Consider the following 40619-nt stretch of genomic DNA (forward strand, 5'->3'; position numbering starts at 1 on the left):
TGGCGTCATTAACGGACAGGTCACTACCTCGAAAAATAATGGCGGCAGTAAAGCGATTAACGACGGCACCATCAACATTGATAAAACCAACAATGTGGCGATGTCCGCGCACGGCAGCGCGAAGATGGTCAATAACGGCACTATCAATGTAGGTACAGTAGGCACCACGCAAACCGGCATGGTCGGGATGCAGTTGGAATCCGATGCAAAATCCGATGCGGTGATCGAAAACAACGGTACCATCAATATTTACGCCAGCAACTCCTACGCCTTCAGCCAGATGGGCAGTAACGGCCATATCGTCAACAACGGCACGGTCTACATTGATGACAACGTGACCGGCTCCGGATTTATCAAGCAGGACGGTAAAACCATTGAAGGCAGCGGCGAAAAAGGTGACGGTACGGAAGTGCATTACGTTGAATTCACTGCCCCCACGGAACCCACCATTACCGATGGCACGACAACCGTTACCACCAGCGACAGTGCAGATTCATCTGCCACCAACAACCTGTCGGGCTATGTGGTCGGCACCAGCGCTGATGGCAGCGCCGGTAAGTTGATGGTCAGCAATGCCAGCATGAATGGCGTGGAGATTAACACCGGTTTTACCGCAGGCACCGCCGACACCACCGTCAGCTTTGACAACGTAGTCGAAGGCAGCAACCTGTCTGACGCAGGCGCCATCCAGTCCACTACCGTGGTGTGGAACGCACAGGGAAGTACTGACAGCGACGGTAACGTTGACGTCACGATGACCAAAAACGCCTATGCCGATGTGGCCACCGACGCCAGCGTTTCTGGCGTGGCAAGTGCGCTGGACGCCGGTTACACCAACAACGAGCTGTACACCAGCCTCAACGTGGGTACCACCGCCGAACTGAACAACGCCCTGAAACAGGTGAGCGGCGCTCAGGCAACTACCGTGTTCCGCGAAGCGCGCATCCTCAGTAACCGCTTCAACATGCTGGCCGACGCCGCCCCGCAGATTAAAGACGGCCTGGCGTTTAACGTGGTGGCGAAAGGCGACCCGCGCGCGGAGCTGGGCAATGACACCCAATACGACATGCTGGCATTACGCCAGACGTTGGATCTCACCGCCAGCCAGAATCTGACGCTGGAGTACGGTATTGCGCGTCTGGATGGCGACGGTTCGAAAACCGCGGGCGATAACGGCCTGACCGGCGGCTACAGTCAGTTCTTTGGTCTGAAGCACAGCATGGCGTTTGATGACGGTCTGGCGTGGAATAACAGCCTGCGTTATGACGTCCACAATCTCGACAGCAGCCGTTTCGTCTCGTATGGCGATACCAACAAGGTGGCGGATTCCGACGTACGTCAGCAGTACCTTGAGTTCCGCAGCGAAGGGGCAAAAACCTTCACCCTGATGAGTGATACGCTGAAAGTCACGCCGTATGCCGGGGTGAAATTCCGTCACACTCTGGAAGATGGCTATAAAGAGCACAGCGCCGGAGATTTTAACCTGTCCATGAACTCTGGCAACGAAACGGCGGTAGACTCTATTGTCGGTCTGAAGCTGGATTACGCCGGGAAAGACGGCTGGAGCGCCACCGCTACCCTGGAAGGCGGCCCGAACCTGAGCTACAGCAAGAGCCAGCGTACAGCGTCATTACAGGGTGCGGCGGGTCAATCGTTCGGCATGGATGACGGTCAAAAAGGCGGCGGCGTTAATGGCCTGGCAACCATCGGCGTGAAATACAGCAGCAATGATACCGCGCTACATCTGGATGCCTACCAGTGGAAGGAAGACGGTATCAGCGATAAAGGCTTTATGCTTAACGTTAAGAAAACATTTCGTTAAATAAACGACATTATATAACACTAATACAGGCCGCTTATTATTAAGCGGCCTTTTTTAAATCATATTTACTGGTAAAGATGAAGTCCTTATTTGGACTACCTGCATGGTTTATTAATTGCTATCGTACTATACGCTAAATAGATCTTATACTTATTCCACCAGTAGTGTTTGTTTTATCAACAAGGATTTTGACATGTTCAAATTTGTAAAAATTGCCGTTGTGGCAGGGGTTCTGGCAACGCTCACCGCCTGTACTGGTCATATCGAAAACAAAAAAAATAACTGTAGCTACGATTATTTGCTGCACCCTGCAATTTCTATTTCTAAAATTATTGGTGGTTGCGGCCCGGCTGCCGATCAATAATAGAAACAACTGCGCAGATACAAAAAAACCGGGATTTCCCGGTTTTTTTACAGGTCTGATAAACAGTACGGCGCAGGTGCCTTGTCCAACTTACGCTCGTTTGTAGGCCCGATAAGCTCGCGCCATCGGGCAAGCAATAACCGTTACGGTTTCGCCACAAAGCCAATGGCTTCGTAAACGGCTTTCAGCGTTTCGGCCGCACGTGCGCTGGCTTTTTCCGCCCCGTCTTTCATCACCTTCTGCAAAAACGCTTCGTCGTTGCGGAAACGGTGATAGCGCTCCTGCAACTCAGACAGCATTCCGGAAACCGCCTCCGCGACTTCGCCTTTCAAATGGCCATACATTTTACCTTCAAACTGTTTTTCCAGTTCAGGAATGCTCTGACCGGTCACGGCGGAAAGAATATCCAGCAGGTTAGAGACACCCGCTTTCTCTTTCACATCATAACGCACTACCGGCGGCTCGTCGGAGTCAGTGACCGCACGTTTGATTTTCTTCACTACCGATTTCGGATCTTCCAGCAGGCCGATCACGTTATTACGGTTATCGTCCGATTTGGACATTTTCTTCGTCGGCTCCAGCAACGACATCACGCGCGCGCCGGATTTTGGAATAAACGGTTCCGGTACTTTGAAAATATCGCCATACAGCCCGTTAAAACGCTGGGCGATATCGCGGCTCAGTTCCAGATGCTGCTTCTGATCTTCGCCTACCGGCACCAGATTGGTTTGATACAACAGGATGTCTGCCGCCATCAGCACCGGATAATCAAACAGGCCGGCGTTAATGTTTTCCGCATAGCGCGCAGATTTATCTTTAAACTGCGTCATACGGCTCAGCTCGCCGAAATAGGTATAGCAGTTCAGCGCCCAGCCAAGCTGCGCATGTTCCGGCACATGGGACTGAACGAAAATAGTGCTCTTTTCAGGATCAATACCACATGCCAGGTACAGCGCCAGCGTATCCAGCGTCGCTTTACGTAGCTGCTGCGCGTCCTGACGCACGGTAATAGCATGTTGGTCTACAATGCAGTAGATGCAATGATAGTCATCCTGCATGTTTACCCACTGACGCAATGCCCCCATATAGTTGCCAATGGTCAATTCACCTGAGGGCTGTGCGCCACTAAAAACGATGGGCTTAGTCATTTTTTATTTCCTGGTTATCGCTATGCGGAAGCCCAAGTGCGGGCAAAAGATCGTTAAAACTGTCATAAATGACGTCCGGCTCGCTAAGGGCGATCGCTTCGCCATAATTGTAGCCGTATGTCAGGCCAACCGAAGGGCAGCCCGCCGCTTTTGCAGCCTGAATATCATTACGCGAATCGCCGACAAAAAGCATCTGCTCCGGCATCATGCCCAGTCGGCTTGCCACCAGCAACAGCGGCTCCGGATGCGGCTTCTTATTTTGCACATCATCGCCGCCGATAACCACACTAAAGTATTTGGCGATATCAAGCGACTCCAGCAACGGCGCGACGAACGGCGTCGGCTTATTCGTCACCAGACCTAATGACAATCCGCTGGCGTGCAGCGCGCCCAGCGTGTCGGCGACATGCGGAAATAAAAAGGTGCCTTCTTTTGCCACTTCGCCATAATACCTGTCGAACAGTTTACGCAGAATGCGTACCTGCTCCTCGGCAGGAATATCTTCATCAACGGGCGGTTTACCCGTCGTCTTACGCAGCGTGGCACGCTCCTGACGAGACCACGCCAGCGCGCGCTCCATCAGTACATCTGCACCGTTACCAATCCAGGTGATAACGCGTTCTTCTCCGGCAACCGGCAATTCCAGCGCATACAGCGCCATATCCACCGCCGCGGCAAGATCCGGCGCGCTATCCACCAGCGTGCCGTCAAGATCAAAGGCAACGCCCCGAATATTCTGCAACTTATCCATGAGTTACCTTTGCCAGCTCACTGCGCATTTCATCAATCACTTTTTTGTAGTCGGGCTTATCGAAAATTGCTGACCCCGCAACAAACATGTCCGCGCCTGCTGCGGCAATCTCGCCGATATTGTTCACCTTCACGCCGCCATCCACTTCCAGGCGAATGTCGTAACCGGACGCATCAATGCGGCGACGCACTTCGCGCAGTTTATCCAGCGTCTGCGGAATAAAAGACTGGCCGCCGAAGCCTGGATTCACGGACATCAGCAGGATCACATCCAGTTTGTCCATGACGTAATCGAGATAACTGAGCGACGTTGCCGGGTTGAATACCAGCCCCGCTTTACAACCGTGTTCTTTAATCAGTTGTAGCGTGCGGTCAACATGTTCGGAGGCTTCCGGGTGAAAGGTAATGATGCTCGCGCCAGCGGCGGCAAAGTCGGGCACGATACGGTCGACTGGCTTGACCATCAGGTGGACATCAATAGGCGCGGTAATACCGTATTGGCGCAGGGATTTCAGCACCATCGGGCCGATAGTCAGGTTCGGCACATAGTGATTATCCATGACGTCAAAGTGTACAACATCAGCACCGGCAGCCAGCGCTTTTGCGGTGTCTTCACCCAGGCGAGCAAAATCAGCCGACAGAATTGAGGGGGCAATCAAATACTGTTTCATCCGCTTCTCCTTGAGAATTATTTTCTTGCAGGCGTTGCGACTCCTGGTTGGTACAGAGCCAGCAGTTCATCCACCTTTTTACGTGTGCCGCCGTTGCTGCTTATACTGCGTCTAACTTTGACGACATGCAATTTTGCGAGTTGATACCACTCGCGTGTGAGCGCCGTATCATGGTTGGAAATGAGCACCGGTATCCGGTTACTGACCAGATTCTCAGCGATTTCCGCCAGATGCGCTTGTTGCGTCAGGCTAAAACTATTGGTGTGATACGCTGTGAAGTTAGCCGTGGCGGACAACGGCGCATAAGGCGGATCGCAATAGACCACCGATGACTTGTCCGCACGCGCCATACTGTCTGCGTATGACTCACAGTAAAAGAACGCATTCTGCGCTTTTTCTGCAAAGTGGTACAACTCCGCTTCCGGGAAGTAAGGTCTTTTATAACGACCAAACGGTACATTAAATTCCCCGCGTAAGTTATAGCGACAGAGTCCGTTATAACCGTAGCGGTTCAGATATAAAAACAGTACCGCCCGACGAAAGGGGTCCTGGCAGGTGTTGAACTCCTCACGGAGTTGGTAATAGACCTCAGCCTGGTTAGTTTCAGGCATAAACAGCTCGCGCGAAGCCTGTACGTACTCGTCAGTACGTAACTTCACGATGTTATAGAGGCTAATAAGGTCGCTGTTGATATCGGCGAGGATATAACGAGAAAAGTCGGTGTTAAGAAACACCGATCCGGCACCCACAAAAGGTTCGACAAGGCACTCGCCTTTTGGCAAATGTCGTTTGATATCATCAAGCAGAGGGTATTTTCCCCCTGCCCACTTCAAAAAAGCGCGATTTTTTTTCATGCTGACTAACTAATTACACCTTCTCCGGCTGTGGAGAAAGCTCCGACAGCATCCTGCGCTTTAGGCTGTGCCGCGTTGCTTTACGGCGCATTTGACGGTAGCAAATGCGCCCCTCGCGCCTGTCCTGAACAAAAATAGCTGTCAGCGACACTCACAGGCAATTGCAGGACACAGCCTGGATTATTTCAGATCGGCCTGAACCTGATGCAACGGTTTTGCCCACGGGTTTTTCGCCTGCACATCGGCAGGTAAGGTAGACACCGCACGTTTAGCGTCTTCTTTCGAAGCATACATCCCCGTTACCAACACATACCACGGTTGTCCATTACGCGTTGTCTCGTATACCACATAATTTTTCAGATTCTCTTTCTTCGCCCAACCGTTCAGGTTGTCGTAATTTGAAGAACTACTGAGCTGCAATGTGTAGTGGCTGGATGGCGCGCTCTTTAACGCGCCAACGTTGCCGGCGCTTTTCCCGCCGCCTGCGACAGGCGTCGTCGAGGCTTGCGCTGGCTTCGCGGTTTGTACCGGCGCAGCACTTGCCGTCGCTGTCGGCGCAGCCGTCGTGGTGGTCGCTTTCGGCGTCGCGGCTGGCGCTGCCGGTTCCGTGCGTTTCACTGGCGCGACCGGTTTCTTCGGTTCCGCAGTCGTGGTTTTCGCCGTGGTCTGCGGTTTCTTAGGTTCAATGACGGCCTGTTTACGTTCCGGACGCGTGGTATGACGCTCAGCAGGTTCGCTAACCGCCGCCTGACGCGTCGTGCTGCCATTGCGAACTGGCGCGACGGTTGCAGGCTCTGTCGGCAACGTAGAGTTCACCGCAACATTGTTCATCTGCTCTGGATTCTGCGTCAGCGCATTATTCAGATCGCCCTGCACTTCCACGCGCTGCTGACCGTCAGCGACCACAGGCGACTGTCCCTGCGTCGGCGTTGAAGAAATCGGCGGCAACGAAATATCCTGCGACGTATTGCCCGCGGTTTGTTCTGCGGAGGTGGCGCCCGGCGCAGGCTGGGTCGCATTCGCCTGATCGGCGGCGTTACCGGAAAGATCGATACTCTTTTCGCCAGAGGCCGACGGCTCGCTGGAAGACGTTGAGGGGGCTTTCAGCGCGGAGCCGATACCGATAATCAATAGCAGCAGCACCAGCACGCCAACGCCCATCATCATGTACTGACGAGAGGCTGGCTTATGGGCCGCTTTTTTACGCTTACGTGGACGGCGTTCAACACGCTCTTCATCCACCGTATCGTCTTCATCGGATTCGTACTCTTCTTCAACTTCAGGTTCTTCACTACGCGCTTTACGCGTACGCGTCGGACGGCGATCGTCGGCATCCAGATCAACGTCATCAAAGTTGATCTGCGGCTCATTATCGCGTTCTGAAGATTGACGAGAACGACCAGTACGACGATCGCTGGGATCGGGTTTCAGCTCGTCTTCTGGTTTGAATTCATCCATTTAACACCCCACTCAAAGGTTAATGCTTACGACATTGCACATAACCTGAAGCTAAAAGACTGACAGCTACGTAATATCAGTCTGACCTTTCTTGTTGTTACGCCTGCTGACAGTCAGCAATCGCGCTAAGAACGACTTCGTGCGACACTCCGCCGCGCACTTCACTTTTCCCTATGGCCAGCGGAAGCACTAAACGCAGCTCCCCCGCTAACACTTTTTTATCTCGCAGCATGTGCGGCAAATAGTCCTGCGCGGACATCTCGCAAGGGCCATTGACTGGCAACCCGGCCCGTTCGAGTAGAGCGATGATGCGCTGCGTATCAGCAGAACTGAACTGCCCCAAACGCTCGGATGCGCGCGCAGCCATCACTATACCTGCGGCAACGGCTTCACCATGTAACCAATTGCCATATCCCATTTCCGCTTCAATGGCGTGGCCAAAGGTATGTCCAAGATTCAGTAAAGCACGTAAGCCCGCTTCACGCTCGTCGGCGGCAACAACTTCGGCTTTCAGCTCGCAACAACGACGAATACAGTACGCCATCGCCGGGCCGTCCAGACGCAATAGCGCATCCAGATTACCCTCAAGCCAGGTGAAGAAGTCTGCGTCGAGTATAATGCCGTATTTGATCACCTCTGCCAGTCCCGATGCCAGTTCGCGTGCGGGAAGCGTTTTCAGGCAATCAAGATCGACAACCACAGAAGCGGGTTGGTAAAACGCGCCAATCATGTTTTTGCCAAGGGGATGGTTGACGGCGGTTTTCCCGCCCACGGAAGAATCAACCTGCGACAGTAAGGTAGTTGGCACCTGGATGAAACGAACGCCTCGCTGGTAGCTGGCCGCCGCAAAACCGGTGAGATCGCCAATCACGCCGCCGCCAAGCGCGACCAGCGTGGTATCACGACCATGCGGTTTTTTCAGTAACGCCGTAAACACCGTATCCAGCACCGTCAGGCTCTTATACTGCTCGCCGTCAGGAAGAATCACGCTGTCTACGTTAACGCCCGCCCGTTCGAGTACGCCGCGAACCTTGTCCAGATAAAGCGGCGCCAGGGTTTCGTTGGTCACTAACATGACCTGATCGCCTGATTTCAGCGGCAAGAATGAAGCTGGTTCGTTAAACAAACCAGCCGCGATGGTGATCGGGTAACTACGTTCCCCGAGAGTGACTGTAATCCTCTCCATGACGCGACATCCACCTTAGTTACTTGTGCCCGCTTACCCAGCGTATTCTGCTTGAATTAGTTGCTTTCCAGCATATGAATAATCTGGTTTGCCACAACCTTAGCGCTTTGATCGTCGGTGCGAATGGTGACGTCGGCAATCTCTTCGTACAGCGGATTGCGTTCGTTAGCCAGCGCTTCCAGAACTTCGCGAGGCGGTGCTTCAACCTGCAACAGCGGGCGTTTTTTATCACGCTGCGTGCGCGCCAGTTGTTTTTCGATGGTCGTTTCAAGGTAGACCACGACGCCACGCGCGGAGAGACGGTTACGCGTTTCACGCGATTTTACAGAGCCACCGCCGGTTGCCAGCACAATACCCTGTTTTTCCGTCAATTCGTTGATAACTTTTTCTTCACGATTACGGAAGCCGTCTTCACCTTCAACATCGAAGACCCAGCCCACATCAGCTCCGGTTCGTTTCTCAATCTCTTGATCAGAATCGTAAAATTCCATATTGAGTTGTTGAGCTAACTGGCGCCCAATAGTGCTTTTTCCGGCACCCATAGGCCCAACCAGAAAGATATTGCGTTTCTCTGCCATTTTTTCGGTACTACTAAGACTATTCGTTAATGGTAAACCCGCTTCACAGACACCCAGCGCAGCAGGACATGAACTGAAACCTCATAAGATATTGCGAGAGTCAGACTGAAAATTATCTCAATACTCAAGCGGGTTTGGCAACTGAATAAATCACCAAGCCTGATTGTTGCAAAACCCGAGTTAGCGTTGCCGGATGGCGACCAGAACAACATATCCGGCCTACAAATTGCTCTACTTTCAAACAATTGTGCGCAATCCGCAGAACCAATACGTCTGCATCAGCGGACATTCAGCCGTTTATCATCGGTCTTATGCACACCTTCGGCAAGGCAAAGCGCATTAATCAATGCGTAAGCAACGAAAAGCACGACTCTCAAATCGGTACTCCTTGTATGCTAAATACATCCGCACGTCAAATCCCGCAGATGCGTTCAGTGCAAAAACAGCGCTTTTTTATGCATAAATTATTCTGTCGCCACCAGTCTGGGGGTGATAAACACCACTAATTCGCGTCGCTCGTCCTCTTTGCCGTCATGGCGGAAGAGCTGACCAAGCCAGGGAATATCCCCCAACAGCGGCACGCTATCGCTACCCGATTTATTTTTTCGCGAAAAAATGCCGCCCAGCGCCAGCGTCTCGCCGCTTTTTACCTCTACCTGCGTTTCAATTTCCTGTTTATCTATCGCCAGCACTTCGCCGTCAGCCTGTTGTAGTACCTGACCGGGAACATTCTGGCTGATATGTAACTTCAGGCGGATGCGCCCTTTTTGCAAAACGGTGGGTGTCACCTCCATTCCCAGCACCGCTTCTTTAAATTCAACGGAGGTCGCGCCGCTTTCGCCGCTGGAAACCTGATAAGGAATTTCGCTGCCTTGCTTGATACTGGCTGGCTGCAGATGCGAAGCCAGCAGCCGGGGGCTGGCGATAATATCCAACTGCTGCTTTTGCTCCAGCGCTGACAGTTCCAGATCCAGCAAGCGTCCGTTAATGCGCCCGATGTTAAACCCGACGCGTGAGGTGGCGGCGGCGACGGATAAATCACTGGAAAGCGTCGTCACGTCACCCACTGCGCCCGCTTGCGTCGCGTCAGCCAGCGTCCACTTTACGCCCAGTTCCCGTAGACTCTTTTCGTTAATGGTGACGATATGCGCCGCCAGCTCCACCTGCGCCACCGGCAGATCCATTTGCGATACCCATTTTTCCAGCTCCGCCAGGGCCGCGCGGTTATCGCGCAACAGCAGGCGGTTGGTGCGCTTATCGACCATGATGGTTCCCTTCGCGCTCAGGAGTTTCTCGCCCGCTTTCGCCAGTTCGCCGGCATCGGCGTATTGCAGGCTAATGCTGCGGTTTTCCAGCGGTAAATTAGCCTGAAGCCTTAACCGCTCGGCATCCTGCCGCGCACTGTGTTCTTTCTGCCAGGCCTGTGAATGAACATGGAGAATATTCCCCTCCTGACGCAGCACCAGCCCCGCGCTATTGACCACCGTCTGCAGCGCCTGTTTCCACGGCACATCCGTCAGATGTAGCGATAATGTCCCGCTGACGTCCGGCGACACCACCAGATTCTGCCGCTCCTGTTCGGCTAAAGCCTGCAAAACCTGCACCACAGGGACGTCGTCAACCACCAGCGTCACTTTCGCCGCTTTTCCCGCCTGCGCGGCGGGCATCAAGGCTATCAGTATTATGGCTATCCATCGCTTCATTGTCCGCTCCCTGACGTAGCCACCGCCACTGCGGCGGCGCACAATTTTTACCGGTCGTTAACGTTAAGGCTTCCGCCGTCAGGCGGACAATCGTCCAACCGTTTTCCAGCGTCTGCCCTTCTTCCACTCGCCGCCATTTTTGCTGGCTATCTTTAAGAATGCCTGTCCATCGCTCGCCTTTACGCACCGCGCCCTGATACCGCCACTGCGAGAGTTCGGCTATCCAGCAGCGATCTTCCGGCGGGCGGAAGGGATCGCGCATTCCCGTCAACGTCAGCAAACAAAAACAGAGCAATACACCGCGGCTAACCTTCATTCGCCAGGCGCTCCAGTTGCAGCGTCATCAATAATTCCGCCCCCTCTTTACGCAATGAAAACCGACTTACGATCATCTCGCTTTCGGCCAACCGGACAAACAGCGACGGCACCGCATCCCAGGACGTTTTCAGCGCCATTTCTCCCCCCTGCGCCGATGGCTGCCAGTGCAGCAAACGCAGAGGAGGCGCCTGGAAATCTAACGGCGAAAAAGGACGCGGATTTTCAACGGTATGCCCGAAAAGCGGTTCAGCCGCGACGCTCAGACGGCGCAGATGACGCCACTGTTGCCGGGCGGCCTCGCGCTGCTGGCTTAACCGCGTTTGTTGCGTATCCAGCGTTTTCCAGCCGGGATAGCCCACAGATAACGCGACCGTCAGCGTCAGGCACAGCACCCCTGCACACCAACAAAAAACCCGACCACGGCGCGACATCCCGTACCAGATATCAAAGAGCGCGTTCACGGGCGGCGCTCCTCGTTAACTGATAATGGAACTGCCAGCGCCCTTGCGCATCCTGCCGCGTGGTGCCCGTGCGGTTTAGCGGAAAACTGACATAGTGACGAAGCGATGTCTCAAGCGTGAGCAGGGCGTCAAACGTTCTCGCCAGCCCTTCCAGCTCTAGCGTCTCTTGCTGATAATTGAGGCTTGTCAGCCATGCCTGCTCTGGCAACAGGTTGGCAAGGTCAGTCAAGGTAGATTGCCAGGCTTGCGTCAGTTCACGCTGCGCCTGACGTTGTAATCGCGCCTGTTGCTGTCGCTGACGTTGCTGCAACTGCGGTATGTTCGCCGCAAGCGCTGTCGTGCGTCCGTTTTCCGCCGTCAGTAGCAGCTCGTTAATCCTCCCCTCCTGCCAAAAAACCAACCGGGCGATCGTCGCGAGGCTTGCTATCAGCAGCAGGGACGCGCCCCATACCACGCACCACAGCCGCAGACGCGCTACGTAATGTTGGCGCCGCCAGGGGAGCAAATTGACAAAATGCGCCATCAGCGTATCTCCCCCATGGCTAAACCCAGCGCAATCGCAAAGCGATAACCGTCCGGCGGAACCGGCGGTTGGCGGACGGTAACGGCGCGCCAGGGGTCGAATTCGCCTTCGGCGCATAACGAAATATGTTCCGGCACGACGGATAACGTCGCGGCAAGGTCATGCAGCGTCGTCGCCTCGCGCGCCGATTTACGCCCCCACGCATAGCGCGTCGCCCACAGCCACTGGCTCTCATCGCGCCAGACCAGACATTGCCGCCCCGAAGGTATAAACGGCAGCAAGCGCTGTAACGCGCAGGCATCGGGCGTTACAGCAGCGATGCGCACATTGAGCGTTTGCGCCAGCGTTAACAGCGCTGAAATTTCTTTGCTTTGCACGGCGGTAACGTTGAACGCGGGGCTCAGCGCATCATCCTGAAAGTCGAAACGCAATAAGTCCGGATCCATATCCAGCTCACGCGCCATCGTTTGTGAAAGCCATGCGACTTGCTCACGTTCCCGCAGACGCATCGGCGGATGTGGAAAAGCGCGTTGCAATGTCCGATTTGCGGGAAAAGAGAGATAAATACGGTGACGTAGCGGCAGCTCACGGCTCCAGGGTCGCAGTACGTGAGCCAGCGATTGCGGGTCAGGAATCGTACCCTCTGCCGTCGAGGCGTTCATCAGCGGCAGTCGCCACCAACGTTGCAGGGCCCAGCCCGATGCGCCGCGAATAACGGCGATGGCCAGCGCTTCATGCTGCTGAATATGCAATCCTATTTGCCAGGTTTTAAAAGCCATAACGGTCGATCTCCTTATCACCCGTCGCGTTAACGGGTATATCAATGCGTCTGGCTTGCCTTTATACTACCGCGCGTTTGTTTATAAACTGCCCAAATGACACTAAATGGGAAATCTCCAGTGAAGTTCGTAAAGTATTTATTGATCCTTGCAGTATGTTGCATCCTGCTGGGAGCAGGCTCGATTTATGGCCTTTATCGCTATATTGAGCCGCAGCTACCTGACGTCGCGACATTGAAAGATGTGCGTTTGCAAATTCCGATGCAGGTTTACAGCGCGGATGGCGAACTTATCGCGCAATATGGCGAAAAACGTCGTATTCCCGTTACGCTCGATCAAATTCCGCCGGAAATGATCAACGCCTTTATCGCCACCGAAGATAGCCGCTTTTATGAGCATCACGGCATTGACCCGGTAGGTATTTTCCGTGCGGCCAGCGTCGCGCTCTTCTCCGGTCACGCATCGCAGGGAGCAAGTACCATTACCCAGCAACTGGCGCGAAACTTCTTCCTTAGCCCCGAACGCACGCTGATGCGCAAGATCAAGGAAGCGTTTCTGGCGATTCGTATTGAGCAGTTGCTGAATAAAAATGAGATCCTCGAACTCTATCTGAACAAGATCTATCTCGGCTACCGCGCCTATGGCGTTGGCGCGGCGGCACAGGTCTACTTTGGTAAGACGGTCGACCAGCTTAGCCTAAGCGAAATGGCGGTTATCGCCGGACTACCTAAAGCGCCTTCTACCTTTAACCCGCTCTACTCGATGGATCGGGCGATAGCGCGCCGTAACGTAGTGCTTTCGCGAATGTTAAGCGAGGGATATATCACTCAGGCGCAGTACGATCAGGCCCGTAGCGAACCTATCGACGCAAATTATCACGCGCCGGAAATCGCCTTCTTCGCGCCTTATCTGTCGGAAATGGTGCGCCAGGAAATGTATAACCGTTATGGCGAAAGCGCTTACGAAGATGGTTATCGTATTTACACGACCATCACCCGCAAAGTGCAGCAGGCCGCGCAACAGTCTGTGCGTAATAACGTGCTGGACTATGACATGCGCCACGGTTATCGCGGCCCGGCGAATGTGCTATGGAAAGTGGGCGAAACGGCGTGGGACAGTAAAAAAATTACCGATACGTTGAAAGCGTTGCCGACCTACGGACCGCTGCTTCCCGCCGTGGTCACCAGCGCTAATCCGCAAGAGGCGACCGCTGCGCTTGCCGACGGTACGTCCGTTTCGCTACATATGGAAGGAATGCGTTGGGCGCGGCCTTACCGCTCGGATACACAGCAAGGGCCGACGCCGCGTAAAGTTACCGATGTCGTCCAGACAGGTCAGCAAATCTGGGTTCGTCAGGTGGATAACGACTGGTGGCTGGCGCAGGTACCGGAAGTGAACTCCGCGCTGGTTTCGCTTAACCCGCAAACTGGCGCGGTACTGGCGCTGGTCGGCGGTTTCGATTTTAATCAGAGTAAATTTAACCGCGCGACGCAAGCTTTGCGTCAGGTGGGGTCGAACATCAAACCGTTCCTCTACACCGCCGCAATGGATAAAGGGCTGACGCTCGCCAGTATGCTCAACGATGTGCCGATTTCCCGCTGGGACGCCGGGGCAGGTTCAGACTGGCGTCCGAAAAACTCCCCGCCGCAGTACGCCGGACCGATTCGTTTACGCCAGGGGCTGGGGCAGTCGAAAAACGTGGTGATGGTACGCGCCATGCGCGCCATGGGCGTCGACTATGCGGCGGAGTATCTGCAACGCTTCGGCTTCCCGGCGCAGAATATCGTGCATACCGAATCGCTGGCGCTGGGCTCCGCCTCCTTCACGCCGATGCAGGTTGCACGCGGTTATGCGGTGATGGCGAACGGCGGTTTCCTGATCGACCCGTATTTCATCAGCAAGATTGAGAACGATCAGGGCGGCGTGATCTTCGAAGCGAAACCGAAAATCGCCTGCCCGGAGTGCGATATCCCGGTCATTTACGGCAATACGCAGAAATCCGACGTGCTGGAAAACACCAATGTGGAAGAGGTCGCGGTTTCGCAAGAGCAGCAAAACAGCGCCGTACCGATGCCTGAGCTGGAACAGGCAAACCAGGCGCTGGTCGCGCAAAACGGCACGCAGGAGTACGCGCCGCATGTGATCAATACGCCGCTGGCGTTTCTGATCAAAAGCGCGCTGAACACCAATATCTTCGGCGAACCCGGCTGGATGGGTACCGGCTGGCGTGCGGCGCGCGACCTTAAACGTCGCGATATCGGCGGCAAAACCGGTACGACCAACAGCTCGAAAGACGCATGGTTCTCCGGCTATGGTCCTGGCGTCGTCACTTCCGTATGGATCGGCTTTGACGATCACCGCCGTGATTTAGGCCGCACCACCGCTTCCGGCGCGATCAAAGATCAAATCTCCGGCTATGAGGGCGGCGCGAAGAGCGCGCAACCTGCATGGGACGCCTATATGAAAGCCGTGCTGGAAGGCGTGCCGGAACAGCCGCTAACGCCGCCGCCGGGCATCGTCACGGTGAATATCGACCGCAGTACCGGACAACTGGCGAGCGGCGGTAACAGCCGTGAAGAGTATTTCATCGAAGGCACGCAGCCGACACAACAGGCGGTACACGAGGTGGGAACCACCATTATTGATAATGGTGAAACACACGAACTGTTCTGATCAAAAAAGGCGCTCCGGCGCCTTTTTTATTGTGTTTAGCGGATGACGGCGAACGGGGAGACGAACTTTCCGTTAGCTTGATCAACGCCGCGCCATCAGGCAATTCGGCCCTGCGCTTTCAACCACTCGCGTACCAGAAACAGCGCGCTGACGTTGCGGGCCTCGTTAAAATCGGGGTCTTCCAGCAGATCCATTAAATGCGCCAGCGGCCAGCGTACCTGCGGCAATGGCTCAGGCTCGTCGCCTTCCAGCGACTCCGGATAGAGATCTTCCGCCACCACAATATTCATTTTGCTGGAAAAATAAGAGGGCGCCATGCTGAGTTTTTTTAAGAAGGTCAGGTTATGCGCACCAAACCCGACCTCTTCTTTGAGCTCCCGGTTCGCCGCTTCAAAAACGGTCTCGCCCGGGTCGATCAATCCTTTCGAGAAGCCCAGCTCATAGGATTCGGTTCCCACCGCATACTCACGAATAAGAATCAGATGCTCATCAACGATCGGCACAATCATTACCGCCTCACGGGTTGATGGTCGCATACGTTCATACACGCGACGCACGCCGTTGCTGAACTCCAGATCCACGCTTTCTACGTTAAACAGTCGGGATTGTGCGACGGTTTCCACTTTCAGAATGGTGGGTTTTTGTAATGATTTGCTCATTGTGAGAATCTTTGCAGTGTAATCTGTGGTCATTGTGCGACATACCGCACGGTTTCGGCAATGCGAATTGCCGTTTATTTACATTTATGTAACGTAATAAAAATTAATTCTTATTTCAAATTAAAAGTCAATAGGTTGAAATAACTCCAGGAATTTGCTGATATTCCGTTTTTGGTGGTATTGCTATGATTTGCCTTCACTGGGATGCGCTTTACAATGCTCAAGTTCAACTCCACGCTTGCCGATAGCCAACCACAGAAAAATGTTTATTGGACAGGGTGCGACTGACCACGCCTGACAGACTTAGTAAGATGGGGAAAGCATGAGCACCATTCTGATTTTTATAGCTGCTTTGCTGGCCTGCTCTCTACTGGCAATATGGCGGTTCCGGGTAAAGTCCAGACGAGGGAGCTTACCGTGGATCAGCGCCTTTCAGGACGCGCAAACGCGTAAACTGTTGCCCGAAGAGCGCAGCGCGGTAGAAAACTATCTCGATAACCTTAGCCAGATCCAGCAAGTTCCGGGGCCGACAGGCGCCAGTGCTGCGCCCATCTCGCTGACGCTGAACGCGGAAAGCAACAGTGTCGTGATACTGACCCACTCCATCACCCGCTACGGCATTACCACTGACGATCCTAATAAATGGCGCTACTACCTCGACTCCGTCGAAGTCCATCTGCCGCCTTTCTGGGAACAGTACATCAATGATGAAAACAACGTTGAGCTGATCCTCACGGATACGCTGCCGCTGGTGATCTCTTTAAACGGCCATACGCTGCAAGAGTATATGCAGGAGTCGCGCGGCTACGCGCTACAGAATACGGCCTCTACGCAGGCGTCGATTCGCGGCGAAGAGAGCGAGCAGATTGAGCTGTTGAATATCCGTCAGGAGACCCACGAAGAATATGCGCTCAGCCGCCCGGCTGGCTTGCGCGAAGCGTTGTTAATCGTCGCCTCCTTTTTGTTATTCTTTTTCTGCCTGATAACGCCAGACGTTTTTGTACCGTGGATGATAGGCGGCGCTATCCTGCTGTTGGCAGCCGGACTTTGGGGACTTTTTGCGCCGCCGTCGAAAAGCGCGCTGCGGGAAATTCACTGTCTGCGGGGAACGCCCCGCCGCTGGGGACTGTTTGGGGAGAATAATCAGGAGCAGATTAACAATATATCCCTGGGCATCATCGACCTTATTTACCCTGCCCACTGGCAACCCTACATTACGCAGGATCTTGGGCAACAAACGGATATTGATATTTACCTTGATCGCCATGTCGCCCGCCAGGGCCGGTTTTTATCCCTGCATGATGAAGTGAAAAACTTTCCGTTGCAGCACTGGTTACGCAGCACTGTTATTGCTATCGGTTCGCTGCTGGTGTTGTTTATGCTGCTGTTCTGGATCCCGCTGGATATGCCAATCAAGTTCACGCTATCGTGGATGAAAGGCGCGCAAACCATTGAAGCGACAACGGTAAAACAGCTTGAAAAAGCTGGCGTGCGGGTGGGCGATACGCTGCACCTGAGCGGTAAAGGAATGTGTAATATTCATTCCGGCGCGACCTGGAGCGGCCAGTCTAACTCACCGTTTATGCCGTTCGATTGCTCGCAAATCATCTGGAATGACGCGCCTGCGCTACCGCTGCCGGAATCAGACCTGGTGAATAAAGCGATGGCGCTAAGCCAGGCGGTAAATCGTCAGCTCCATCCAAAACCCGAAGACGACTCGCGCGTCAGCGCATCTTTACGCTCCGCGATCCAAAAATCGGGCATGGTATTATTAGATGACTTTGGCGATATTGTTCTGAAAACTGCTGATTTGTGCGCGGCGGAAGACGAGTGCGTGCGCCTGAAAAATGCGCTGGTTAATCTCGGTAACAGTAAGGACTGGAACGCGCTGGTGAAACGCGCGAACGCCGGCAAACTGGACGGCGTCAACGTACTGCTACGCCCCGTAAGCGCAGAGTCGCTGGAAAATCTGGTCACGACCTCAACGGCGCCGTTTATTTCTCGCGAGACCGCGCGTGCCGCCCAGTCGCTGAATAGCCCCGCTCCCGGCGGATTCCTGATCGCCAGCGATGAAGGCAGCGAACTGGTTGATCAGGCCTGGCCGTCAACGCCGCTGTATGACTATCCCGCGCAGGAACAGTGGAGCGCCTTCCAGCGTCTGGCGCAAACGCTCATGCAGACGCCATTTAGCGCCGAGGGCATTGTCACCAGCGTGTATACCGATGCCAACGGCACGCAGCATATCAGCCTGCATCGTATCCCCGATAAATCCGGCTGGTGGCGTTACCTCGGTACCACGCTGCTGATGCTGGCAATGATAGTGAGCGCGGTCTACAACGGCATTCAGGCGTTCAGACGTTATCAACGCCACCGTACCCGTATGGCGGACATCCAGGAATACTATGAAAGCTGCCTCAATCCCAGGTTAACCGTCTCTCCGGAAAATCTCATCTGATAGCGCCGCCGTGCGACAGGGTATGCTACCCTGTCGCGCAAATTGCGTTACCCTGGAGTTCCCCATGCATATTGATATTGACTGGCAAAACGTGGATACCGTTTTGCTGGATATGGACGGCACGCTGCTCGATCTCGCGTTCGATAACTATTTCTGGCAAAAGCTGGTACCGGAAACCTACGGCGCGCAGCAGGGTATTTCGCCGCAGGACGCGCAGGAATATATTCGCCAGCAGTATCATGCCGTACAGCATACGCTAAACTGGTACTGTCTGGATTACTGGAGCGAGCGTCTGGGTCTGGATATTTGCGCCATGACGACGGCGCAAGGGCCGCGCGCCGTTTTGCGCGACGATACCGTACCGTTTCTGAATGCGTTAAAAGCCAGCGGGAAACGTCGGGTTCTGCTCACCAATGCGCATCCACATAACCTGGCGGTGAAGCTGGAGCATACCGGTCTGGCCTCACACCTTGATTTATTACTTTCCACCCACACATTTGGTTATCCCAAAGAGGATCAGCGGTTATGGCGCGCTGTCACTGAGGAAACGGGAATAAGCGCAGAGAAAACGCTGTTTATCGATGACAGCGAACCGATTCTCGACGCCGCCGCCCGGTTTGGTATTCGCTACTGTCTTGGCGTGACGAATCCCGATTCCGGCCTGGCGGAAAAGCACTATACGCGCCATCCGTCCCTGAACGACTACCGCCGTCTGATCCCCTCGCTGATGTGAAGGAGACGCCATGAAAGAAAAGTCCTCCGTTGAGGTCAGACTGGATAAATGGCTGTGGGCCGCGCGTTTTTATAAAACCCGCGCGCTGGCCCGCGAGATGATTGAAGGCGGTAAGGTGCATTACAACGGCCAGCGCAGTAAGCCGAGCAAAATCGTCGAGCTGAACGCAACCCTTACCCTGCGTCAGGGAAATGACGAACGGACGGTGATCGTTAAAGCCATCACCGAACAGCGCCGTCCGGCCAGCGAAGCCGTCGCTCTGTATGAAGAGACGGCGGAAAGCGTGGAAAAACGCGAAAAAATGGCGCAGGCGCGCAAGCTTAACGCCCTGACCATGCCGCATCCGGACAGGCGACCGGACAAGAAAGAGCGCCGCGACCTGTTACGATTTAAACACGGCGACAGCGAATAACTGTCACCCGCAAGAGAGATGATTATGCCGCAACATGACCAATTACATCGTTATCTGTTTGAAAACTTTGCCGTTCGCGGCGAACTGGTGACCGTTTCGGAAACCTTGCAACAGATCCTCGACAATCATACCTACCCGCAGCCGGTGAAAACCGTGCTGGCCGAACTGCTGGTCGCCACTAGCCTGCTGACCGCAACGCTGAAGTTTGCCGGTGACATTACGGTACAGCTCCAGGGCGACGGGCCGTTAAGCCTGGCGGTGATCAATGGCAATAATCAGCAGCAGATGCGCGGCGTGGCTCGCGTTCAGGGCGACATCCCTGACAATGCGGATCTCAAAACGCTGGTTGGCAACGGCTATCTGGTGATCACCATTACGCCGGAAGAGGGTGAGCGCTATCAGGGCGTGGTGGGTCTGGAAGGCGATACTCTGGCGGCGTGCCTGGAAGATTACTTCCTGCGCTCCGAGCAGTTGCCGACGCGCCTGTTTATCCGTACCGGCGATGTCGACGGTAAACCGGCGGCAGGTGGAATGTTGCTCCAGGTGATGCCGGCACAGAACGCGCAGGCGGAGGATTTCGACCATCTGGCTATGTTGACGGAAACCATTAAAAGCGAAGAGCTGCTGACGTTACCGGCAAATGACGTGCTGTGGCGTTTGTATCACGAAGAAGAAGTCACGCTCTACGATCCGCAAGATGTTGAATTCAAATGCACCTGTTCACGCGAACGTTGCGCGGGCGCGCTGAAAACATTGCCGGATGAAGAAGTGGACAGCATTCTGGCGGAAGAAGGCGAAATCGATATGCACTGCGATTACTGCGGCAATCATTATCTGTTCAATGCGATGGATATCGCGGAGATCCGTAACAACGCCTCTCCTGCCGATCCACAGGTTCACTAATCGCCTCGTAGTCAGCAACGTCATTGCCTGATGGCGCTGCGCTTATCTGGCCTACAGCATCCCGCTCCGTAGGCCGGATAAGGCATTTATGCCGCCATCCGGCAAAAAGCTTACTCGTTGTAGTAATCCACATCCAACCGCTGACCATCAACAATGATATCGCGCCAGGCTTTGGGGGCTGAGTCTAACTGATGCCCGGCAATCGCGTGCAACAGTTGCGTCTTAGAAAACCCGTCCGGCAGTCGGGCGAACGCTTTCTGCGTCCATTTCCCCTCTTTTAAGCCGTAGACCTGGCTCTCGGCAACAATAAAGTTATACAGCACCTGCTCAGGCTGACCGTCACCGTTAAGATCCTGACTCACCAGCACGCAGGCATCCGGTTCAAGGCAGGAAGCGCCCGAATAACTCTGCTCTTTGACAAACGCCCAAAATGCGGCATCCGGCTTCTGACTACCGGGCGCAATCATCACCACCCGCGCTAAATCGTCCGCCGTCGGAGAGACCTTATTTCTCTGCAAAAACGTCATCAGTTCACGATTGCGCTTTCTGTTCTGCGTAAACGCCTCATCATCCCGCAACGATTTCAGCGCTTCCTGGCCTGGTTTGCCGCTGTGATCCAGCATATACAGACTGATCTGATCCGCAGTAATTTTACCGCTATGGTAACGCGCCATATGGCTGTTGACGCTAATACGCCAGACATCAAGTACAGGTGAGGCCAGCAACAGCAATATCACCAGCGTTAACAAAGAGACGCTCAGTATCACCTTGCCTTGCCACTCACCAGGGTCGCGTCCGCGGCGTAACAGACCGATCAGATAACCGAAGGACCATACCAGCAAGACAGACACCGTCAGTGCGCCATACAGACGATCCGGCGTCCAGCCGTATTGCTGAATGCGTACCCATAACGCCCAGCCCGCCAGCAGCATATATATCGGGGCAACCCACAGCGAGGCGCTAATCATGCCGCGTAGTACGCGCGGATAGGGTAATACGCGCTTTTGCGGTTCGTTGACAATCGCCACGAGGAGCAGCAGCATCAGCGTCAGCGTGGATAGCAGCCCCGCAGCGGAAACACGCGCAGAAATCGCCTCCAGTCCAGTAAAGGGTAACGTCACAATAAACAGCAATGCCAGCAGCGACACCACCGGCAGTAAACCCGTCGCGATCAGCGTCAGCAGCTTTTGCACCGCCGCCACAAGGCGCGACTGCGTGCGGGCGAGAATGACCGCCAGCGCCGTAATCAGGCCGATGGTCACATAAATAAAGGCTTCAGTTTCAAAGAAAAGGGTGCTGAAAAAGCGGATGCCCACCAGCCTGAATAGCGCGCTCCAGAGCAGAAGCACCAGCCAGAACAGTCCGTTAGCGACCAGGACGATAAACAATGTCAGTACGTTATGCCATAACCGCAGATAAAACTGGGGATAACGCGCCGAACCGGTTTGCGAATGTAGCTGATATTGCATCCAGGGTAATACCAGCATCGCCATCAACACAAGCCGGAGACCATACAGCCAGAGGAGCTCGGCCAGGCGCCATTTCTCCACCGTCTCAACCTGCCATTTCAGCCAGACGCTCATTGCCAGCACGACCACAAAGATCAGCCCCAGCCAGCCCCACAGCGCGCGCTGTTTAAAAGAGACCACGGTAAGCAATAGCATTGACGACAACGCTATCGTCGCAGGCATACCATAGAACAGCCAGTCGCTATTTTGTGGTACCAGCCAGGCCATCAGCAGGTAGCACAAGACGCCCTGCAGCAAACCGGTGAGCAACATCCCCCAGCGAGTAGTACGTGAAAGCGCTACACTTTCCATGTCGTTATCCAGAATGATGAGAAAGTCGCATTATTGCATCATCTGTTCACCGCCAGGCGTCGTCATGCATAATTCAGAAAAAAACGCAGAGAGGTGAATCGATATTGTTAATGTTGGTGTTACGTAACTTTCTTACATGAATGCGATTACAGTCACATTATGTCGGTCAAAAACACTTCCTTTTAACGTTTTCAGAACATTTTCCACAACAAAAGTAGGTTTCCTGCCATAATAACCGCCGCTGCGTGACAGGAGTCACAGTGTTTTTCGTCAATCGTGATTTTGTCCAGATACGTAAATCTATGAGCCTTGTCGCGGTTAACCAACCTCAAAAAACCTTACTATTTTCGGTAATATATATTGGCTAAGGAGCAGTGATATGCGCGTTAACAATTTAACCCCGCAAGATCTCAAGGCTTATGGTATCAACGACGTCCAGGATATCGTTTACAATCCCAGCTACGACACCCTTTATCAGGAAGAACTTAATCCTGGTCTGGAAGGCTATGAGCGTGGCGTGTTAACTAACCTGGGCGCTGTTGCCGTTGATACCGGTATTTTTACCGGTCGTTCGCCTAAGGATAAGTATATTGTTCGCGACGACACCACGCGTGATACGCTGTGGTGGTCCGATAAGGGTAAAGGTAAAAACGATAATAAGCCGCTTTCTCAGGAAACCTGGCAACACCTGAAAGGTCTGGTGACGCATCAGCTTTCCGGTAAACGCTTATTCATTGTTGATGCGTTCTGCGGCGCAAATGCCGATACGCGTCTTTCCGTGCGCTTTATTACGGAAGTCGCCTGGCAGGCCCACTTCGTTAAAAATATGTTCATTCGCCCAACGGACGAAGAGCTGGTAGGCTTCAAACCTGACTTTATTGTCATGAACGGCGCGAAGTGCACCAACCCGCAGTGGAAAGAGCAAGGGCTGAACTCGGAAAACTTCGTGGCGTTCAACCTGACTGAACGTATTCAGCTTATTGGCGGCACCTGGTACGGCGGCGAAATGAAAAAAGGGATGTTCTCGGTAATGAACTACCTGCTGCCGCTCAAAGGTATCGCCTCAATGCACTGTTCCGCCAACGTGGGTGAAAAAGGCGATGTCGCGGTCTTCTTCGGCCTTTCCGGTACCGGAAAAACCACTCTGTCCACCGACCCGAAACGTCGTCTGATTGGCGATGATGAGCACGGTTGGGATGACGACGGCGTGTTCAACTTTGAAGGCGGCTGCTACGCCAAAACCATCAAACTGTCGAAAGAAGCGGAGCCAGAAATTTATCATGCGATTCGCCGTGATGCGCTACTGGAAAACGTCACCGTGCGCGAAGACGGCACCGTAGATTTCGACGATGGTTCCAAAACCGAAAACACCCGCGTCTCTTACCCGATCTATCATATCGATAACATCGTTAAGCCCGTATCCAAAGCAGGTCACGCCACCAAGGTTATCTTCCTGACGGCGGATGCTTTCGGCGTGTTGCCGCCGGTTTCCCGTTTAACCGCTAACCAGACGCAGTACCACTTCCTGTCGGGTTTCACCGCTAAACTGGCCGGCACCGAACGCGGCGTCACCGAACCGACCCCCACCTTCTCCGCCTGCTTCGGCGCCGCGTTCCTGACGCTGCACCCGACGCAGTATGCTGAGGTGCTGGTGAAACGTATGCAGGCAGCAGGCGCGCAGGCTTATCTGGTTAACACCGGCTGGAATGGCACCGGCAAACGTATCTCCATCAAAGATACGCGCGCGATTATCGACGCCATTCTGAACGGTTCTCTTGATAACGCGGAAACCTTCCGTCTGCCGCTGTTCGATCTGGCGATCCCGACTGAACTGCCAGGCGTGGATACCCACATTCTCGACCCGCGTAACACCTACGCGTCGCCGGAACAATGGCAGGAAAAAGCCACCGCGCTGGCGAAACTGTTCATTGAGAACTTCGAGAAGTATACGGATACCCCGGCAGGCGAAGCGCTGGTTAGCGCCGGACCGAAGCTGTAAGGAACAGGCCGGATGGCGGCTTTGAACGGCGTCATCCGGCGTTAAGAAGAAAGGGAGGGTAATACCTCCCTTTCTTATGCCTCTTTTGTCGTCCCCTGGACGCGAGCCACAGGAACCGGTAGCCAGGCGCGAATCGACAATCCGCCACGCTCGCTGGTGCCAATCTCCAGCATCCCGTTATGGTTATCGATAATACGCTGCACAATCGCCAGCCCCAGCCCTGTGCCGCTGGTGCTACGGGCGCTGTCGCCGCGCACAAAAGGCTGGAACAGATGTTTACGCTGCTCCGGCTTAATGCCCGGCCCGTCATCTTCTACCTGGAACCAGGCGCGATGCGACTCGGCGCCGCTGCTGACCTTAATCCAACCGTTGCCATAACGGGCAGCATTGACCACCATATTCGCCACCGCGCGCTTAATCGAGAGCGGGTGCATTTTCACCTGGATACTGCCTGCCTGAAGCGCAGTGTTAATCTCACGCTCATAGCCGCTTTCCGCCGCAATCACCTCGCCCAGCACGGAATTGAGATCCGCCATCTCCATTGGCATTTCCTGACCGGTACGCAGATAGTCAATAAACTGTTCGATAATGGCGTTACACTCTTCGATGTCTTTATTGATCGACTCCGCGAGATAACCGTCGTCCTCGCCCATCATCTCCGTCGCCAGACGAATACGGGTCAGCGGCGTGCGCAAGTCGTGGCTGACGCCCGCCATCAATAGCGTACGGTCATCGGCCAATTGTTTCACGCCGGCTGCCATATGGTTAAACGCCCGGGTCACAGAGCGCACCTCAGAGGCGCCATATTCACGCAGCGGCGGCGGAATAATTCCCTTCCCTACCTGCAAAGCGGCATGTTCAAGATCCACTAACGGTCGGTTCTGTATACGAATAAACAGCCACGCGCCGCCTATCGCCAGGAGCATGATCGCCAGCGTGTAACGGAAAAGCGGAGAAAAATCGCCCTGATGAATCTCGGTCAGCGGCACGCGCACCCAGATATTGGGCGACAGCCAGGTTTTGAGCCACACGACGGGCGAGCTTTTGTTGACCTCAACGCGCACTTCCGTCGGGCCGCCTAATTGCTGCGCCATCTGGTGGCTTAAGAATTCGTAGTGTTGCGCCCAACGCAACCCGGCCTCTTCGGCGGCTTCGTTGGTGTAGAGAGAGATCCCCAGCTCGCGATAGATTTCCCGGCGAAACGCAGGCGGCACGACTAACTGCGTGCCGTCCTCCAGTTGCAGCTTATCGGTCATCAGCATACGGACTTCGTAAGCCAGAACCTTATTAAACTGCTGGAGGCTCGGCAAAATCGCGAAGTTCAACACCACCAGGTAGGTCGTCACCAGGCTGACGAACAGCAAGGTGACGATGAGCAACAGCGTGCGGGCAAATGAACTTCGCGGCGAGAAGCGCATTCGCCTCATGCTTTAGAACCGTCCGGTACGAAGACGTAGCCCAGGCCCCAGACGGTCTGAATATAACGCGGATGCGCCGGATCTTCTTCCACCATACGGCGCAGGCGGGAGATCTGGACGTCGATGGAGCGTTCCATCGCGGAATACTCGCGGCCACGAGCCAGATTCATCAGCTTGTCGCGAGAGAGCGGCTCGCGCGGGTGGCTTACCAGCGCTTTCAGTACCGCAAACTCCCCGCTGGTCAGCGGCATCGGTTCATCTTCACGGAACATCTCGCGCGTACCGAGGTTCAATTTAAACTTACCGAACGCAATAACGGCCTCTTCCTGCGACGGCGCGCCGGGCAGTTCGTTTGCCTGACGACGTAGCACGGCGCGGATACGCGCCAACAGCTCGCGCGGGTTAAACGGTTTAGGAATGTAGTCATCGGCGCCGATTTCCAGCCCGACGATACGGTCAACCTCTTCACCCTTCGCCGTGACCATAATGATCGGCATTGGATTACTTTGACTACGCAGGCGACGACAAATCGACAGACCATCTTCACCTGGCAGCATTAAATCCAGTACCATGAGATGGAAAGATTCACGGGTCAGCAGACGATCCATCTGCTCGGCGTTAGCGACGCTTCGAACCTGGAAGCCCTGCTCGGTCAGATAACGTTCCAGTAGCGCCCGCAGACGCATATCGTCATCAACCACCAGAATCTTATAATTCTCTTGCATTGTCTGTACTCCCAAAGGTTCGCAACAAATGTAAGTGTGTATTCTTAAAAAAGCTCACGTGAGTCACCAGCAAATTCTGGTATGAATTTCAGGCTAAATTGTTACAAAGCATATTTAACAGCAGCTTAAATATACAATTAATCGGCAACCCCATTATTTATTCTGTCGGGACGATCACGTTATACCCCGTGTGCGCAATATCGACAGCAAAGGTAAATCAACGAGATGAAAACGCCCCTGATCACCCGCGAAGGGTACGAAACACTCAAACAAGAGCTCAATTATCTCTGGCGTGAAGAGCGCCCGGAGGTCACCAAAAAAGTGACCTGGGCTGCGAGTCTGGGCGACCGCAGCGAGAATGCCGACTATCAGTATAATAAAAAGCGCCTGCGTGAGATCGACCGCCGCGTCAGATATCTGACCAAATGCATGGAAAATCTCAAAATCGTGGATTATTCCCCGCAGCAGGAGGGCAAAGTCTTCTTCGGCGCCTGGGTGGAAATCGAAAATGATGACGGCGATACGCTGAAGTTCCGCATTGTCGGCTACGATGAAATTTTCGGACGTAAGGATTACATCTCTATCGACTCGCCGATGGCGCGGGCGCTACTGAAAAAAGAAGTGGGCGATCTGGCAGTGGTCAACACCCCTGTCGGCGAAGCAAACTGGTACGTCAATGCGATCGAATACGTCAAATAAGACAAGAAGAATCCTAAGCCCCCGCTGATGGCTGGCATTTTTGCCAGCCAATCCGTATAACTATCCCCTGATTTTTATCCTGAAGACGAAGCTAACCCATGATGAATGATTCTTTCTGCCGCATTATTGCGGGTGAAATCCAGGCAAATGCCGGACAGGTTGAAGCTGCCGTTCGCCTGCTTGACGAAGGGAACACCGTGCCGTTTATCGCACGTTATCGTAAAGAAATCACCGGCGGTCTGGATGACACGCAGTTGCGTAACCTGGAAACGCGTCTGGGCTATCTGCGTGAGCTGGAAGACAGGCGTCAGGCCATCCTCAAGTCCATTTCCGAACAAGGCAAACTGACCGATGAGCTGGCTGGCGCCATCAACGCTACGTTAAGTAAGACCGAGCTCGAAGACCTCTACCTGCCCTATAAACCTAAACGCCGCACCCGTGGACAAATCGCCATTGAAGCCGGCCTTGAGCCGCTGGCCGATCTGCTCTGGAACGAGCCGTCCCACGATCCTGACGTGGAAGCGGCAAAGTACATTGATGGCGACAAAGGCGTGGCGGACACGAAAGCCGCGCTCGACGGCGCACGCTACATTCTGATGGAGCGCTTTGCCGAAGACGCCGCATTGCTGGCGAAAGTGCGTGATTACCTGTGGAAGAACGCCCATCTGGTCGCCACAGTCGTTAACGGCAAAGAGGAAGAAGGGGCAAAATTCCGCGACTATTTCGACCATCATGAGCCCATTGCTAACGTCCCGTCTCACCGTGCGCTGGCCATGTTCCGTGGTCGTAACGAAGGCATTCTGCAACTTTCGCTCAATGCCGACCCACAGTTTGATGAGCCGCCGAAAGAAAGCTACTGCGAGCAAATCATCATGGACCATCTCGGCCTGCGGCTGAATAACGCCCCGGCGGATAGCTGGCGCAAAGGCGTAGTGAGCTGGACGTGGCGTATCAAAGTCTTAATGCACCTCGAAACCGAACTGATGGGCACCGTGCGCGAACGTGCGGAAGACGAAGCGATTAACGTGTTTGCCCGTAACCTGCACGACCTGCTGATGGCAGCCCCCGCAGGCCTGCGCGCCACGATGGGCCTTGATCCTGGCCTGCGTACCGGCGTAAAAGTCGCTGTCGTTGACGGCACCGGCAAGCTGGTGGCGACGGATACCATTTATCCGCATACCGGTCAGGCGGCCAAAGCGGCTACCGTGATCGCCGCGCTGTGCGAAAAATACCACGTCGAACTGGTCGCGATTGGCAACGGTACGGCCTCGCGTGAAACCGAACGCTTCTATCTCGACGTACAGAAACAGTTCCCGAACGTGACGGCGCAGAAAGTGATCGTCAGCGAAGCGGGGGCGTCCGTGTATTCCGCTTCTGAGCTGGCGGCGCAGGAGTTTCCGGATCTCGACGTCTCCCTGCGCGGCGCGGTCTCTATCGCGCGTCGTCTGCAGGATCCGCTGGCGGAACTGGTGAAAATCGATCCGAAATCCATCGGCGTCGGCCAATATCAACACGATGTCAGCCAGACCCAGTTGGCGCGTAAGCTGGATGCGGTGGTCGAAGACTGCGTAAACGCCGTCGGCGTCGATTTGAATACCGCCTCCGTACCGCTGCTGACCCGCGTCGCAGGCTTAACGCGCATGATGGCGCAAAACATCGTCGCCTGGCGCGATGAGAACGGTCAGTTCCAGAACCGCCAGCAACTGTTGAAGGTGAGCCGTCTGGGGCCGAAAGCGTTTGAGCAGTGCGCGGGCTTTCTGCGTATTAACCACGGCGATAACCCGCTGGATGCCTCCACCGTCCACCCGGAAGCCTATCCGGTTGTCGAACGCATTCTGGCGGCGACGCAGCAAGCGCTAAAAGATCTGATGGGCAACAGCAACGAATTGCGTCACCTCAAGGCCGCTGATTTTACCGACGATAAATTCGGCGTGCCGACCGTGAGCGATATCATCAAAGAGCTGGAAAAACCGGGCCGCGACCCGCGTCCTGAATTTAAAACCGCGCAATTCGCCGATGGCGTCGAAACCATGAACGACCTGCTGCCGGGGATGATTCTGGAAGGGGCGGTCACTAACGTCACTAACTTCGGCGCATTTGTCGATATCGGCGTTCATCAGGATGGCCTGGTGCATATCTCCTCGCTCTCGAATAAGTTCGTCGACGATCCACACACCGTGGTAAAAGCTGGCGACATCGTGAAGGTGAAAGTGCTGGAAGTGGATCTGCAACGTAAGCGTATTGCGCTAACGATGCGTCTGGACGAACAGCCCGGCGAAACCGCCGCTCGCCGCGGCGGCGGCGCCGATCGCGCTCAGGGCAACCGCCCGGCATCAAAAGCGGCGAAACCGCGCGGTCGTGACGCCCAGCCAGCCGGTAACAGCGCCATGATGGACGCGCTGGCAGCGGCAATGGGAAAAAAACGCTAATCGGGTAATACGCAGGCCGGGTTACTTCTTATCCGGCCTGCGATTTTGCAATACGTCCAACCCTTTCTTTTTTAATTAACAATTAAATCTTACCCATTAGAATCTGTTAATTAATTTTCTTCTGCTATCCGCACTATTAATTATCACTTTATTAACAGATGAAACCTTAATTAAACATTAAAAACGGTGAATATTTGCACATTAGGGGTATTTGCAAAAAGACAAATAAATGTTGAGCCATATCAACATCGGCGCAAATTATCGCTTATTTGTACATTCCGTCACATTTTAATCGTTGAAGATAGAAACCATTCTCATTATCATTGTGTTGTTGATTATTTACTCTTTCCTTCGTTGGCTAAACATCGGGTCTCCTGCCGCCCCCCTGAGCGCCGCATGAGGTATACATCCAGTTAGTAAGAAACAAGTAGGTCGTATGCAATTCACTCCTGACACTGCGTGGAAAATCACCGGCTTTGCGCGTGAAATCAGCCCGGCGTATCGTCAAAAACTGCTTTCGCTCGGCATGTTGCCCGGCTCTTCATTTAATGTCGTCCGCGTCGCGCCCTTAGGCGATCCGATCCATATCGAAACACGACGCGTGAGTCTGGTTTTGCGTAAAAAAGATTTGGCGTTAATAGAAGTGGAAGCGGTTTCCTGTTAATACAGTGAGTCTATAAAAATGAAAAAATTAACCATTGGTTTAATTGGTAATCCTAATTCCGGCAAGACCACCTTATTTAACCAACTCACCGGCGCGCGTCAGCGCGTGGGGAACTGGGCGGGCGTCACCGTCGAGCGTAAAGAGGGCCAGTTCGCGACAACTGACCACCAGGTCACGCTGGTAGATTTACCCGGCACCTATTCTCTGACGACCATCTCGTCACAAACCTCTCTCGACGAACAGATCGCCTGCCACTACATCCTCAGCGGCGACGCCGATCTGTTGATCAACGTTGTGGACGCCTCCAATCTGGAGCGCAACCTCTATTTGACGCTGCAACTGCTGGAGCTGGGTATCCCCTGTATTGTCGCGCTCAATATGCTGGATATCGCCGAAAAACAGCAGGTTCGTATTGATGTCGACGCTCTGTCCACGCGTCTGGGTTGCCCTGTCGTACCGCTGGTATCGACTCGCGGCCGCGGTATCGAGGCGCTGAAACTGGCCATTGACCGTCACAACGCTAACGACAACGTCGAACTGGTGCATTATGCCCAGCCGCTGCTGCGCGAAGCGGGTTTTCTGGCCGACGCGATGGCCCAGGAGATGCCTTTACAACAGCGCCGCTGGCTGGGTCTGCAAATGCTGGAGGGCGATATCTACAGCCGGGCTTACGCAGGCGAGGCGGCGCAAAACCTGGACACCTCCCTTGCCCGTCTGAAGGACGAAATGGACGACCCGGCGCTGCATATCGCCGACGCCCGTTATCAGTGTATCGCCGCTATTTGCGACGTGGTCAGCAATACCCTGACAGCCGAACCCAGCCGCTTCACCAGGGCGGTCGATAAAATTATCCTGAACCGCTTCCTCGGCTTACCGATTTTTTTGTTCGTGATGTACCTGATGTTCCTGCTCGCCATTAACATCGGCGGCGCGTTGCAACCCCTGTTTGATGCCGGTTCCGTCGCCATCTTTATTCATGGCATTCAATGGATTGGCTACACGCTGCACTTCCCGGATTGGTTAACCATCTTCCTGGCGCAAGGTCTTGGCGGCGGGATCAATACCGTCCTGCCGCTGGTGCCGCAAATCGGGATGATGTACCTGTTCCTCTCCTTCCTTGAAGACTCCGGTTATATGGCGCGCGCGGCCTTCGTCATGGATCGCCTGATGCAGGCGCTGGGACTACCGGGTAAATCCTTCGTGCCGCTGATTGTCGGCTTCGGCTGTAACGTACCTTCCGTGATGGGCGCCCGCACGCTTGACGCTCCGCGCGAACGCCTGATGACCATCATGATGGCGCCGTTTATGTCCTGTGGCGCGCGCCTGGCGATTTTCGCCGTCTTTGCCGCCGCCTTCTTCGGGCAAAACGGCGCGCTGGCGGTCTTCTCGCTGTACGTGCTGGGTATTGTCATGGCGGTATTAACCGGCCTGATGCTGAAGCATACCATTATGCGCGGCGAAGCTTCTCCGTTTGTGATGGAGCTGCCGGTTTACCACGTCCCGCATATCAAGAGCCTGATCATCCAGACCTGGCAACGCCTGAAAGGTTTTGTACTACGTGCCGGTAAAGTCATTATCATCGTGAGTATTTTCCTGAGCGCGTTTAACAGTTTCTCGCTGAGCGGCAAAATCGTCGATAACATTAATGACTCCGCCCTCGCCTCCGTAAGCCGCGTCATCACGCCAGTCTTTAAACCGATCGGCGTCCATGAGGATAACTGGCAAGCGACCGTAGGTCTGTTTACGGGTGCCATGGCGAAAGAAGTTGTCGTCGGTACGCTGAACACGCTCTATACCGCCGAAAATATTCAGGACGAAGCGTTTAATCCTGCCGACTTCCACCTCGGCGATGAACTGCTGGGCGCGGTTGACGATACCTGGCAAAGCCTGAAAGACACCTTTAGCCTGAGCGTACTGGCTAACCCGATCGAAGCGAGTAAAGGCGACGGCGAAATGGCGACCGGCGCGATGGGCGTGATGGATCAAAAATTCGGCAGCGCCGCGGCGGCGTACAGTTACCTGATTTTCGTCCTGCTTTACGTACCGTGTATCTCGGTAATGGGCGCTATCGCCCGCGAGTCCAGCCGCGGCTGGATGGGCTTCTCCATCCTGTGGGGACTGAATATCGCCTATTCGCTCGCCACGCTGTTCTACCAGGTTACCAGCTTCAGTCAACACCCGACATACAGCCTGATCTGTATTCTGGCAGTGATCGTCTTTAACGTTGTGGTGTTAAGCCTGTTGCGCCGCGCCCGCAGCCGTGTAGACATTGAACTGCTGGCAACCCGCAAAAACGTCAGTTCCTGTTGTTCGGGCACTGCGGGCAATTGTCACTAAGGGATGTAAAAAATGGCTTCATTGATACAGGTTCGCGATCTACTGGCGCTACGGGGGCGTATGGAGGCAACGCAGATCAGCCATACGCTGCACGCTCCGCAGCCCATGATCGACGCCATGCTGAATCAACTGGAGATCATGGGTAAAGCGGTACGTATCCCGGAAGAAGCGGACGGCTGCCTTTCAGGCAGCTGTAAAAGTTGTCCGGAAGGTAAAGCCTGCCTGCGCGAATGGTGGGCCTTGCGTTAACCTTCGCCGGGTAGCGACATAACGCGTCTTATCCGGCCTTTATCCCGCGTTATGTTGCCCGGTACGCGTCACGCTGCCGGGCAATTTTGCGTCATGCCTTCCACAAAGATGAAAGCGTTACCGCCGTGCGCATTTATCTCCCCACGCGCCTCGCAAGCGCACTAATCCTCTACTGCAATCAGCCCGGTCTGCGCGTAGTGTCACGCCATTGAACTTCACCGATGACGGATCGATATGGCGACCTCAACAACATCCACGCCGCATGACGCGGTATTCAAACAGTTTCTATGCCACCCCGATACTGCACGGGATTTTTTGGAAATTCATCTCCCGACGACATTACGTCAAATCTGTAATCTGAATACGTTACGGCTGGAGTCCGGTAGCTTTATTGAAGAGGATTTACGCCCCCATTATTCCGATATTCTTTGGTCGCTGGAAACAAGTGAAGGTGACGGTTACATTTACGTGGTTATTGAACATCAGAGTACGCCGGACGCGCATATGGCATTTCGGCTGATGCGTTACGCAATGGCTGCAATGCAACGGCACCTGGAGGCCGGGCATAAGACGTTGCCGTTAGTGGTGCCAATGCTGTTTTATCACGGAAACCGCAGCCCGTATCCGTTTTCATTATGCTGGCTGGATGAATTTGCCGACCCGGTGATGGCGCGTAAGCTATACGCCACCGCCTTTCCTCTGGTCGATATTACGGTCGTGCCGGACGACGAGATTATGCGGCACCGACGGGTCGCGCTGCTGGAACTCATACAAAAACACATCCGCCAGCGTGATCTGATGGGGCTTGTCGAACAGCTGGTCGCCCTGCTGGTTAAGGGATACGCTAATGACACCCAGCTTCAAAGTTTGTTTAATTACATGATGCACACTGGCGACGCCGCGCGCTTCAATACGTTTATCCGCCAGGTGGCTATGCGTATCCCACAGCATAAGGAGAAGATCATGACTATCGCAGAAAGATTACGTCAGGAAGGGCATCGTAACGGGTTACAGAAAGGGCTACAGCAAGGCAAACAGGAAGGCCAACGGCTCGCCGCATTGCGCATTGCCCGCTCCATGCTAAACGATGGTTTCGATCGCGATACCGTGCTTAGGGTTACCGGGCTGGCGCCTGCCGATCTGGCGTCTGAAAGCCATTAATCTGGCAGAATGATCCGGGCCCGGCAACGCCCTGGTTACAGCGATGATTTTAGCGTCATCAGCGCCTGACAAAACGCCGCCGGATGCGAGATAAACGGCGCATGGGCCGCCTTCGCCATTATCTGTGATGTACTGTGCGGCCATAACGTATCGAGCAAAGGCACAATTTTACGCGGCACCAGACCGTCCAGATAACCATACAAACGCAAAAACGGCATGTTCACATTTTTAAGCGCTTCTCGTAGATCGACCGTTTTTAAGATTTCCAGTCCGCCATTGAGCACGTCTACATCCGGCATAGGCTGCGCCAGCACTACACTTTTTAAGGTGCGGGCATCCTGACGCGCCGTCTCCGTCCCTAACGTTTGCAGCGCCAGAAAACGCTCCACCGTGCGCTGAAAATCGTCGCTAAGCTGCTGCTGGAATCCGCCGAGGATTTCTGGTTTTATTCCCGGCCACCCCTCACGCGCGCTAAAGCATGGCGAAGAGGCGACAGTCACCAGCGCCTGGACGCGTTCAGGGTGGGTGAGCGCCATCTGACTCGCCACCAGGCCGCCCAGGCTCCAGCCAAGCCAGATAGCCTGGTCCGGCGCGTTTTTCGCTACCTGCGCCGTCATCTCTTCAAACGTCATAGCGCCAAACCCCGAACTACGGCCATAGCCCGGCAAGTCGACCAGATGCAGCGTAAAATGCGAGCCGAGTTCCTCGCGAATGCAATGCCATACCTCCGCGTTCAATCCCCATCCGTGCAGCAGCACAAGATGACAATTTCCCTCGCCGTAGGTCTGCCACCAGATGTCATTCATCAGTTACTGTTCTCTTTTGTCTAACAAGGATGCACCTATGCTAACAGTACCGGGATTATGCTGGCTATGCCGAATGCCGCTGGCGTTAAGCCACTGGGGGATTTGTTCCGTATGCGCGCGCGCCGTCCGCCAGCGCGTCAGTCTGTGTCCGCAATGTGGATTACCCGCCGCGCATCCTTCGCTCCCCTGCGGTCGCTGCCTGCAAAAACCGCCGCCCTGGCAGCGTCTGGTGAGCGTCAGTGACTATACGCCGCCCTTGAGTTTACTGGTGCATCAGCTTAAATTTACCCGCCGCAGCGAAATTGCCGCCGCTCTGGCGCGTCTACTGTTGCAGGAAGTCCTCATGGCGCGCCGCAGCACTGGCTTGCAGCTTCCCGACAGAATCGTCAGCGTTCCGCTCTGGTCGCGCCGACACTGGCGGCGGGGATTTAACCAAAGCGATCTGTTATGTCAACCGTTAGCGCGCTGGCTTGGCTGCGCGTGGGACAGCCAGACCATCACGCGGGTACGGGCGACCGCAACACAACATCATCTCAGTGCCAGGTTACGTAAGCGCAATTTGAAAAACGCGTTTCGCCTTGAATTGCCGGTACAGGGTCTCCATATGGTTATTGTGGATGATGTCGTCACTACCGGAAGTACCGTCGCGGAAATCGCGCAACTGCTTTTGCGCAACGGCGCAGCGACTGTCCAGGTATGGTGCCTGTGTCGAACCTTGTAGAGCCTCGATGATGGGCGTATTATAACCAACTAAAATAGTCAACTATTAGGCCATTACTATGATCCGTATTTCCGATGCTGCACAAGCGCACTTTGCCAAACTGCTGGCAAATCAGGAAGAAGGGACGCAAATCCGCGTATTTGTCATTAATCCCGGCACTCCTAACGCAGAGTGCGGTGTTTCTTATTGTCCGCCCGACGCCGTAGAAGCCACCGATACTGCACTGAAATTTGACCTGTTGACCGCTTATGTCGACGAGCTGAGCGCGCCCTATCTGGAAGACGCGGAAATTGATTTCGTGACCGACCAGCTAGGTTCTCAACTCACATTGAAAGCGCCAAACGCGAAGATGCGCAAAGTGGCCGATGACGCGCCGCTGATGGAGCGCGTGGAATATGCTCTGCAATCGCAGATTAATCCGCAGTTGGCGGGCCACGGCGGTCGCGTCTCACTGATGGAAATTACCGATGAAGGCTATGCAATTCTGCAGTTTGGCGGCGGTTGTAACGGTTGCTCGATGGTTGACGTCACGCTGAAAGAAGGGATCGAGAAACAGTTGCTGAATGAATTCCCGGAACTGAAAGGGGTTCGCGATCTGACCGAACACCAGCGCGGCGAGCACTCCTACTACTAAGATTTTCCCCGCATCCATGCCCGATGGCGCTTGCGCCTGTCGGGCCTTGTCTGCCCCACCGTAGGCCGAATAAGGCGTCTACGCCGCCATTCTGCGCCATCAGCCACATCTCAGAACAATGGTTCTTCTTCTTTCGCCGATAACATGACCTGTGTCTCATAATTTAAATTTTGCCTGCCAGGGTCATTTTCAACACCCATATGTTACCCGTATCATTCTTATGGGCACCTAACATCCATATAACATCTGACTACGCTCATTCGTTTCAACGGTAATCAGTATTGGTGCTATTGCGACTCTGTTCCCGTCGGGAACAACAGGAATTTGTCGTCGAAACAATGACGTTACCCATAACAAAGTAAAGGCCAGGTAAATCATGCCATTAGTCATCGTTGCTATCGGTGTTATCTTGTTACTTCTTCTGATGATCCGCTTCAAAATGAACGGATTTATCGCCCTTGTCCTGGTAGCGCTCGCTGTCGGGTTGATGCAGGGAATGCCTCTGGATAAAGTCATCGGCTCCATCAAAGCCGGTGTCGGCGGTACGCTTGGCAGTCTGGCCCTGATTATGGGGTTCGGCGCCATGCTGGGCAAAATGCTTGCCGACTGCGGCGGCGCTCAACGTATCGCCACTACCCTGATCGCGAAATTTGGTAAAAAGCATATTCAGTGGGCCGTAGTGTTAACCGGCTTTACCGTCGGCTTCGCTCTGTTCTATGAAGTGGGCTTCGTTCTGATGCTGCCGCTGGTATTCACCATTGCCGCAGCGGCGAATATCCCGTTACTGTACGTCGGCGTGCCGATGGCCGCGGCGCTCTCCGTCACACACGGCTTCCTGCCGCCGCACCCGGGTCCAACCGCAATCGCCACGATTTTCCATGCCGATATGGGTAAGACGCTGCTGTTTGGTACGATTCTGGCGATCCCGACCGTGATCCTTGCCGGACCGGTTTACGCCCGTTTCCTGAAAGGCATCGATAAGCCGATCCCGGAAGGCCTGTACAGCGCGAAAACTTTTACGGAAGAAGAGATGCCGGGCTTTGGCGTCAGCGTCTGGACGTCGCTGGTTCCGGTGATTCTGATGGCGATGCGTGCGATTGCCGAGATGATTCTGCCAAAAGGCCACGCTTTCCTGCCCGTTGCCGAGTTCCTGGGCGACCCGGTAATGGCTACGTTAATTGCCGTACTGATTGCGATGTTCACCTTTGGCCTGAACCGCGGGCGTTCCATGGATCAGATTAACGATACGCTGGTCTCTTCCATCAAAATTATCGCCATGATGCTGCTGATCATCGGCGGCGGCGGCGCGTTCAAGCAGGTGCTGGTCGATAGCGGCGTGGATAAATACATCGCTTCAATGATGCATGAAACCAATGTCTCTCCGCTGTTGATGGCGTGGTCTATCGCGGCGGTGCTGCGTATCGCGCTGGGCTCTGCGACTGTCGCGGCGATTACCGCAGGCGGCATTGCGGCGCCGCTGATCGCCACTACCGGCGTTAGCCCTGAACTGATGGTTATCGCAGTCGGTTCCGGGAGCGTGATTTTCTCTCACGTCAACGACCCGGGCTTCTGGCTATTCAAAGAGTATTTCAATTTGACTATCGGCGAGACCATTAAATCCTGGTCGATGCTGGAAACGATCATCTCCGTCTGCGGCCTGATCGGCTGTCTGCTACTGGGTATGGTGGTTTAAGCGAGGCGGCTTGTAGGCCGGATAAGGCAGCAATTTGCGCCAGGATTGCCTGATGGCGCTGCGCTTATCAGGCCTACGTGCTCTCACCATCATAAAGCCGGGGAAATCCCCGGCTTTATTACTTCTTCTTCGCGGCCGCTTTTCGGCGCTTATCCAAATCCTTAATCAGTTTGTTTACGCCCTCATCGGCAAACATGGCCTCAAGAGATGCAGACAATTTCCGCCGCCAGTTTTTATACTGATCGCTGGTGCCCGGTACGTTAACCGGATCGGCCATATCCAGCCAGTCTTCCGGCTGAAGCCCCAACAGACCGCTGTTACTGTCGGCGATATAGCGCTGAAGCCCGCGATTTAGCGTTGGCGTCATCGACATTAACGATGCCTTATGCCCGGCGCGTTTTGGCAGACAGCCATATTTATGCAGCGCGTCCAATAGCCCCTGTTTCGCCCGCTCGCGATCCTCATACAGCCCGCGCAGAATCACTTCATCCGGATAAAGCCCCAGAGCTTTACCCAACGTCAGGTCACCGCATTCCCAATAGCCGCGCAGCGTGGGGAGATCGTGCGTCGAGGCGACAGCCATCGATTGTTGCGGATACGCGCCTGGCGCGCGGAAGTTTTTCTCAAGGTCATTTTCAAACCACAGCACTTTATAAGAATAGACCCCGCTATCGCGCAGCTTGCCGACAATCTCAACTGGCACCGTCCCCAGATCTTCGCCTATCACCATACAACGGTGACGTTGGCTCTCCAGCGCCAGAATAGCCAACAGATCGTCAACCGGATACTGAACATATGCCCCCTGATCCGCTGTTTCGCCATACGGTATCCACCACAGGCGCAGCAACGACATGACATGGTCAATGCGCAACGCGCCGCAGTTTTGCATATTGGCGCGCAGCAGGTCGATAAAGGGCTCATACGCCCGGGCGACAATGATATGCGGGTCCATTGGCGGTAGCCCCCAGTTCTGACCGAGCGGGCCGAGGATATCCGGCGGCGCGCCGACAGATGCTTTCAGGCAGTACAGCTCCCGGTCGCACCAGGTTTCCGCGCCGCCTTCCGCTACGCCAACCGCCAGATCGCGGTACAGACCAATCGGTAGTTTAAAACTCTGGCAGGTATCCCAGCAGGCGGCGAATTGGCGCCAGGCCAGCCACTGAAGCCAGAGGTAAAACTCCACCTCTTCGCGGTGCGCTTCACAGAATTGTTTTACAGCGGGAGACTCTACCGACTGGTACGCCTCCGGCCAGGCTGGCCAGCCCCAGCGCTGCTCATCCTCTTTTACCTGATACGCATGCAGCGCGTCGAATGCCGCCTGCCAGTAAAGGCTCTCGCCTTCGCGGGCGATAAAGTGACGAAACTCCGCCATTTGCGCATCGTCGCGAGCGGCAAACCGCGTCCACGCCATCCGCAGCGCCGTGATTTTCAGCGCGGTAACGGTAGCGTAATCCACCCATTGCGCATCGCGCGCCTGTCGCAGCTTTTGCTGTGTGGCGGGCATTTGCCACCATGCCTGTGCCTCTTCGCTCAGGCGGAAATCTTCGACGGCGTTGACGTCGATATATATCACGTTCAGCCAGCGACGAGACGAGGGGCTGTAGGGACTGGCGCTCTCCGGATTCGCCGGATAAAGCGCGTGGATCGGGTTCAGGCCGATAAACGCGCCGCCGCGTGTCGCCACGTCGACCAGCATCGACTTCAAATCGCCGAAATCGCCAATACCCCAGTTTTTTTCTGAACGCAGAGTATAAAGCTGGACGCAGGCCCCCCACAGTTTTTTCCCTTCCAGCAGCGCCTGCGGCTCATAGCATCGCGGCGGGGCGACGATAATCCGGCAGTGCGTACGCTGTTCATCCAGGGTCAACGTCAGGGTGTGGTAGCCCTCCGGCAATGTAGCCGGAAGGTTAAGTTTTTTACCGCCCGTCACGCGCCCTTTGTAATGCACGCCCTCTTCCGTAGTCAGCAGCCAGGCAAACTCACCGCGTCCCTCTACCGGCAACGCCATTTTTTTACCCGCGGTATAAACCTTCACATTCGGCACGACCGCCTGTGGTCCTGTTGTCGTGCCGTGCATCGCCGCCAGCAAACGTCTCTTGGTTTCAGCGCCAATAGACTGCGGTTTGCCATGAGCATTGATGTAACTGGGGCTGATCCCCGCCGCCAGCGCGGCACTATCGAGACGTTTATTTTCCATCGCGCTCCCTTAGCGTTTTGCCTGCCAGATACGGGCCTGATAATCGCGAATAGAGCGATCGGAACTGAACATACCGCAGCGCGCGGTATTGAGGATCGCGGCGCGCGTCCACGCTTCCTGGTCGCGATACAGCGCATCCACCTGCTTTTGCGCCTCGACATAAGCGGCGAAGTCCGCCATGACCAGGTACGGATCGCCCCCCTGTTTGCCGAGGCTATGCAGCATCTGGTCAAAGGCATGTTTATCGCCATCGCTGTATTGACCGCTTTCCAGCTCTTTTAGCACCGCATCCAGCACTTTGTCTTTTTTACGCCATTTCAGCGGATCGTAGCCTTTGGCCTTGAGCGCCTTCACCTGCTCGACGGTATGGCCGAAGATGAAGATGTTTTCCGACCCCACCTGCTCGGCAATCTCGACGTTCGCGCCGTCCAGCGTACCGACGGTCAGCGCACCGTTCAGCGCCAGCTTCATGTTGCCGGTGCCAGAGGCTTCTTTCCCTGCCGTGGAAATCTGCTCAGAGACATCCGCCGCCGGGATCAGCATCTCCGCCGCCGACACGCAGTAATCCGGCAAGAAGACCACTTTCAGCTTATCGCCCACTTTCGGGTCGTTGTTGA

General features: G+C 54.7%; 36 protein-coding genes. 17 read left to right on the forward strand and 19 right to left on the reverse strand.

What is annotated here, in order from left to right:
* Both ACLD11_RS18625 and ACLD11_RS18630 read left to right on the forward strand, forming a co-directional pair.
* On the forward strand, positions 1-1822 hold a 1822-nt coding region (locus ACLD11_RS18625; RefSeq protein WP_411015237.1), incomplete at its 5' end, for an autotransporter outer membrane beta-barrel domain-containing protein.
* Between the two features lie 193 nt (positions 1823-2015).
* Positions 2016-2186 (forward strand): YhfL family protein, encoded by a 171-nt coding sequence (locus tag ACLD11_RS18630; RefSeq protein WP_000472323.1) that lies wholly within the window; start codon positions 2016-2018, stop codon positions 2184-2186.
* Between the two features lie 143 nt (positions 2187-2329).
* Here the strand turns inward: ACLD11_RS18630 and trpS are convergent, their stop codons facing one another.
* The 12 genes from trpS to ACLD11_RS18690 form a co-directional block, all read right to left on the reverse strand.
* Positions 2330-3334: a tryptophan--tRNA ligase gene (trpS, locus tag ACLD11_RS18635; protein ID WP_000165562.1), complete on the reverse strand. Its 1005-nt coding sequence runs from the start codon at positions 3332-3334 to the stop codon at positions 2330-2332.
* On the reverse strand, positions 3327-4085 hold the full coding sequence (gene gph / locus ACLD11_RS18640) for a phosphoglycolate phosphatase (protein ID WP_411015238.1): 759 nt from the start codon (positions 4083-4085) through the stop codon (positions 3327-3329). The genes trpS and gph overlap by 8 nt, the downstream gene beginning before the upstream one ends.
* The gene (gene rpe, locus ACLD11_RS18645; protein ID WP_000816287.1) at positions 4078-4755 is read right to left on the reverse strand and encodes a ribulose-phosphate 3-epimerase; all 678 of its coding nucleotides are present in this window, start codon (positions 4753-4755) and stop codon (positions 4078-4080) included. Before rpe ends, gph begins: the two co-directional genes overlap by 8 nt.
* Positions 4756-4772: 17 nt before the next feature.
* Complete coding sequence (dam, locus tag ACLD11_RS18650) at positions 4773-5609, reverse strand: adenine-specific DNA-methyltransferase (RefSeq protein ID WP_000742132.1); 837 nt, start codon at positions 5607-5609, stop codon at positions 4773-4775.
* A gap of 180 nt (positions 5610-5789) precedes the next feature.
* Entirely contained in the window at positions 5790-7067 is a 1278-nt protein-coding gene (gene damX / locus ACLD11_RS18655) for a cell division protein DamX (RefSeq protein ID WP_000343142.1), read from the reverse strand.
* A gap of 97 nt (positions 7068-7164) precedes the next feature.
* Positions 7165-8253 carry a 3-dehydroquinate synthase gene (gene aroB, locus ACLD11_RS18660; protein ID WP_000439824.1) on the reverse strand — a complete coding sequence of 363 codons (1089 nt, stop codon included), beginning with the start codon at positions 8251-8253 and terminating at the stop codon, positions 7165-7167.
* A 56-nt stretch (positions 8254-8309) separates the two neighbouring features.
* Complete coding sequence (gene aroK / locus ACLD11_RS18665; RefSeq protein WP_000818621.1) at positions 8310-8831, reverse strand: shikimate kinase AroK; 522 nt, start codon at positions 8829-8831, stop codon at positions 8310-8312.
* A gap of 464 nt (positions 8832-9295) precedes the next feature.
* A complete protein-coding gene (hofQ, locus tag ACLD11_RS18670; RefSeq protein ID WP_017441586.1) occupies positions 9296-10534 on the reverse strand; it encodes a DNA uptake porin HofQ in 1239 nt (412 codons plus the stop codon).
* Complete coding sequence (locus ACLD11_RS18675) at positions 10449-10850, reverse strand: HofP DNA utilization family protein (RefSeq protein ID WP_411015239.1); 402 nt, start codon at positions 10848-10850, stop codon at positions 10449-10451. Before ACLD11_RS18675 ends, hofQ begins: the two co-directional genes overlap by 86 nt.
* Positions 10840-11313 (reverse strand): hypothetical protein, encoded by a 474-nt coding sequence (locus tag ACLD11_RS18680; RefSeq protein WP_411015240.1) that lies wholly within the window; start codon positions 11311-11313, stop codon positions 10840-10842. Before ACLD11_RS18680 ends, ACLD11_RS18675 begins: the two co-directional genes overlap by 11 nt.
* Complete coding sequence (locus tag ACLD11_RS18685; protein WP_411015241.1) at positions 11297-11836, reverse strand: PilN domain-containing protein; 540 nt, start codon at positions 11834-11836, stop codon at positions 11297-11299. The genes ACLD11_RS18680 and ACLD11_RS18685 overlap by 17 nt, the downstream gene beginning before the upstream one ends.
* The gene (locus ACLD11_RS18690; protein ID WP_411015242.1) at positions 11836-12615 is read right to left on the reverse strand and encodes a DNA utilization protein HofM; all 780 of its coding nucleotides are present in this window, start codon (positions 12613-12615) and stop codon (positions 11836-11838) included. Before ACLD11_RS18690 ends, ACLD11_RS18685 begins: the two co-directional genes overlap by 1 nt.
* A 120-nt stretch (positions 12616-12735) precedes the next feature.
* Here ACLD11_RS18690 and mrcA point away from each other — a divergent pair, with 120 nt between their 5' ends.
* Positions 12736-15288 (forward strand): peptidoglycan glycosyltransferase/peptidoglycan DD-transpeptidase MrcA, encoded by a 2553-nt coding sequence (gene mrcA, locus ACLD11_RS18695; protein ID WP_411015243.1) that lies wholly within the window; start codon positions 12736-12738, stop codon positions 15286-15288.
* A 95-nt stretch (positions 15289-15383) separates the two neighbouring features.
* Here mrcA and nudE read toward each other — a convergent pair whose 3' ends face one another.
* Complete coding sequence (gene nudE, locus ACLD11_RS18700) at positions 15384-15947, reverse strand: ADP compounds hydrolase NudE (protein ID WP_000045725.1); 564 nt, start codon at positions 15945-15947, stop codon at positions 15384-15386.
* 322 nt (positions 15948-16269) lie between these two features.
* Here nudE and igaA point away from each other — a divergent pair, with 322 nt between their 5' ends.
* From igaA to hslO, 4 genes are all read left to right on the forward strand, one after another.
* Complete coding sequence (gene igaA / locus ACLD11_RS18705) at positions 16270-18402, forward strand: intracellular growth attenuator protein IgaA (RefSeq protein ID WP_000104092.1); 2133 nt, start codon at positions 16270-16272, stop codon at positions 18400-18402.
* A 64-nt stretch (positions 18403-18466) separates the two neighbouring features.
* Complete coding sequence (yrfG, locus tag ACLD11_RS18710) at positions 18467-19135, forward strand: GMP/IMP nucleotidase (RefSeq protein WP_411015244.1); 669 nt, start codon at positions 18467-18469, stop codon at positions 19133-19135.
* Between the two features lie 10 nt (positions 19136-19145).
* Positions 19146-19547 carry a ribosome-associated heat shock protein Hsp15 gene (gene hslR / locus ACLD11_RS18715; protein ID WP_000660721.1) on the forward strand — a complete coding sequence of 134 codons (402 nt, stop codon included), beginning with the start codon at positions 19146-19148 and terminating at the stop codon, positions 19545-19547.
* 24 nt (positions 19548-19571) lie between these two features.
* Complete coding sequence (hslO, locus tag ACLD11_RS18720) at positions 19572-20450, forward strand: Hsp33 family molecular chaperone HslO (protein ID WP_001135571.1); 879 nt, start codon at positions 19572-19574, stop codon at positions 20448-20450.
* A gap of 110 nt (positions 20451-20560) precedes the next feature.
* Here the strand turns inward: hslO and ACLD11_RS18725 are convergent, their stop codons facing one another.
* A complete protein-coding gene (locus ACLD11_RS18725; RefSeq protein ID WP_079944865.1) occupies positions 20561-22270 on the reverse strand; it encodes a DUF4153 domain-containing protein in 1710 nt (569 codons plus the stop codon).
* Positions 22271-22649: 379 nt separating this feature from the next.
* On the opposite strand from ACLD11_RS18725, the gene pckA reads away from it, so the two are divergent.
* A complete protein-coding gene (gene pckA, locus ACLD11_RS18730; RefSeq protein ID WP_001265689.1) occupies positions 22650-24269 on the forward strand; it encodes a phosphoenolpyruvate carboxykinase (ATP) in 1620 nt (539 codons plus the stop codon).
* 74 nt (positions 24270-24343) lie between these two features.
* Here the strand turns inward: pckA and envZ are convergent, their stop codons facing one another.
* Complete coding sequence (gene envZ / locus ACLD11_RS18735; RefSeq protein ID WP_411012204.1) at positions 24344-25696, reverse strand: two-component system sensor histidine kinase EnvZ; 1353 nt, start codon at positions 25694-25696, stop codon at positions 24344-24346.
* Complete coding sequence (gene ompR, locus ACLD11_RS18740) at positions 25693-26412, reverse strand: two-component system response regulator OmpR (RefSeq protein ID WP_001157751.1); 720 nt, start codon at positions 26410-26412, stop codon at positions 25693-25695. Before ompR ends, envZ begins: the two co-directional genes overlap by 4 nt.
* 225 nt (positions 26413-26637) lie before the next feature.
* Here ompR and greB point away from each other — a divergent pair, with 225 nt between their 5' ends.
* The 6 genes from greB to ACLD11_RS18770 all read left to right on the forward strand — a co-directional run bounded on the left by greB (position 26638) and on the right by ACLD11_RS18770 (position 33951).
* The gene (greB, locus tag ACLD11_RS18745) at positions 26638-27111 is read left to right on the forward strand and encodes a transcription elongation factor GreB (RefSeq protein WP_000856695.1); all 474 of its coding nucleotides are present in this window, start codon (positions 26638-26640) and stop codon (positions 27109-27111) included.
* 98 nt (positions 27112-27209) lie between these two features.
* A complete protein-coding gene (locus ACLD11_RS18750) occupies positions 27210-29540 on the forward strand; it encodes a Tex family protein (RefSeq protein ID WP_064043899.1) in 2331 nt (776 codons plus the stop codon).
* A 436-nt stretch (positions 29541-29976) separates the two neighbouring features.
* A complete protein-coding gene (feoA, locus tag ACLD11_RS18755; protein ID WP_001160955.1) occupies positions 29977-30204 on the forward strand; it encodes a ferrous iron transporter A in 228 nt (75 codons plus the stop codon).
* Positions 30205-30222: 18 nt separating this feature from the next.
* Entirely contained in the window at positions 30223-32541 is a 2319-nt protein-coding gene (gene feoB, locus ACLD11_RS18760; protein WP_000736983.1) for a Fe(2+) transporter permease subunit FeoB, read from the forward strand.
* 12 nt (positions 32542-32553) lie between these two features.
* A complete protein-coding gene (gene feoC, locus ACLD11_RS18765; RefSeq protein WP_000157587.1) occupies positions 32554-32790 on the forward strand; it encodes a [Fe-S]-dependent transcriptional repressor FeoC in 237 nt (78 codons plus the stop codon).
* Between the two features lie 234 nt (positions 32791-33024).
* Positions 33025-33951, forward strand: a complete 927-nt coding sequence (locus ACLD11_RS18770; protein ID WP_000235952.1) for an Rpn family recombination-promoting nuclease/putative transposase — start codon at positions 33025-33027, stop codon at positions 33949-33951.
* A gap of 35 nt (positions 33952-33986) precedes the next feature.
* Here the strand turns inward: ACLD11_RS18770 and bioH are convergent, their stop codons facing one another.
* The gene (bioH, locus tag ACLD11_RS18775) at positions 33987-34757 is read right to left on the reverse strand and encodes a pimeloyl-ACP methyl ester esterase BioH (RefSeq protein WP_000998138.1); all 771 of its coding nucleotides are present in this window, start codon (positions 34755-34757) and stop codon (positions 33987-33989) included.
* 37 nt (positions 34758-34794) lie between these two features.
* On the opposite strand from bioH, the gene gntX reads away from it, so the two are divergent.
* The 3 genes from gntX to gntT all read left to right on the forward strand — a co-directional run bounded on the left by gntX (position 34795) and on the right by gntT (position 37805).
* Positions 34795-35478 (forward strand): DNA utilization protein GntX, encoded by a 684-nt coding sequence (gntX, locus tag ACLD11_RS18780; RefSeq protein ID WP_000958733.1) that lies wholly within the window; start codon positions 34795-34797, stop codon positions 35476-35478.
* Positions 35479-35536: 58 nt separating this feature from the next.
* Complete coding sequence (gene nfuA / locus ACLD11_RS18785; RefSeq protein WP_000619387.1) at positions 35537-36112, forward strand: Fe-S biogenesis protein NfuA; 576 nt, start codon at positions 35537-35539, stop codon at positions 36110-36112.
* A gap of 376 nt (positions 36113-36488) precedes the next feature.
* Positions 36489-37805 carry a gluconate transporter gene (gene gntT, locus ACLD11_RS18790; RefSeq protein ID WP_001131737.1) on the forward strand — a complete coding sequence of 439 codons (1317 nt, stop codon included), beginning with the start codon at positions 36489-36491 and terminating at the stop codon, positions 37803-37805.
* A 118-nt stretch (positions 37806-37923) separates the two neighbouring features.
* On the opposite strand, the gene malQ is transcribed toward gntT, so the two are convergent.
* Both malQ and ACLD11_RS18800 read right to left on the reverse strand, forming a co-directional pair.
* On the reverse strand, positions 37924-40002 hold the full coding sequence (gene malQ, locus ACLD11_RS18795) for a 4-alpha-glucanotransferase (RefSeq protein WP_411015245.1): 2079 nt from the start codon (positions 40000-40002) through the stop codon (positions 37924-37926).
* A 9-nt stretch (positions 40003-40011) separates the two neighbouring features.
* Positions 40012-40619: glycogen/starch/alpha-glucan phosphorylase (locus tag ACLD11_RS18800; protein WP_411015246.1), on the reverse strand; the 608-nt coding region annotated here is incomplete at its 5' end.

The organism is Salmonella sp. 741265116_PST (assembly GCF_046567715.1).
Taxonomy (GTDB): domain Bacteria; phylum Pseudomonadota; class Gammaproteobacteria; order Enterobacterales; family Enterobacteriaceae; genus Salmonella; species Salmonella enterica.

Excerpts from the sequence above, each read along its gene's own strand:
- ACLD11_RS18630 (WP_000472323.1), top strand. The coding sequence starts at position 2,016 with ATGTTCAAATTTGTAAAAATTGCCGTTGTGGCAGGGGTTCTGGCAACG.
- trpS (WP_000165562.1), bottom strand. The coding sequence starts at position 3,334 with ATGACTAAGCCCATCGTTTTTAGTGGCGCACAGCCCTCAGGTGAATTG.
- gph (WP_411015238.1), bottom strand. The coding sequence starts at position 4,085 with ATGGATAAGTTGCAGAATATTCGGGGCGTTGCCTTTGATCTTGACGGC.
- rpe (WP_000816287.1), bottom strand. The coding sequence starts at position 4,755 with ATGAAACAGTATTTGATTGCCCCCTCAATTCTGTCGGCTGATTTTGCT.
- dam (WP_000742132.1), bottom strand. The coding sequence starts at position 5,609 with ATGAAAAAAAATCGCGCTTTTTTGAAGTGGGCAGGGGGAAAATACCCT.
- damX (WP_000343142.1), bottom strand. The coding sequence starts at position 7,067 with ATGGATGAATTCAAACCAGAAGACGAGCTGAAACCCGATCCCAGCGAT.
- aroB (WP_000439824.1), bottom strand. The coding sequence starts at position 8,253 with ATGGAGAGGATTACAGTCACTCTCGGGGAACGTAGTTACCCGATCACC.
- aroK (WP_000818621.1), bottom strand. The coding sequence starts at position 8,831 with ATGGCAGAGAAACGCAATATCTTTCTGGTTGGGCCTATGGGTGCCGGA.
- hofQ (WP_017441586.1), bottom strand. The coding sequence starts at position 10,534 with ATGAAGCGATGGATAGCCATAATACTGATAGCCTTGATGCCCGCCGCG.
- ACLD11_RS18675 (WP_411015239.1), bottom strand. The coding sequence starts at position 10,850 with ATGAAGGTTAGCCGCGGTGTATTGCTCTGTTTTTGTTTGCTGACGTTG.
- ACLD11_RS18685 (WP_411015241.1), bottom strand. The coding sequence starts at position 11,836 with ATGGCGCATTTTGTCAATTTGCTCCCCTGGCGGCGCCAACATTACGTA.
- ACLD11_RS18690 (WP_411015242.1), bottom strand. The coding sequence starts at position 12,615 with ATGGCTTTTAAAACCTGGCAAATAGGATTGCATATTCAGCAGCATGAA.
- nudE (WP_000045725.1), bottom strand. The coding sequence starts at position 15,947 with ATGAGCAAATCATTACAAAAACCCACCATTCTGAAAGTGGAAACCGTC.
- igaA (WP_000104092.1), top strand. The coding sequence starts at position 16,270 with ATGAGCACCATTCTGATTTTTATAGCTGCTTTGCTGGCCTGCTCTCTA.
- yrfG (WP_411015244.1), top strand. The coding sequence starts at position 18,467 with ATGCATATTGATATTGACTGGCAAAACGTGGATACCGTTTTGCTGGAT.
- hslR (WP_000660721.1), top strand. The coding sequence starts at position 19,146 with ATGAAAGAAAAGTCCTCCGTTGAGGTCAGACTGGATAAATGGCTGTGG.
- hslO (WP_001135571.1), top strand. The coding sequence starts at position 19,572 with ATGCCGCAACATGACCAATTACATCGTTATCTGTTTGAAAACTTTGCC.
- ACLD11_RS18725 (WP_079944865.1), bottom strand. The coding sequence starts at position 22,270 with ATGGAAAGTGTAGCGCTTTCACGTACTACTCGCTGGGGGATGTTGCTC.
- pckA (WP_001265689.1), top strand. The coding sequence starts at position 22,650 with ATGCGCGTTAACAATTTAACCCCGCAAGATCTCAAGGCTTATGGTATC.
- envZ (WP_411012204.1), bottom strand. The coding sequence starts at position 25,696 with ATGAGGCGAATGCGCTTCTCGCCGCGAAGTTCATTTGCCCGCACGCTG.
- ompR (WP_001157751.1), bottom strand. The coding sequence starts at position 26,412 with ATGCAAGAGAATTATAAGATTCTGGTGGTTGATGACGATATGCGTCTG.
- greB (WP_000856695.1), top strand. The coding sequence starts at position 26,638 with ATGAAAACGCCCCTGATCACCCGCGAAGGGTACGAAACACTCAAACAA.
- ACLD11_RS18750 (WP_064043899.1), top strand. The coding sequence starts at position 27,210 with ATGATGAATGATTCTTTCTGCCGCATTATTGCGGGTGAAATCCAGGCA.
- feoA (WP_001160955.1), top strand. The coding sequence starts at position 29,977 with ATGCAATTCACTCCTGACACTGCGTGGAAAATCACCGGCTTTGCGCGT.
- feoB (WP_000736983.1), top strand. The coding sequence starts at position 30,223 with ATGAAAAAATTAACCATTGGTTTAATTGGTAATCCTAATTCCGGCAAG.
- feoC (WP_000157587.1), top strand. The coding sequence starts at position 32,554 with ATGGCTTCATTGATACAGGTTCGCGATCTACTGGCGCTACGGGGGCGT.
- ACLD11_RS18770 (WP_000235952.1), top strand. The coding sequence starts at position 33,025 with ATGGCGACCTCAACAACATCCACGCCGCATGACGCGGTATTCAAACAG.
- bioH (WP_000998138.1), bottom strand. The coding sequence starts at position 34,757 with ATGAATGACATCTGGTGGCAGACCTACGGCGAGGGAAATTGTCATCTT.
- gntX (WP_000958733.1), top strand. The coding sequence starts at position 34,795 with ATGCTAACAGTACCGGGATTATGCTGGCTATGCCGAATGCCGCTGGCG.
- nfuA (WP_000619387.1), top strand. The coding sequence starts at position 35,537 with ATGATCCGTATTTCCGATGCTGCACAAGCGCACTTTGCCAAACTGCTG.
- gntT (WP_001131737.1), top strand. The coding sequence starts at position 36,489 with ATGCCATTAGTCATCGTTGCTATCGGTGTTATCTTGTTACTTCTTCTG.
- malQ (WP_411015245.1), bottom strand. The coding sequence starts at position 40,002 with ATGGAAAATAAACGTCTCGATAGTGCCGCGCTGGCGGCGGGGATCAGC.